The sequence below is a fragment of the Nitrosospira sp. Nsp13 genome (assembly GCF_900101945.1).
Classification (GTDB): Bacteria; Pseudomonadota; Gammaproteobacteria; order Burkholderiales; family Nitrosomonadaceae; genus Nitrosospira; species Nitrosospira multiformis_D.
The window spans coordinates 57,672-115,342 of record NZ_FMVD01000004.1; the positions used below are offsets into that span (position 1 = coordinate 57,672).

Genomic DNA, 57,671 nt, shown 5'->3' on the forward strand with positions numbered 1-57,671 from the left:
GCGCGTTGATGATGGGCGTGAATGCGGTGCCGCCGATACCTCCCAGACTCGAGATAGTGAAGCTTGCGCCCTGCATTTCAGTGGGCTTCAGCTTACCTTCGCGAGCCAGTACCGCGAGATTGGCCATTTCCTTGCCGATGTCGATCACACCTTTCTGATCAACATCGCGAATGACCGGCACCACCAGCCCATTTGGCGTATCCGCCGCAAAACCAAGGTGGTAATAGTGCTTCATTACCAGATTTATTTCGCCGCCAGCACTGTCAAGCGAAGCACTATCCAGTGAGGCATTGAATTCAGGAAATTTCTTTAATGCCGCTATCGATGCTCGCATCAAAAAGGCAAGTATCGTGACCTTTACGCCATCTTTTTTTGACGCCTCATTGGACTCCTTGCGCAGGGCTTCCAATTCCGTAATGTCAGCCTCATCGAATTGTGTCACATGCGGAATCATTACCCAGTTACGGTGCAGATTCGCTCCGGATATTTTTTTGATACGCGACAGTGGCTTCAACTCCACCGGACCGAATTTCGCAAAATTTACTTGCGGCCAAGGCAGCAGATTAAGTTCCGCGCCATTGCCACCACGTGGTTTTGATAATTCAGCCTTGACATAGGCCTGTACGTCTTCCCTGAGTATGCGCTGTTTCGGGCCGCTGCCGCTTATCAATCCCAGATTCACGCCCAGTTCGCGCGCAACTCGCCGCACTGAGGGGCTCGCATGGGCCTTTACGAAGGTAGCTTCGTCTATTGGTGGACGTGTAGAGGATTGATGGGTTGCCTTCGGAATTGAGGCCTGCGCCGATCGAGAGGTCTCCGCCTCTGAATTTGCCGAAGAATCGGCGTGCCGGACAGGTGCGGAAAGAGATTGCGACTCGGAAGCCTGCTGTGAAGCTGTGCTTGATGATGGCGCGGTTTGAGAAGTTTTCACCGAATTGTCCGTTTCAGCGACTTGCATCACTAAAATAGGCATACCTTCAGAGACCTTATCACCTACTTTTACAAGTACTTCCCCGGCTACACCCGCAAAAGGGGAGGGCACTTCTATTGTCGCCTTATCCGATTCCAGCACGATCAGCGAGTCCTCCACCTTGATCGAGTCGCCGGCTTTCACCAGCACTTCTATCACGGGAACGTCTTTAAAGTCACCGATGTCCGGAATCAATACCTGTTTAGTCTCTGCCACGCTTCTTTCCTTCGTGTTTACATTAATCCCGATTTGGAAATAAGGATTGGCGGCGCGCAATCCAGCAGTTTCGTGACCCGCACTGATAATAAATCACGGCCGACCGAGGTACGCACCTCTATGTGTCTTGGGGCAAGCATCCATTCACGCATACGTTCGCTCATACAGTCACTGGGTTTGGCTTGTCCGGATCAATGCCGAACTTGCCTATCGCTCGCGCCACCTCTTCCGCCGGTATTTTACCTTCCTCGGCCAATGCCTTGAGCGCAGCCACGGTGACGTAATAGCGATCCACTTCGAAGAATCGGCGCAGTTTCTCACGTGTATCGGAACGGCCAAAACCGTCCGTACCCAACACTTTATAGCGCCCCGGCACAAATTCACGTATCTGATCGGCGAATATTTTCATATAGTCCGTGGCCGCCACCACAGGTCCCTCATGATCTTTGAAACATGATCCCACATAAGATAACTTTGCCGGCTCGGCGGGATGCAGCATGTTCCAGCGCGTTACGTCCAGCGCTTCACGCCTCAATTCGTTAAAGCTGGTAACACTCCAAATGTCGGCGGCAATGCCATACTCCTTCTCCAGTATTTCTGCCGCCGCGATAACTTCGCGCAAAATGGTGCCGGAACCGAGCAATTGCACCCGCAACCCGGAATACTCCCCCCCTGTCCGATTCCCTGTCCGGAACAGGTACATGCCTTTCAATATACCTTGTTCCGCATTCACTGGCATTTCCGGATGCGGGTAATTTTCGTTCATCACGGTAATGTAGTAATAAACGTCTTCCTGCGTGTCATACATGCGGCGCAACCCATCCTGGATAATAACCGCGAGCTCATACGCAAATGTGGGATCGTAGGATATACAATTGGGAATGGTCGATGCGGACAGATGGCTATGACCGTCTTCATGCTGCAATCCTTCTCCATTCAGTGTTGTGCGTCCGGCCGTGCCTCCCAATAAAAATCCACGGCAGCGCATATCTCCCGCTGCCCAGGCCAGGTCACCGATGCGCTGAAAGCCGAACATGGAGTAGAAAATGTAGAACGGGATCATCTGCACACCGTGAGTGCTGTAGGCCGTAGCGACGGCCATCCATGATGACATGGCACCTGCTTCGTTGATACCTTCCTGCAGAATCTGACCGCTCTTGTCTTCTTTGTAATACATCAACTGATCGGCATCTTGCGGCGTGTAGAGCTGTCCTGTTGACGACCAGATGCCCAACTGCCGGAACATGCCTTCCATGCCAAAAGTACGCGACTCATCCGCAACGATCGGTACCACATGTTTGCCTATATTCTTGTCTTTCACGAGAATATTGAGGATACGCACAAACGCCATGGTCGTGGAGGATTCCCTTCCCTCGCCGCTTGCCTTGAGCAATGTATCGAACGCGGATAACGGCGGTATCGGCAGCGCCTCGGCTTTACGCTGGCGGCGATGGATGAATCCACCCAGCGCCTGCCGCCGCTGCTGCATATAGACGAACTCGGGGGAGTCTTTGTCAAATTTCAGATACGGTACGTCGTCTATTTTGTCATCCGCAATGGGCAACCCGAAACGGTTACGAAATGCTTTCAGCGACGTCGTGCCCATTTTTTTCTGCTGATGGGTGATGTTCTGCGCTTCGCCCGCCTCACCCATACCATAACCCTTGATGGTTTTGGCAAGTATCACAGTCGGCTGTCCAGTGTGCCTGGCAGCGGCGGTGTAAGCAGCGTAGACCTTATGCGGATCGTGACCCCCGCGGTTCAAACGCCAGATATCATCGTCCGACATGTTAGCGACCATTTCCAGCAATTCCGGATATTTGCCGAAGAAGTGTTCGCGCACGTAGGCACCGTCTCGGGACTTGAAATTCTGGTATTCACCATCCACGCATTCCATCATACGTTGCTGCAACAGGCCCTTGGTATCCTTGGCCAACAAGGAATCCCAGTAGGAGCCCCAGATTACCTTGATGACGTTCCAGCCGGAACCGCGAAAAGCAGCTTCCAGCTCCTGGATAATCTTGCCATTGCCACGCACTGGGCCATCAAGGCGCTGAAGATTGCAGTTGACGACAAAAATCAGATTGTCCAGATTTTCCCGCGAAGCAAGCGAAATCGCGCCCAGGGATTCCGGTTCATCCATTTCACCGTCGCCCAGAAAAGCCCAGACCTTGCGTCCCTTGGTCTGGACCAGCCCCCGGCTGTCCAGATATTTCATGAAACGCGCCTGATAGATTGCCATTAATGGCCCCAGCCCCATTGAAACCGTCGGGAACTGCCAGAAATCAGGCATCAGCCATGGATGCGGATAAGAGGATATGCCCTTCCCGTCAACCTCCTGGCGGAAATTGTCGAGTTGTTCCTCCGACAATTCCCCCAGCAGAAAAGCATAGGCATAAAGACCGGGGGAGGAATGCCCCTGGGCGAATATCAGGTCACCACCATGATCCTTGGAGCGTGCATGCCAGAAGTGATTGTAGCCTACGTCGTAGAGTGTCGCGGCAGATGCAAAGCTGGCAATATGGCCGCCAACATTGGAATGTTTGTTGGCGCGCAGCACCATCGCCAGGGAGTTCCAGCGCACATAGGAACGGATACGGTGCTCCAGCGCATGATTACCGGGCGAGCGGTCCTCCTTGCCGGGGGGAATCGTGTTGATATAGGCGGTGGTGGCGCTATAAGGCAGATATGCGCCGGAACGGCGGGCCTTCTCCACCAGTCTTTCCAGCAGATAATGCGCCCGTTCCGTCCCCTCGTGTGTGAGTACGGATTCCAGCGCGTCGAGCCATTCCTTTGTTTCAGTTGGATCTATGTCTGGTATGGGTTCCATGTTTCATCTCGCATATGTTGGAGGCTTTACCGTATTACGCTGCGGCTAAACCCTTGCCTGAATGGTTTGGGCGCGTTCCGCAGCCGCTATGGTATTACACAGCAACATGGTGATGGTCATTGGCCCCACTCCGCCCGGCACAGGCGTGATGTGACCCGCTTTCTCCTTGACCGTTTCAAAATCCACATCACCCGCAAGCTTACCGTCAGGCATGCGATTGATGCCGACATCTATTATCGTTGCACCTGACTTCACCATGCCGGCGGTGATCATGCGCGGCTTTCCAACGGCCACCACCAGAATGTCGGCCCGTTTCGTGTGCTCGGTCAGATCAAGTGTCTTTGATGTGCAGATTGTGACGGTTGCCCCGTGTTGCAACAGCATGAGCGCCATCGGCTTACCGACGATGTTGCTGCGGCCAACCACCACCGCATGCTTGCCCTCAACCGAAATGCCACATTTTTCCAGCATTTTCATTACACCATAGGGAGTACAAGGCGGAAAAACCGTATTGCCGGTAACCAATGCGCCGACATTGTAAAGATGGAATCCATCCGCATCTTTTTCCACCGCGATGGATGCAATGATCTTGCTGCTCTCGAAATGCCGAGGTAGCGGCAGTTGCACCAGAATACCGTGGATCTTCGGGTTCCTGTTCAGTTCCTGAATGCGCTGTATCACCTCGTCCTGGCTCGCCCTTTCCGGGAATGCATGTATTTCCGAATAGATTCCAGTCTCGCTGCAAGCCTTGGCCTTGTTTCGCACATAGATGCTCGAAGCCGGATTGTCGCCCACAATGACCACAGCCAACCCCGGCTGCACGCCATTTTCCGTTAAGCGCTCGGCCCGAATCTTCCATTCGGCCCGCACTTCTCTGGCTAACGCATTGCCATCCATGATTGTGGCACTCATTATCTGCTCGAATCAACAATATTGCGGGATTGATACAAGGACGATTATACGTTGTCCGCTTGAGGCCTTCACCCTCCGAACGACTTATCATGACGGCGTCTAGGGATGCACATGCAAACAGCGACCAAACTGCGGCGCTGACCATGAGTAAACCACGAGCAATCCCATAGTCGGGGCGTTCTCCGCGATCACGGGGGAGGCGAACTAGTCAGTTCTGATTTTTTAATTTTTGACTTATAAATCAATAACCCAATCAAGAATGTCGGAATAACAACCAGGGTAGCCGCCAAGAGTCCTGCCGCCAGCACATCAATTCCATCAGTTTTTGGAAGGAAGATCGTCACTGCCCAAACCGTTACAAAGGCTGCTGCCGCACCACCGATAAACATGATTTTTTTGCCACGCTCGTAAAAACGCCACAGTGAGCCAGAAACCCTTATCTCGTCCCGATACCCATCAAAAACCAGTGCCAGACTATCATCATTCGGCTCAGCCTTGTAGCCCATGGTTAAGGCATGCGCGTCGACACCATCTTCTGTTCGAGACATGTTTTTCAGAAATACGATTCGCTGTTGAGCCTGCTTTTTGCTCATGCCGTCGCTGATAAGCATTGCTTGAAGTGCTGTAAAAGCATGGTCACGTGCATTGGTTGATAAGCTGAGGCTCTCGCCGCGGCGCCACATGACACCCAGCAGGTACAGCTGAATTGTCATTTGCCTGAACTGCGGCGCAAAGTCATATCCCTTGTCCTTAATTATTGCAAGCTGGGAAGCCAGTATCCCTCGCGCATGTTGTACGCAGATATCAATCCCAGTCGTTTCCGCGTCAGTTTTCGTGTCATTCATTGTCGTAATTATGGGGCTATGCCCGGCCCTAACTTTGAATTTGTAGAGGAACCCATTATATACTGGCTATACTGGTATAGGGCCCGTTGAAAAAAACTGAGTCGTCCAGTGTGGCGATAGCGCTTTAACCGCAATGGCGCGAATTTTCGGTTCCATTCCGCACTGTTTGATAGCCAGATCCAGATGTTCCGCGATAACGCCTTAACATTTTTCACAAATCAGACATGGGAAAAACTTCGCAATATTATAATTTGGTCAATCTTCAATATGCGCTGATGCGTATCTCTAAAGGGAAACTGTCATGAAACATCATAAGTACCTAATCGTCGGTGGCGGCATGACCGCCGATTCCGCTGTTCACGGTATCCGCAAAGTCGATCAAGATGGCGCCATTGCCATGATTTGCGAGGAGCGTCATCTGCCTTATGATCGTCCACCCCTTTCCAAGTCGCTGTGGAAGGATACGCCGTATGAATCCATCTGGCGTAACGCCCATGGCCTCAATGTCGCAGTACATCTGAGCAAAAGAATTGTCGGCCTCGATCCATCAAAAAAAACGGCGACCGACGATGCCGGTAACGTTTATACCTATGAAAAGCTTTTACTCGCCACCGGGGGTTCGGTACGGCGCTTTCCCGATTTCGGCGAGAGCATCATCTATTTCAGAACTGCCGACGACTATCGCAAGCTGCGTGAATTGAGTGAACGGGGTTCGGATTTTGTTGTGATCGGCGGGGGTTTCATCGGTTCCGAAATCGGCGCGGCGCTGGCAATGAACGGCAAACGGGTCACAATGATTTTCCCGGAAAATGGTATCGGCGCGCGCGTTTATCCGAGGCCTCTGGTTGAATTCATAAATTCCTATTATCGCGAAAAAGGGGTAACCATACTCGCATCGGAAACCGTCAAATCTGTGCGGACTGCGGGTGACAAGACTATTGTGATCACAGGGAATGGCGCGGAGATCTCCGCTGATGGAGTTGTGGCCGGACTGGGCATTCTGCCCAACACCGACTTGGCCGTTCAGGCCGGACTTGCGGTGGACAACGGTATCGTCGTGGACGAGCAACTGCGCACGAGCAATCCCGACATCTATGCGGCAGGCGATGTGGCAAACTTCCATAGCGCCGTGTTGGATAAACGTGTACGCGTGGAACATGAGGACAACGCTAATGTCATGGGCGAGATGGCAGGCAGAAATATGGCGGGACAATCGGACAGTTATCGTCACCAGCCCTTCTTTTATTCTGATCTGTTTGACCTGGGTTACGAAGCGGTGGGAGAGCTGGATGCCAGCCTCGATATTATCGAAGACTGGAAAGAACCCTTCCGCAAAGGCGTGATTTACTATTTACGCGATGAGCAGGTGCGCGGTGTCCTGCTCTGGAATACGTGGGGACAAGTTGCCGCCGCCACCCAGTTAATTGCGGAAAAAGCTACGCACTCGCGCGCGACGCTGGAGGGAAGAATTACGGACTAGCAGCCTGCGGGACTTGAAGAGTCATTGGGCGACAACCCTGCCACACATCCCCTTGATAACGTTAACCCTCATTCGCCCGGACGACTGGCACCTCCACCTGCGCGACGGAGAGCAGATGCGCGCAGTGCTGCCGGACACCGCGCGGCGCTTCGCCCGTGCCATCGTCATGCCAAACCTCAAGCCACCGGCAGTGACGACCGGTATGGCATTGGCATACCGTGAGCGTATTTTTGCCGCTTTGCCTCAAGGAATGCGCTTCGAGCCGCTGATGACGCTATACCTTACTGATAACACCGCGCCCGCGGAAATTATCGAGGCCAGGAGAAGCGGGGCAATACAGGCCGTAAAGTATTATCCCGCTGGCGCCACCACAAATTCCGCAGCGGGCGTTACCGATATTGCCAAGTGCTACACTACGCTTGAAACGATGGAACAAGTGGGCATGCCGCTGCTAGTGCATGGTGAAGTCACTGATCCTGAAGTGGACGTGTTCGACAAGGAAAAAATATTTCTGGAAAGAGTGCTGATCCCCCTCACGGAACGCTTCCCGCGATTGCGGATCGTATTCGAGCACATCACCACGCGGGAAGCGGTGGAATTCGTCAGGGACGCTTCAAGTTATATTGCCGCCACCATTACTGCCCATCACCTGCTGCTCAATCGCAACGCGCTGTTTCAGGGAGGTATCCGGCCGCACCACTATTGCCTTCCGGTACTGAAGCGCGAAACGCATCGCCGTACGCTGATCGAGGCCGCCACCAGCGGCAACCCGAAATTTTTTCTCGGCACCGACAGCGCGCCGCATTCCCGATCCACCAAGGAAACAGCCTGCGGCTGCGCAGGCATTTATACCGCACACGCGGCGATTGAACTGTATGCGGAAGCTTTTGAACAAGCCAATGCGCTGGATAAACTTGAAGCCTTTGCCAGTTTTCATGGTGCCGACTTCTATCAACTGCCTCGCAACAAGGAGAGCATTACACTGAAAAAAGAAAATTGGTCCGTGCCGGCAAATCTGAAATTTGCGGATGACATATTGATTCCATTACGGGCGGGGGAAAGCGTGGCCTGGAAAATAATGAATTGATGTATCGTATGACACCCAAGCAGGGTAACTTCAAACTTTCTGTAAATTCGTTCTGGATTAGCGTGACAATTTTTCAAATTCCTTGAGATGTCCCATGCTCTAGCTCTTCTCAAAGACATCTTCGGCTATCCTGCTTTTCGCGGACGGCAGGCTGAGGTAATCACGCATGTGGCCGGGGGTGGCGATTGCCTGGTGCTGATGCCGACCGGGGGTGGCAAATCGTTGTGTTACCAGATTCCGGCGTTATTGCGCGACGGCGTCGCGGTGGTGGTTTCGCCGCTGATTGCGCTCATGCAGAATCAGGTCGCGGCGTTACATGAAGCCGGAGTGCGCGCTGCATTTCTCAATTCTTCCTTGTCACAAATGGAAGCCACGGCGGTCGAATGCGGCATGCTTTCGGGTGCATACGATCTGGTGTATGTGGCGCCCGAGAGATTGCTGACGCCGCGCTTTCTCGATCTTCTGGCGCGCGCACCGCTTTCGCTGTTCGCCATTGATGAGGCGCACTGCGTGTCGCAATGGGGGCATGACTTCCGCCCCGAATACATCCAGCTCTCGATTCTGCATGAGCGATTTCCCCGTGTACCGCGCATCGCATTGACGGCAACTGCGGATAGCGTGACGCGGAGGGAAATCGTTGAGCGCCTTGGCCTCAATGGTGCGCAGATTTTCATTTCCAGTTTCGACCGTCCCAATATTCGTTACCAGATCGTGGACAAGGTGAACGGAAAGGTGCAATTGCTTACTTTTATCCATGCGGAACATGATGGCGACGCCGGTATTGTTTATTGTCTATCGCGCAAGAAAGTCGAAGAAACGGCGGCATGGCTGGTCGAAAAAGGCGTACGCGCGCTTGCGTATCACGCCGGCATGAGCACGGAAGATCGCAGCCGTAACCAGGAAAAATTTCTGCGCGAAGATGGCATCGTAATGGTCGCCACTATCGCGTTCGGTATGGGCATAGACAAGCCGGACGTACGCTTCGTCGCGCATCTCGACCTGCCCAAAAGTGTGGAAGGCTATTACCAGGAAACCGGCCGCGCTGGCCGCGACGGTCAAGCGGCCAACGCATGGATGGCTTATGGTTTGGGTGATGTGGTACAGCAACGACGCATGATTGAAGGTTCCGAGGCAGACGCGCAGTTTAAACGAGTAGCCTCAACCAAACTCGATGCGCTGCTGGCGCTGTGCGAGGCCACCACCTGCCGCCGCGCGCGCCTCCTGGAGTATTTTGGCGAAGCCGCAGCCAGTATCGCTTGCGGTAATTGCGATGTCTGTCTTAATCCGCCGCAAGTGTGGGACGGCACGGTAGCGGCACAAAAGGCGTTGTCTTGCGCCTTCCGTACTGGTCAGCGCTTCGGTGCCGGGCATCTGATCGACGTGCTGCGCGGCAATGAGACCGGGCGCGTGACGCAATGGGGTCACACCAAGGTCAGCACCTTCGGTATTGGCAAGGAATTGGACGATAAGGCCTGGCGCGCAGTATTCCGCCAACTGGCGGCGCTCGGCTTGCTCACCGCGGACAGTGAGGGTCATGGTTCGCTGCGCCTCACCGCAGCCAGCCGCACAGTGCTGAACGGAAGTCAAACGGTGTCTCTGCGCCTGCAGCCGGAGCGCAAAAAGACCACAGCCAAGACTACGGCTGTGCGCGAGGACAAGCTTGCCATGCTTGATCCGGCGGCTCGTGCACTATGGGCACGCCTGCGCGCATGGCGCACTGAGGTTGCAAAGAAGCACAGCGTTCCCGCTTATGTGGTGTTTCATGATGCAACGCTGGCGGAACTGGTGCGCCTGCATCCACGGACAGAAAACGAACTGCGTCAGGTACCCGGTATGGGTGCGCGTAAACTGGAGAGCTACGGCGACGACCTGCTCGAGATTCTTTGCACCTGACAGGAGTGAAACAGGAAGCGCCACACCGTCCTCTTATTTACGTCTACGATTCCTGCCACGTTGACAGCGCGCGCTTCGCGAAGCACTTGATCAAACGTTACCAGTGTCTCTTGGCGCGATTCCACTGGTAAAGCAGCCGGGCAAAGACGTTGTACGCCAGATGCGTAAGCTGCTTGAGGACGGGTAATCGCAACAGGCTTGCCAGCCAGCGCTGGCTGGGTGTTTCTGACCATAGTCGCGTGAATGCATCCGCTCCGATATTGAGCTCGCCATCGGCGTCTTTAACATACAACCGCTCCCGTACCTGTTCCAAGGAAGCGCCCACCTCCGACACGGCCTCTGGATGCGCGTCCACATCGACCCACTCGATATCCTTAATGCCGCACGCTTCCATGCGTTGGCGCTGATCTTTAATTCCCGCATTGCAAACCGGGCATGCGCTGTTGTAGTAAACCTTGCTGGACATGTTGCGGTTCTCGCATATTCAATTCAGATGGAACCATAAACCTAAATGGTTTAAACGCAAGTCTCAGGCAGATATTACTCACAGCGATAGACAACACCCAGGACTGTGGTGTTTGTAGTGCCTGTACTACGCCATGCGTTGGTATTATTCGAATCTTGTACCCACACGAAGTTTCCTCCCATTTCGGCCGCCTGGTTGCGCAGGTCATTTCTGGCTCCGATGAGCAGATTTTTATTGGATGTGTAGTCGCCTGTAATCCAATTACCCTGGGAGCCAACGACGTCACCAAGCGGCTTACAGTTACCAGAGGGTTTCACAGTCACAAGTTCAACGGCTTTTCCTTCCCGCGTTGTTGAAGTCGCCGAACAGCCAACAAGAAGGAGTACTGACAATGCAGCAGTCATTTTCGCGACCATCTATCTTTCTCCTATGAAAACCTTCCATGTTTCGTTTAAAAGGCGGATGCCAAGAGAATTCTACGGTTTCAAGCGCCTAAGTCAATCATGTCAATCATGCCAACCATGTCAACCATGTCAACCAATTGTCATAAGACAGGTTTGGCAAAATGGATAGCCCAGCCAGACTACTACGACATCTATGGGGTGGCAAATACATTAATGCACTCGCTTACTCCCCTATGCATGTCTTGGACCAAACATGATAATGGCCATCCCCACCAGCGCAACCAGAGAACCCGCCAAATCCCAGGCCGTGGGCCTAACACCCTCGACGGACCAGAGCCAGAGCACCGCCACGAAAATGTAGACACCCCCATACGCGGCGTAAGTCCGGCCCGCCGCTGTAGGATGGAGTGTGAGCAGCCATGCAAACAACGCGAGACTCGCGGCAGCAGGTAGAAGAAGCCACGCGCTCTGGCCTTGCTTGAGCCAGAGATAAGGCAAATAGCAACCGACGATTTCGGCGATCGCGGTAGCCATGAAAAGAAAAAGGGTTTTTAACTCAAACATGTTTCTTTGTCAGCTTTCCACGCTGCTTATAACAAGATACCTGCGTATATCGGGCTCTTTTGCGAGCAGTGGCCCAGCCTTTAAAAAAGCATTTCGCATATGCGGTGTTATAAAATGAGTATCGATAGCGGAATCGCTTTCCCATTCTTCCACGAAGGTAAAATCGCTGGGGTCAGTTTTATTTTGGAGAAGCTGATAGCTGATACAGCCACTTTCCTTGCGTGTGCCTCCCACCAGACCCAGCAGGAGGGATTCTACTTCCTCAATCTTATCAGGCTGTGCGGTTATTCTTGCTACGACTTTCACTGTATTATTTGCCATGAATCACCTCTTATTAATGACCCATACACAGGAATTGCAGGCTCTCTGAAGCGTAGGCAATACCTAACGCCAATTGGCACAGTCGTTTACTTCTCCGCAGCCGCTTTTTCGGCCGAGCGTATTGCCACAGCCTTAAAGAGCTCCGGGATTGCGATTGTATTTGACATATTCACGACAAAGACCGGAATCAGGCCCCCGGGATTCGTAAGCAACGTGTAGGTGAGCCGCGTATGCTTGCCATCCTGAAGCGGTTCAACCAACCACGAGCCTTCGTTGAGTTTGACGCGCACGACACCCTCAACTTCTGGCCGAGCTTCGGGACTCGCAGTCCATTCGACCTTGAACATACCCCCGTTCGTCGGTGTGCCGTGTGTCATCCTGACCTTGAGGGGGTAGTCACGTTCGCTCACGAACGGCGGTGCAATGCGTGCGTAAGTGACAACCTCGCTATCACCCATGCGGCTGAGTACCTTTGATTCCTTTACGTAAGGCATGTAATCCGGGTAGTGATCAAAGTCGGTGAGGACATTGAAAACAACCTCTGGCGGAGCACTCACTTCCGCAATTGCCACAATTCTGCGTCCCGCTTCCACATCCTTGGTAAAGATGACAAGCTCGCCCTTGCGATAGGCTTCGGTCCAATCCGCCCCAGGGCTTTTCATGTCAAGTGCCTGCACGGATGAAGCAGCAAATAGGGCAACGATAACGGAAATGGCGAGGAGACGCATGGGATTTTCGATAAATATCTGGTTGATGATTTTGACGCCGGGTTAAGAATTCTACTTCTATTCTGCATTCCAGATCAGTTTTTGATCAAGCGGATATTACGGAACCATCCACCGGCCAGCACCGGCATATCCGCTTCCACTTTCAGCTCCGGAACGCCCGCCAGCACCTCCTCGAACACCACATCCAGCCGGGTAACGATATGCTGTGACAGCAGATTCAATGTTCGTCTGATCCACGCGGTTTCACCCGGCTTGAGGAATTTGTCGAGTATCAGTACGCTTCCGCCGGGTTTCAGCACACGAGCGCTTTCGCGCAAACAGGCAGATGCATCGGGAACGATCGCGAGAATCAGATGCAGCACCACGTGATCGAAGTATCCATCCGTAAACGGTAGTGACATACTGTTGCCCTGAATCAGGTTCATGCGCAGGCTTCCGGTGCGGGATTTTGCGCGGCGTAGCATGGCGGCGGTCAGATCCAGGCCTGTATAACGATGGCATGAGGGGAGATAAGGCAAATCCAGGCCGGAGCCGATGCCACTGATGAGGACATTGAGATCGCCTTGTTGCGGCAGTTGACCGAGGCTTGCCGCGCGCACTCCCGTACCCGCCGTCTCGAGCAAAGCGTCATAAAGTGGAGCAATAATCGTGTAGGAATGACGCAGGGACATGAGAATCTTACTTCAGGCTTCGTCCGCCCTTCTTTCGCTCCGGCTTATTCGATTTATCCGGCTTATCCGGCCTAATTAGTTTAGCCGCCGGCTCCAAACCGGGCGACATGCTTCGCTGCGCCTGGTAAGCCCAAACCAGCATACCGGCGCCTGCCACAATCATCGGTAGCGACAGCCATTGCCCCATGCTGATACCCAGCGTCAGCACACCCAGAAAGCCATTATCCGGTTCACGATAAAACTCCGCAAACGAACGAAACACTCCATATCCGATCAGGAACATACCGGAAACTGCGGCTACCGGCCGCGGTTTGGCGGAATAAATCCACATCAATGCAAAGAATGCCAGTCCTTCCAGCGCAAACTCATAGAGCTGGGAAGGATGGCGGGAAAGGTCGTCCACATGAGGAAAAATCACGCCCCAGGGCACGTCGGTGGGGCGTCCCCACAACTCCGCATTGATGAAATTACCGAGACGGCCCGCCCCCAGCCCTAACGGCACCAGCGGCGCGATAAAATCGGTGACGGCCAGCCAGCGCAGTTTATATTTTCGGGCTATCAGCGCCATCGCGGTTATCACGCCAAGAAAACCGCCATGAAACGACATCCCCCCCTGCCACACAGCAAAGATTTCCAGCGGATGCGCCAGGAAGTAGCTGGGCTGATAAAATATCACATACCCCAGACGACCGCCCAGTATCACCCCCAAGACGCCGTAAAACAGCATATCGTCGAGCATGCTGTTGGTGAATGCCCTCTCAGGGTGGCGCTTGATACGATAACGCCCGAGCAGTATGAACTGCGCAAATCCCAGGAGGTACATGAGCCCGTACCACCGGACGGCAAGGGGCCCAAGGTAGATGGCGACAGGGTCGAACTGCGGGTGAACGAGCATAGGGTTCAGCTTTTTTGCGGTAAAATGATGGATTATACGTTAAGGAACCTCTGAATAAGTTCCACGCGGGCTCGACAGAGGGATTCCTTCATGCCGTTCATGTAAGAAAATCGAACAAAGATATAATTTGTACTAGTCTCATCTTTCCTTCTTTCTGATATTACGGTTCAAAACTCGAGGTGCCGCTGCGTGCCCTGTGATTTAAAGATTTTCCGGTTTTTCAACTTTCTCTAGGAGTTTTCATGCCAGACAACAAACGCAGCCAAGCCATCACCCAGGGCGCGCAGCGTTCCCCCAATCGTGCCATGCTGCGGGCAGTGGGTTTCAATGACAAGGATTTCGACAAACCCATCGTCGGCGTGGCCAATGGCTTCTCCACTATCACACCCTGCAATAAGGGATTGAATGAGCTGGCCATAAGTGCCGAGAGCGCATTGAAGGAATCGGGTGCAATGCCACAGATGTTTGGCACCATCACCATATCCGACGGTATCTCGATGGGTACGGAAGGCATGAAGTATTCGCTGGTATCTCGCGAAGTGATTGCAGATTCGATTGAAACCGCAGTACAGGGGGAAAGTATGGACGGGGTCATTGCGATCGGTGGCTGTGACAAGAACATGCCGGGTGCGATGATCGCGATGGCACGAATGAATGTCCCGGCCATTTTCGTCTACGGCGGCACCATCAAGCCTGGCCGCTATAAGGGAAGGGATCTGACCATCGTCAGCGCCTTCGAAGCGGTCGGTCAGTATACGGCGCACAAGATCGACGAGAAGGAATTACTTGAGGTAGAACGCCATGCCTGTCCGGGAGCTGGCTCCTGCGGCGGCATGTTTACCGCCAATACCATGTCGTCGGCATTTGAAGCGATAGGGATGAGTCTGCCTTACTCTTCCACCATGGCGGCGGAGGATGACGAGAAGCGTGTGAGTGCCGCCCGCTCCGCGGAAGTACTGGTTGATGCAATCAGGGCGCAGATCCGTCCGCGTGACATCATCACCCGGAAATCCATCGAGAATGCGATTGCCGTGATCATGGCGGTCGGCGGTTCGACCAATGCGGTATTGCATTTCCTCGCCATCGCCCACGCGGCGGAGGTGGATCTTACTATCGATGATTTTGAACGGATGCGCGGCAAAGTACCGGTGTTGTGTGATTTAAAGCCATCGGGCCGCTACGTGGCTACCGATCTGCACAAGGCAGGAGGCGTTCCCCAGGTAATGAAGATGTTGCTTGAACATGGTCTGCTGCATGGCGATTGCATCACCATAAGCGGCCAGACCGTGGCGGAGGTATTGCATGACATTCCCGCAACGCCGCGCGAGGATCAGGATGTAATCCGGCAATGGGAAAATCCCATGTATGCGCAGGGTCACCTCGCCATACTCAAAGGCAATCTCTCAACTGAGGGTTGCGTCGCCAAGATTACCGGCGTGAAAACGCCTAAAATCACTGGCCCGGCACGCGTATTCGAGTCGGAAGAAACCTGCATGGCGGCAATACTTGCGCGGCAAATCCAGCCCGGTGACGTGGTTGTCATACGCTATGAAGGACCCAGGGGAGGCCCTGGCATGCGTGAAATGCTTTCGCCCACTTCCGCTCTCATCGGCGAAGGCCTCGGGGATTCGGTGGGACTTATCACCGACGGACGCTTCTCGGGCGGCACTTACGGAATGGTGGTGGGCCATGTCTCACCCGAAGCGTTTGTGGGAGGAACTATCGCGCTGGTGCAGGAAGGAGATTCCGTTACCATAGACGCCGAACAGCGCCTGCTGCAACTCAATGTTTCAGAGGAAGAAATTGCGCAGCGCCGCGCCAAATGGAAGCAACCCCAACCGCGTTATACGCGGGGCGTGCTGGCGAAATACGCAAAATTGGTTTCCACAGCCAGTCAGGGAGCGGTGACGGATTAATCGCAACCTATCTTGACCAGGAACCCATGCCTAATCATCTCTCCGGCGAAACCAGTCCGTACCTGCTTCAACATGTGGAAAACCCGGTGGACTGGTATCCTTGGGGAGATGAGGCACTGACGCTGGCCCGCACCGGGAATAAGCCGATATTGCTTTCCATTGGTTACTCGGCCTGTCACTGGTGCCATGTCATGGCACACGAATCTTTTGAAGATGCGGAAGTTGCCACAGCGATGAACCAGCATTTCATCAATATCAAGGTGGATCGCGAAGAACGCCCTGATCTCGATCAGATTTATCAAACCGCACTTCACATGCTAACCCAGCGCCATGGCGGCTGGCCGCTGACGCTGTTTTTGACACCTGACCAGAAACCATTTTTCGGCGGCACATATTTTCCTAAAGCAGCCCGCCACGGTTTACCGGGTTTCCTGGATCTATTGCCACGCGTCGCCGAGGCTTATTATGCCCGCGGTGAAGAAATCGAGCGGCAGAGCGCCTCACTGTTGCGATCATTCGCCAATATGCTGCCGTCGGCGAGCCTGGCAATCCCGGCGTTTTCGGAACAGCCGCTTGATCAGGCACTGACCGAGTTAGAGGACCGGTTTGACTCCGTAAACGGCGGTTTCGGCGATGTGCCGAAATTCCTTCATCCCACGGAACTGGAGTTCTGTGTGCGCCGCTACTTTGCCACAGGCAATGCGGAGACATTGCACATGGTGGTGCACACCCTAAAGAAAATGGCAGAGGGCGGCATCTACGATCAATTAGGCGGCGGTTTCTGCCGCTACAGCACTGATCAGCACTGGAGCATTCCACATTTCGAAAAAATGCTTTATGACAACGGGCCGTTGCTGCGGCTCTACACCGATGTCTGGCTTGCCACCCAAGACCCATTATTCAAACGGGTGGTGGAGGAAACGGCTGAATGGGTGATGCGGGAAATGCAACCATCGGTGAGTGCAAGCACAGACATGCTAGGCGGAGGCGGTTATTACTCGACACTGGATGCCGATTCCGAAGAGGAGGAAGGCAAGTTCTATGTATGGGATCGCGCTCAAATAGCACAGATTCTGCCACCCGAAGAATATGCCGTGGTTGCACCCTATTACGGACTCCTGCGTACCCCAAACTTTGAGCAAAAACACTGGAATCTGGAGATCACCCAGCCGCTTGCGGAAGCTGCTGTGGCTATCGGCATCCAGTATGAGGAAGCACAGCAAAAACTTGCATCAGCACGCAGAAAACTTTTTATTGAACGCGAATTACGCGTACATCCGGGCCGCGACGAGAAAATTCTTACCAGCTGGAACGGGCTCATGATCAAAGGAATGGCACGTGCTGGCCGTGTCTTCGAACGCGGCGACTGGGTTCAATCGGCAGCCCTTGCGGTGGATTTTATTCGTTCCACGCTATGGAAAAATAACCGCCTGTTGGCAACCTGCAAGGATGGCAAGGCGCATCTCAATGCCTATCTGGACGATTACGCCTTCCTGCTGGATGGTTTGCTGGAACTGATGCAGGCGGAGTTTCGTCAAGTTGATCTGGATTTTGCCGTTGCACTGGCCGATGTGCTGCTGGAGCAATTCGAGGACAAACAGGCGGGCGGGTTTTTCTTTACCAGCCACGACCATGAAAGATTGATACATCGCCCCAAGCCGGGTCTTGATAACGCCACGCCTTCGGGTAACGGCGTGGCGACTTATGCGCTTCAGCGGCTGGGGCATCTGCTCGGGGAATTTCGCTATTTACAGGCCGCCGAACGTGCTTTGGGGTTGTTCTACCTCACCTTATCCCGCTACGCCAGCACCTGCTGCAGTTTGTTGGTAACCCTCGAACAATCGCTCGCGCCCCCGCAAATTGTTATACTTCGTGGTCAGGCGCCTGCTTTGACGGAATGGAAAAAAGCATTGGGGTGCGGGTCCCCGTACACCTTGGTATTTGCTGTACCGTTGGAACTTCTTGGGCTGCCGCCGGGTCTGAATAAACCGGCGGCAAGGGATAACACCGTCAACGCCTGGGTCTGCCAAGGCGTTAAATGCCTACCGGAGATCTCCGACTTGCAGGAATTGCTGCGCGTCTGTGAAATTCAAGGTAAGATTGGTTCTTCTATAATTAACGGATAAAAGGAGTAAGCATGAAAGCTGCCTGGATGGGAGTGGTTGCGGCATCAGCCCTGCTGATGGTGGGTACCGCGCAAGCGAACGCGGACTTGGCGAAAGCCAGCGGTTGCATGAACTGTCACACAGTTGACAAAAAACTGGTCGGGCCCGCATTAAAGGATATCGCGGCCAAGTATAAGGATGACGCAGGTGCCCAAGCCAAGTTGGAAGAGAAAGTGAAGAAAGGCAGCACGGGCGTATGGGGACCAATTGCGATGCCACCGAATTCCAATGTCAGTGACGCCAATATCAAAACCCTGGTATCGTTTATTCTATCCCTCAAGTAAACCGGATTTTGTTTATGGAAAAAGCCGGCGCATCAATGCGCCGGCTTTTTTATTTCTCCATCGCAGAGTAGTCTAGGGAAAGAGCGATGTAAATATCGCGCGTACCTATGCTACATCAATAACTGGAGATGAGCTCTTGTTCACCAATTAATCATGGGCTGGTTCACGACTAACCTGGTAAGTGCATTTCTGCTTCCTCCATTAAATCTTATCCTGTTGGGGGCGATAGGGGTTTTGCTTCTCAAGCGCCACCCGAGAACGGGCAAGCTCTTGGTGATGTTCGCGCTGACTCTGCTTTATCTGCTATCCACTCCATTTGTCGCTGAAACCGCACTGCAAAAGCTGGAGACTCCGTCTACACTCCATTCCCTCGATAGCATTCAGGCTATTGTAGTGCTAGGTGCGGGTACCTATTTCAACGCGCCAGAATATGACGGTAGCACCGTGAACCGGCTCGGCCTGGAGCGCATCCGTTATGCCGCGCGACTGTATCGGCTCACGGGTAAGCCTATGCTGGCGGCAGGCGGATCTCCCCTCGGGAGCAATTCGTCTGAGGCAGCGCAAATGAAGGCGGTGCTCGAAAAGGAATTTGGGGTTCCGGTTAAATGGATGGAAGGGGACTCGCGCAACACCCGTGAGAATGCTTACAGGAGCTTTGCAATACTCAAAAAGGATGGGATCAGCCATATCGCGCTAGTCACTCACGCCTGGCACATGCCGAGAGCATCCAGAGAGTTCGAACAGGCCGGATTTAAGGTTGTTCCCGCTGCCACTGCATACACCACACGATATAGGACGGATGTCTTCTCATTCATTCCCACCGCTGGCGCACTGCAAAAGAGTTGGCTGTTCTTGCATGAAGTCATTGGAATGTGGTGGTATCGACTGAGCCCGGCCCCCACCACTTCGTGATGTCATTCTCTATCTGCCCGAACCGGATTAAAATAACATTTTTGGACTCTTCGGAAAGGGATAGCATGAAAGCACGCATCGAATGGAAGGAAGGAATGAGCTTTCTGGGTGAGTCCGGCAGCGGCCACAGTGTGCTGATGGACGGGCCGCCGGAAGCGGGCGGTAAGAATCGGGGGCCACGCCCTATGGAAATGTTGCTGATGGGAACCGGCGGTTGTGCAGCTTTTGACGTGGTATTGATTCTTAAAAAAAGCCGTCAGGATATCAGCGATTGCGTGGTGGAAATCGAAGCGGAACGGGCACCGGAAGAGCCCAAGGTATTCACCCGCATTCATTTTCATTTTATCGTGACCGGAAAGCAACTGAAGCCCGAACAAGTGGAACGGGCAATTAAACTCTCTGCGGAAAAATATTGCTCAGCCTCGATCATGCTGGGGAAAACGGCAGAATTAACCCACGACTTCAAAATCGTGGAGGCATGAAATCTTTCGTCAAACCCAATATGCGGTTTTTGTCATGACTTTTGATCCCAGCTTCATCGCCAGCTTCACGGGCATGGGTAATTCCACGCCGCCATGGGACATGGCGGCTGTAGCATGCCCGGCTTCATCCACCTGCATCTGTGCGACGATAGCACGGCTTTTCTCGTCGTGATGCGGCAAGCGCTTCAAATGCCCTGCCAGATGGACTTCTACCTGGCGTTCGGTCTCCGCGAGAAAACCCAGATTCCATTTGTCACCCAGCATGCCCGCAAATGCGCCAATGGCGAATGATCCGCTGTACCACAGGGGATTCAGGAGACTCTTGCGCCCATTCAGTTCTGCGATGCGCCGCTCGGTCCAGGCAAGATGCTCGACTTCCTCACGCGCTGATTGCTTCAGAGTGTGCTGCACCTCCGCGTTACGCGCGGTAAGCGCCTGTCCCTGATATAGCGCTTGTGCGCAAATTTCACCGACATGGTTGACGCGCATCAGTGCGGTGGATTCACTTTTCTCTGAATCGCTCAGCCCCACCTCCGGTAACTCAGTCCCTGGAACCGGACGCAATGTTTGCGCAGGCGTCAACAATGTGCGCAGTGCATGATCGAAACCGATGATGAATTTATCCAGATTCGGCATAATTTCCCAGTAAACGTAGATTATGTTGGCATACCCATCTGCCGTGCCAGCAGTGTTACCGGATGCAGCACCTCGATCTGCGAGCCTGCCTCACGCAACGCGCTGGCAATGTGCATGGCGCAACCCACATTGGATGTGGCAAGGTAACGCGCGCCGCTTGCATCCAGCATGGTTATTTTATCACGCAGCAACACCTGCGCCATCTCTGCCTGATCCAGAAAATAGGTTCCCGCCGCACCGCAGCACTGATCGTTTCCCGCCAGTGGAGTAATCTGCGCGTCCGGAATGCGCGCCAGCAACGCATAGGGATGTGCCGAACCGCGCAAGACATTGCGCAGACTGCATGGCTCATGCACCGCGATTTTATGCGGCAATGGCTGGGGCTTTATGTTGCCCCATCCCTCCGCTTTTGCCAGAAATGCACTGATATCCATGATTTTAGCGGAAAATTTCCCGGCTTCCTCTTCCGCATGCAATGATTGAAGAATCGACTGTTGCGGCGTCTCTGATGGATTATGAGAAGGGTATTCCGTCAATTGCACGCCGCAACCCGACGCAGTGCTGATGATTGCGCGCAAATTCAGTCCCAGTCCCTCAAAAGCCCTCATATTCTGTCGCGCCAGTTGCGTTGCCGCTTGCCTGTCCCCGCCATGTTGATGCAAGGCACCGCAACATGTCTGCGTGGAGGGGACATGGACTGTGTAGCCCAAATGGTTAAGCACGAATATTGTCGAATTGAGCGTTGCAACATCCGTCAACCGCGCGACACAGCCGAGAAACAGCCCGACTTCGCCGCGCGGATTCCCGATTGCGGGATAAACGGCTTGCCATGTATTGGCCACGCCGCCTCTACCGGATAAGGAGCAAGGTGTGCCGACGGGCGGCAATTGCCCCTCCAACACGGCGAGCCTTGTTTTTCCAAGCACGCCGGATCTTCGAACGATCTTTTGCAAACCTGATCTTTCATAAAAACGCAGGAGCGGGCGCAATGCGTCCAGACGGCTGGATTTGGCGAGTATTTCATTCTCCACCCATCGCCGAAACCGGGATTTTCGCGTCGCCGTTTTCTCGCTTGGAAGATCGGGGGATGATGACGAAATCATGGCGCGGGTTCCGTCCACCAGTTTCCCGTAGCTGACGTGGTTCGGGCACACCGCCTCGCAAGCGCGGCAGGTAAGGCAGCGGTCTATGTGCAAAACAAAGCGCGCATTCATCGGAATGCGATTGCTGGCGACACCGCTCATCAGGGCAATGCGTCCGCGGGGCGAGTCAGCTTCAGACTGTGTGATACGGTACGTCGGACAATGCGGCAGACAAAGCCCGCATGCGACGCAGCGATTAGCTTCAGCGATGAGTGTATCGGCAGAAAAATCAGGTGGAAGATCAGAAGGCTTGATGATCATCTCCGCTGAACAGAACGATCGTAGACCCACTTTTGTTAGAACCGCAGCACATTCGAAGAGTCTACCCCCTAACACCTGCAAAGACAAAGGGACTCTTCACCGGCATCGCGGAATCAAGGTACAGAATAGATCCGATATCATCATCGGACAACTTATGGGCATGCAATATCGATCATTTGAATCACTTATTGAACCAAGGAACGATATGTGACAGCAGAATCGCGCTACAATTCCCCGACCGTTCTTCTCTCCGCACCTTCAATCTTGGAAGCCTTTTTTACCTCCACCCTGCTGGTTGCTCTTGCCGAAATCGGCGACAAGACCCAGCTTCTTTCATTTGTTCTGGCTGCCAAACTACGGCGACCTTATCCCATCATGGCGGGTATTTTCGTTGCCACTTTGCTTAATCACGCGTTGGCGGCTTCCATCGGCGCCTGGCTGGCAAGCCTGATCTCTCCGCAATCGCTCAACTGGATCGTCGGACTGTCGTTCATCGGTTTCGGTTTGTGGGCGCTGAAGCCCGACACGCTCGATGAAAATCCGCGCATTTTCAGTGCCGGTGTGTTCGTTACCACGCTGGTCGCTTTCTTCGTGGCGGAAATGGGAGACAAGACACAGTTTGCGACGGTGGCACTGGCAGCGCGCTATGATGCGCTGACGGCGGTCGTACTGGGAACCACACTCGGCATGATGCTCGCCAACGCGCCCGCTGTCTGGATCGGCGAGGCGCTTGCTGACCGTATCAACATGAAGTGGGTACGATGGTTCGCGGCGGCCTCATTCTTGCTGATGGGCATCTGGTCGCTGTCTGGCGGCGCGGGACCTTATTGATAGTGCCAAATCATGAGCCGCGAACATTGATAGCGGAGCTTATTTCAGTTAGCGGATCCCGTGGATATAACGTTCGAGCTGGTCGATGATGAATTCCTGCCCCGAAATCGCGTCCTTGACCAGATCGCCGATGGAAACAATGCCGACCACTTCGTTGTTTTCGAGTACCGGCAAGTGGCGTACCCGCATCTCCGTGACCAATGCCATGCAATCCTCGGCCGTATAGTCGGGGTTTACGTACGCCACCTGTGCAGTCATCAGTTCCTTTACCCGAATGTCCTTCGCGGATTTATCCAGCAGATATGCCTTACGCGAATAATCTCTTTCAGTAAAAATACCGGCTAATTTTCGATTCTCCAGCACCAGCAATGCACCAATGTTCTTGGCAGCCATCAATTGCATCGCGTCGTACACCGATTTATCCGGCTCGATGCTCGCAACCTCGTATCCCTTGCCTTGCAGTAATTGCCTTACAGTCGCCATGCGCCATTCCCCACGCTTCAGTTTAAAGTATCCTAAAATCGGCTGATCAAGCTCATTCAATCATAACACGGCAAAGATAAGACTTGGGCACTTGTCCCCTTGGGCGTACCCAGGAAAGCATTATTCACATCGCAATGGCACCTGCTATATTTTTACAATAGGCGGCTTTTATCGCCCCGGGTAAATCCGAAAAGTGGTTGAGAAATATTCTTGCCGAAAGCAATGGCCTTGAAAAGTTCACCCATTTCAGCGGGACTCACCAGCTTTTGTAGCTGATTTGCCGCCGGCAAATACTCTTTTACGTTCTCCGCCGGCATTCGCGCCAGAATTTCGGTTACCCCGCAGTTGATAAGGAAATATGCCTGAGTGGTATAACCCAGCAGATCCAATCCGGCGTTCGTACCCGCTTCGGCAATGGCGCTGAAGTCCACATGACTGGTAATGTCCTGCGAGCCCGGCAGATAAAATGGATTGTCATGCGCGTGGTGACGATAATGGCACATCAGTGTTCCATGGCTGCGCTGGGGATGGTAGTACTCGCCGCGCCCGAAACCGTAGTCGATCAGCACTATGGCTCCCCGCTCCAAAATATTCGCGAGGCTGGCCATAAACCCCCGTGTGGCTAAACTGATTTCGCTGACGTATTCATCCACATCGTCGCCGATATTGCCGTTGCCGGATGCAATCCTGGGAGTCAATTCGCGCGCAGCCTCGAAAAGCTCTCCTTCCCCGAGCGGGCGTTCGCTCCACCTGAATTCATCGCCACTCGGTACACTCGACGTCACACCGCGCTCGAATAGACCGGCATTGCGCCACGCCACCAGATGTACCGGCATTGCATCAAGGACCTCATTGGCCAGTATCAGCCCATTAAACTTGGCAGGCAAACGTTTCAGCCATACAACCCGCAACAAGAGATGTGGCGCGTATCGTTCAAATAATTGACGTTGCCGCTGTTGCAGCTCCGCACTGACCTCAAGAATAAAATACAGCCTTGGCAAGCGACCAAGTCTTTCCAGCTCGAGCAGCAAATCGAGCGCGAGCTTGCCGGTACCTGCTCCGAATTCCAGAATATCGCCACCGCCATCCGCGAGTTCCAGCACTTGCACTGCCTGTCGTGCCACCGCCCGGCCGAACAGCGGTGAGATTTCCGGCGCGGTAACAAAATCCCCTTCCTGGCCGAACTTAGCTGCGCCGCCGCTGTAGTAACCCAATCCCGGCGCGTATAACGCCAACTTCATATAATGTGCAAACGAAATCCAGCCCCCAGCGACAGTAAGCTCAGCATCAATGAGTTCCTTTACGGCGCGGCTATGCTGAAGGGCTGCTTCGCTCGGAACAGGTAGTGGCGGTAGTGGCTGCATTGGCGCTGTGTTAAATTAATGATTGTTGCGCAAGTGTACAGGGACAAGTGTAGGGGAGATACCGATGCAAGGAAAAGTGATACTCATCACCGGCGGAGCTAAGCGGGTAGGTGCCGCGACCTGCCGCAGGCTGCACGCGCGGGGCGCTGATCTGCTCGTGCATTATCGGACATCAGCGGGAGAAGCACAGGCATTGCAGGCTGAACTGAATCAAATCCGTCCCGGCTCGGTGGCACTGGCGCAAGCCGATCTGCTCGATATCGCGCGGCTACCCGGCCTCATTGACGAAACCGTGACTCATTTTGGAAAACTCGATGCCCTGGTCAATAATGCCTCCAGTTTTTTCCCCACACCGCTGGGAGAAATCACGGAAAAGATGTGGGACGACCTCATCGGCAGCAACCTGAAGGCCCCTCTGTTCCTGTCTCAGGCAGCAGCGCCAGAACTCAGAAAACAGCATGGCTGCATCGTCAATATCGTCGATATCCACGCAGAGTGGCCGCTGAAAAGATACGTGGTATACAACGCCGCCAAAGGCGGCCTAGCGGCGCTTACCCGATCACTGGCCCAGGAGCTGGGGCCGGAAATCCGCGTAAACGGCATCTCACCCGGTCCCATTCTGTGGCCGGAAAATGGCGAATGGAAGGAGGAAGCAGCACGCGAGCATATTATCGAGAGGACGCTCCTGAAACGCACAGGCGAACCCGATGACATCGCCAGAACGGTGGCTTTCCTGATTGCCGATGCACCGTATATCACCGGTCAGATCATCGCGGTGGATGGTGGACGCAGCGTGAATTTATAGTCAGAACCGTGAATGCTAAAATGAAAATAAAATAGGGTGAGGTTGGGGTAACGAAAGAATGTCAATGTTTACCCTGGCCTACACTTCATTCCATCAACTTTTTCTTCAGTATCTCATTCACCTGTGCCGGATTGGCCTTGCCTTTGGCGGCCTTCATTATCTGGCCAACCAAGGCATTAAAGGCTTTCTCCTTGCCGGCTTTGAATTCTTCGACGGATTTCGTATTCGCGGCGATCACTTCGCCGACCAATTTTTCCAGTTCGCCTGAGTCGGAGATCTGCTTCAAGCCCTGCGATTCGATGATCTGGTCGGCGAGATTCGTACCCAACCCCGGATCGCGGCGCTTCCAGGTCACCGGTTGCGCGCTCACCTTGACCCACATCTGTTTGAATACCTCCTTCGCAATCTTACCGGAGATAGTGCCATCCTTGATACGCGCCAGAAGCTGTGCAAGTTGCTCCGGAGATAGCGGGCAACTATCAAAAAATTTTCCTTCGTCATTCAGATAGGCGGAGATATCGCCCATTACCCAGTTTGCGCAAAGCTTAGGGTCGGAAGGGAGCTTTTCGATAACCGCTTGGTAGTACTCCGCAATTTCTCGATCACCGGTCAGAGTCGCCGCGTCATAGATGGAAAGTCCATAGTCACGCTCAAGGCGGGCTCGCATTTGCTGCGGCAATTCGGGTAACTCACGCCGCACTTCCGCAATCCAGTCTTCCCCGATCTCCAGTGGCAACAAATCCGGATCAGGGAAGTAACGGTAATCCTGCGCGTCTTCCTTGCTGCGCATGGCACGGGTTTCATCCTTATCCGAATCGTAGAGCCGGGTTTGCTGTTGTATAGTTCCGCCATCTTCAAGGATTTCGACTTGACGTCTGGCCTCGTAATCAATCGCTTTCTCAAGAAACCGGAACGAGTTGAGGTTTTTTATCTCGCAGCGGGTGCCGAGTTTGTCCGATCCCTGGGGACGAACGGATACATTGGCATCGCACCGGAACGACCCTTCCTGCATGTTGCCGTCGCAGATGCCGATCCAGCGCACCAGCGAATGCAGTGTTTTGGCATACACCACCGCTTCCGCGCTGCTGCGCATATCCGGCTCGGAAACGATCTCCAGCAGGGGTGTACCGGCACGGTTCAGATCGATGCCGGTCATGCCATGAAAATCCTCATGGAGTGACTTGCCCGCATCCTCTTCCAGATGCGCACGGGTGAGACGAATGACTCTTTCAACCTCGCCAGATTGAATCGTGACACTGCCGCCTTCAACCACCGGCAGTTCATACTGGCTGATCTGGTAGCCTTTGGGCAAATCGGGATAGAAATAATTCTTCCGGGCAAAAATTGAGGGTGAATTGATTTTGCCACCCACCGCCAGGCCCAGTTTGATCGCCCGCTCCACCGCGCCGCGATTCAATACCGGCAGCACACCCGGCAACGCGAGATCGACCGCGCAAGCCTCGGTGTTGGGCGCCGCGCCAAATTCAGTCGAGGCGCCGGAGAATATTTTTGATTGGGTCGAGAGCTGGGTATGCACTTCAAGACCGACAACGATTTCCCATTGCATTGCGAGTATCCTTTTCTTATCCAACAACTCTAACCCCGACACCCGGAGAAAACTGGAACAATCATCGGATTATTCGCGGGGTCTGGGGTGACAGATCAAGCCTATAGCGGAATGGGCATCCGAATATGCCAGTCGGTTGCCCGCTGGTATTGATGAGCCACATTCAGCATTTGCGCTTCCGCAAAATAATTACCGATAATATGCAATCCCACCGGCCTGTTTTTGTTGCCAAAACCCGCAGGAATGGACATGGCCGGCAACCCGGCGAGGTTAACCGCGATGGTGTAGGCATCGGACAAATACATTTGTACCGGATCGCTGCTTTTCTCTCCCAGATTGAACGCGACCGTGGGTGAAGTCGGCCCCATGATAATGTCGCATTGTTTGAATGCCTCGATAAAATCCTGTGCGATCAGACGGCGCAGTTTCTGTGCCTGAATGTAGTATGCGTCGTAATACCCGTGCGATAGCACGTAAGTGCCAATCAGAATGCGGCGCTTCACTTCCGCGCCGAAACCCTGGGCGCGGCTTTTACGGTACATGTCGTCGAGGTCGATATATTCCGGAGCGCGGTAACCGTAACGCACGCCGTCGAAACGAGAGAGGTTACTCGACGCCTCCGCCGGGGCCAATACGTAATAAACTGGCACTGAAAGTTTCGTGGCGGGCAGCGACACTTCCACCGTTTTGGCACCCAGTTTGCGGTATTCCGCGATAGCCGCTTCCACAGCACGCGCCACGTCATCGTTTATTTCCTTGACGAAGTATTCCTTCGGCAGACCGATACGCAGGCCCTCCAGCGGCTTTTCCAGATCGCGCGCGTAGTCTTCGGGTTCACGCTGTAGGCTGGTTGAATCACGCGCATCGAATCCTGCCATGACGTTCAGCATCAATGCCAGATCTTCCGCTGATTTCGCCATTGGCCCACCCTGGTCGAGGCTGGAAGCAAACGCGATCATGCCGTAGCGCGATACTAGTCCGTAAGTGGGCTTGATGCCTGAAATTCCGCATAGCGCTGCCGGCTGACGGATCGAGCCGCCCGTATCGGTACCGGTCGCGGCGGGAGCCATGCGCGCGGAGACCGCACAGGCGGAACCCCCCGAACTGCCACCCGGTACAGCCGTAATGTCCCATGGATTTTTTACCGGCCCATAAAAGGAAGTTTCGTTGCTCGACCCCATGGCGAACTCATCCATATTGGTTTTGCCGATATTTACCGCCCCGGCCGCATTGAAACGCTCGATCACATGAGCATCGTAAGGCGAAATAAAGTTCGACAGCATCTTCGATCCACAGGTGGTCACCCATCCCTTGGTACAGAAAATATCCTTCTGGGCGATAGGAATGCCGGTCAATGGGTGCGCCTGACCGGCCGCGATCATGGCATCGGCGGCTCGTGCCTGGGCAAGGCTTGTCTCTTCATCGATCGTAATGAAAGCGTTGTAGTCCGGATTCAGTGACTTCGAGCGCCCAAGAAACTCGGCGGTCAGTTCAGCGCTGGAAATTTTTTTTGCCGCAAGCAAGGCGGAAAGTTGCGTAAGACCGAAGTTCAACATGGTATTTTTGGAACGAAGCAGATCATGGAAAGATGACAGGAGGGTTCCGGGGTATGCTAAAAGGGCCTCCGAATAAATCCTCCGTGAAGCGCGGTCGCTGGCAATCCCGGAGACTTGTTCAGAATCACTCGATGACTTTCGGCACCAGGTAAAGCCCTGCCTCGACCTTGGGCGCTATTGATTGAAACAATTCACGCTGATCGATCTCAGTCACCACATCCGCGCGGAGGCGCTGCATAACATCCTGAGCGTGAGACACAGGTTTTATCGCAGACGTATTCACTGCCTGCATTTCCTGGATCAGACCGAAGATATCCGATAATTGCGCCAGCGCAGTACGTGCCTCATCCTCACTCACCTCAATGCGGGCCAAGTTTGCGACGCGTTTTACATCATCCAGAGACAGTGACATTACCGCCAAAACCCTTATATTCAAATAGCTAATAGAGTATCATAGCCGACCTGACCGACGCATTCTTTTCGCGCGCTTTTTATCACTGTCATCTCCAACGGATTTCGTTTACATGCTTAATTTTATAAACAACAACATACTGAAGGGCTATTTTTCTACTGACATGGCGATTGATCTGGGTACCGCCAATACCCTGATTTACGTTCGTGGTCAGGGCATCGTGCTCAACGAGCCCTCGGTGGTAGCAATACGTCAGGATGGCGGTCCCAACGGCAAGAAAATAATTCAGCAGGTAGGACTGGCGGCCAAGCAGATGCTGGGACGCACACCCGGCAATATCACTGCGATCCGCCCCATGAAGGATGGCGTAATTGCCGATTTCACCGTTACCGAACAGATGCTGAAGCACTTTATCAAGAAGGTAAACCCGCCTCGACTGTTTTCCGCCAATCCACGCATTGTCATTTGCGTTCCTTTCGGCTCCACCCAAGTGGAGCGCCGCGCCATCCGCGAAGCGGCTTATGGTGCCGGTGCGCGCAAGGTGGAATTGATCGAAGAACCGATGGCTGCCGCTATCGGTGCCAACTTGCCGGTCGAGGAGGCCACCGGCTCGATGGTGGTCGATATTGGCGGCGGCACTACGGAAGTGGGTGTGATATCACTCGGCGGCATCGTTTATTCGAACTCGGTACGCGTTGGAGGCGACAAGTTCGACGAGGCTATTATCAATTACATTCGCCGCAACTATGGCATGCTGATCGGTGAAGTCACCGCCGAATTGATCAAAAAAGAGATTGGCTCCGCCTTCCCAGGATCGGAAGTACGTGAAATGGAGGTCAAGGGACGCAATCTTGCGGAAGGGATTCCACGCAGCTTTGCCATTTCCAGCAACGAAATCCTTGAAGCACTGACTGATCCCCTGAATAGTATCGTCAGTGCAGTCAAATCCGCGCTGGAACACACGCTGCCCGAACTCGGAGCGGACATCGCCGAAAAAGGCATGGTACTAACCGGCGGTGGCGCATTGCTGCGTGATATCGATCGCCTGCTGATGGAAGAAACCGGCTTGTCGGTAATCATTGCGGAAGACCCGCTTACCTGCGTCGTGCGCGGATCGGGTGTCGCGCTGGAGAATATGGACCATTTGGTCGGTATATTTGCCAGTGATTAAATGGGTTGGCGCATCCCCCTCAACCCCTGGCAGAATGCACTCTGTATTTGGGAACCCCCGAAACTGAGACGTAATGGAAACGGCCCCGCAGTTTTTCAGGCAAGGCCCCAGTTTGCTGGCTCGACTGGGGTTTTTTGTATTGCTGTCCTTGCTGCTGATGGCAGCTGATACCCGGTTTAAATATCTCTCCGAAATTCGCCAGGCGTTCAGCGTAGTGATTTATCCATTACAAAAACTGGCCAATGTACCCGCAACAATCTATGACACGGGCACGGAATTTTTCGTCAGTCAGCATCTGACAGACGAAAACGAATATCTCAAGCAGCGGTACCTTGCCGACCGTGGACAACTCCAGCAACTACAGGCACTGGAGGCCGAGAACACACAGCTGCGTAAACTGCTGGAAGCCGCACAACGTATGGAAAGTAAAGCTGTCATGGCTGAAATTCTGCACGTCCCGCGCGATCCATTCAACCGCAAGGTCATACTTGATAAAGGCAGTCAGAGCGGTATTCAGCCAGGCCAGGTAGTGGTGGACGATGCAGGCGTGGTGGGACAGATTACTCGCAACTCTCCATGGTTGTCCGAAGTCACGCTCATTACCGATAAGGATCACTCAGTCCCGGTGCAGATCGTCCGTAACGGCTTACGCTCGGTGGTATCCGGCACAGGCAAGGATGGAACGCTGGAACTGCGTTATGTAGCGGTCAACACCGATATCGAAGAGGGCGATATGCTGGTGACTTCCGGTATAGATGGTGTTTATCCGCCCGGTCTTCCCGTGGCGGTAGTATCAAAAATCGAGCGCAATCCGACTTATATCTTTGCACGTGTTATCTGCACACCCGCCGCTGGAGTGGGCCGTCACCGGCAACTACTGATATTGTCTGCGATGACACCCGCTATGGAAAATCCGGTGGACGTATTCGAAACCAAGCCCAAACTCGAGGGCAAGAAGAGGGAAAAAGTTGGCATTCGCTGACCATCCCAGGCAGGAAATTCTGCGGCCTGTCAAAGGCTCATTCATCTTCCTCAGCTTGATAGCAGCGCTGCTGCTGAATCTGTTACCGCTCAAGGATGCACTACTGACGCTATGGCCTGATTTTACCGCACTGACGATACTTTACTGGTGTATCAATCAACCGCAGCGGGTTGGCATGAGTACCGCTTTTGGCATGGGCCTGTTAATGGATATCGGCAATGCCGGGACACTCGGCCAGCATGCCCTGGCATACAGCATCATGGCTTTTGCCGCGTTGCTATTCCAGCGGCGCTTGTATAATTTTGGTCTGCTGAAGCAGGCCCCCCAGATGGGCCTGATATTGCTCATGGGGCAATCTGTCATGCTTCTGACCTGGCTACTGGATGGGGCGGATTTTCCCGGTTGGAATTTTTTTCTTGCCAGCGCTACCGGCACCGCATTGTGGCCGCTGCTCTCCTCGTTATTGAGAATACCCCAGAGGCCCAAGTCTGATTCCAATATGTTATGAAGCGAACGGTAGAGCTTCGTAATCACCCCCGTGAACTGCATCATTTCCGGGTACGGCTTGCCATTGGCGCCGTGTTCGTGCTGCTGCTGTTCCTTCTGCTATTTTCCCGATTCTTTTACTTGCAGGTATCGCAGCGCGACCACTATCACACTCTGGCGGAAGCCAACCGGATATCCATCGCACCTATCGTCCCTAACAGGGGGTTGATTTTCGACCGTAATGGCGAGGTATTAGCACATAACTACTCAGCCTATACGCTCGAGATCGTGCCAAGCAAGGTGACCGATCTGGAAGTTCTTATCAATGAACTATCCACCGTAATCGAGATAGCAGCGAGAGACCGCAAGCGGTTCAAGAAACTGATGGACGAAAGCAAGCGGTTTGAAAGCCTGCCCATTCGGACTCGTTTATCGGATGTGGAAGTCGCGCGCTTCGCCGCCAACCGCTATCGTTTTCCGGGAGTGGAAATTAAAGCGCGCTTGTTCCGCCAGTATCCAAAAGGGGAAATTGCGTCACATGTGGTGGGTTATATTGGCCGCATCAACGACAAAAATCTGGAGCAACTGGAGGCTAACGAAAATCTGGCTAACTATCGCGGCTCGCTGTATATGGGCAAAATCGGCATCGAACAAAGCTACGAGAAGGAACTGCACGGTATTACCGGCTTCGAGGAAATGGAAACCGACGCGGCTGGCCGGGTAATAAGGGTAATATCCCGTACCCCGCCAATCTCGGGCAATAATCTGACGTTATCGCTCGATATCAAGTTGCAGGAAGTTGCGGAAAAAGCATTTGGAAACCGGCGCGGCGCGCTGGTAGCGATTGATCCCGCCACTGGCGATGTACTGGCGTTCGTCAGCAAGCCGGGCTTCGATCCCAATCTGTTTGTCGATGGTATCGACTCCGAGAACTGGGATTTACTGAATAACTCCATCGACAGGCCGCTGAACAACCGGGCTTTGCGCGGATTGTATCCCCCAGGTTCCACGTTCAAGCCATTCATGGCGCTGGCCGGCCTGGAGCTGAAGAAACGCACACCCCAGCAAGGAATCAGTGATCCCGGATACTTCAGCCTGCCTGGCAGCACCCACCGCTTCCGTGACTGGAAGGCGGGTGGCCATGGCTATGTGGATCTGCACAAATCTCTGGTCGTGTCGTGTGACACCTATTATTACGGACTTGCCAATGACCTCGGTATAGACAACATTTTCAATTTTACCGGTCAGTTCGGGCTCGGGAAGAAAACCGGGATCGATATCGATGGCGAAGCCAGTGGACTATTGCCCTCGCAAGAATGGAAAATGAAACGATACAAGCAGAAATGGTACGCGGGTGACACTATTTCCGTAGGTATCGGCCAAGGCTACAATCTGACCACCCCCCTGCAACTGGCTTTCGCGACTGCGATCCTCGCCAGCAAGGGTACCGCCTTCCGTCCTCATCTGGTAAAGCAGGTTCACAATAACAAGAATGGAGAGGTCCGGGAAATCGTCACGCAACCTCTATACACCCTCAACCTCAATCCCGCTAATCTGACGCACGTTCAAAACGCGCTGATAGCGGTGACCCGGCCCGGTGGCACCGCGGCACTCGCCGGCGCGGATGCCGCCTATACCTTTGCGGGGAAGACGGGTACATCGCAAGTGGTCGGCATGAAACAAGGGGAGAAATATGTGGAAAGCAAGGTTCAGGAACGCCATCGCGACCATGCGCTGTTCGTTGCCTACGCGCCCACGGAAAACCCCAGAATAGCGCTGGCGGTGCTGGTGGAAAACGGCGGTCACGGCGGCGCTACCGCCGCACCAGTCGCCAGGCTGGTAATGGATTACCATCTGCTCGGCAAGTTGCCGGAAGAAGCCGCGGCAAAGACCATTCCCGAAGATGAGGAAGGCGCGCATGATTAAGCCATTGCGCTTATGGCACTACCTCACGCGCTATGTGGATGGTTTCTTGCTGAGCGGGATTCTGCTGCTGATGCTGACTGGCCTCGCCACGCTGTATAGCGCCACCGACGCGAACCTGAGTCGCGTCACTAATCAGGCGATCAACATGCTGGTGGCGCTTGGCATCATGTGGCTGATCGCGAATATTCCGTTGCAGCATATCATGCGTATCGCTCTCCCGATATACATAGCCGGTCTTTTCCTGTTGCTTGGCGTGGCGCTATTCGGTGAAATCAACAACGGTGCGCGGCGCTGGCTGAACATTGGTGTGACGCGTATCCAGCCTTCCGAATTGATGAAAATAGCGGTGCCGCTGATGATGGCGTGGTATTTTGACAAACATGAAGCCACCCTGCGGCTGAGGGATTACGCGGTCGCTACGTTGCTGCTGCTGATCCCGGTCGTGATGATCATGCGTCAACCAGATCTGGGTACCGCATTGCTGATCGCCTCCAGCGGTTTCTACGTTCTGTTCCTGACCGGGTTGTCGTGGCGCATTATGGCCGCCCTGGTGATCGCCGGCGCCGGGAGTCTGCCAATCCTTTGGTCAATGATGCACGATTACCAGCGCCGGCGTGTCATGACACTGCTCGATCCGACGCAGGATGCGCTGGGAGCCGGCTACCATACCATCCAGTCCACCATTGCCATAGGATCCGGGGGTGTCCTTGGCAAAGGCTGGCAGAACGGAACTCAGACCCATCTCGATTTTCTCCCCGAGAAAAGTACCGATTTCATCTTCGCGGTATTCTCGGAGGAATTCGGCCTGATCGGTAATTCATTGCTGTTGCTGCTATATCTATTGGTAATAGGGCGCGGCATGATTATTGCCGCCAATGCCCCGACCCAGTTTACGCGTCTTATCGCCGGCTCGATCACGCTGACTTTCTTCACGTATATTTTCGTCAATATCGGGATGGTTATCGGTATTCTGCCCGTGGTGGGCGTACCGCTGCCGCTGATCAGCTACGGCGGCACGTCAATGGTGACAATGTTACTGGGATTTGGTATTTTGATGAGCATACAGACGCATCCTAAGCTGGTGAAAACGTGAGGAATAGCGATTCGGGATCAAGAAGCGTGTCGTTCACTATTCTGGCAGTCCGCCGGATTTAAAGAATCAAAGCAAAAAAATGACGGGTCAAGAACAGATTTTGAGGATTATCGCGGTAGCCATGATCGTTTTCATTGCGGGCTGCAGCAGTGCCTTGAAACGTGATACCGTGGAAAAAACACCTTCCGCCACCTCGGCAAAACCGGGTGTTGCGGCAAGAAAGGGCGGTTATTATCTGGATGACGGCCCCGGCGACAATCCACCAGCCGACCTGGCTTCCATTCCCGACGCCATTCCGCGGGATGAACCTCTGCGCCCAGCCAACATGCGGCCTTACGTGGCACTGGGGAAATCCTACACGCCGATGACCACCCGGGAATCGTACCGGAAACGCGGGGTGGCGTCCTGGTATGGCCGCCGTTACCACGGACAGAAAACAGCATCCGGCGAAGTCTACGATATGTACACCATGACTGCCGCTCACCCCACGTTGCCGTTACCCAGCTACGCCCGCGTCACCAACATCCAGAGCGGAAAATCCGTGATCGTGCGCATCAATGACCGTGGACCGTTTCATTCTGATCGCCTGATCGATCTTTCCTATACTGCGGCTCACAAACTCGGCGTGCTGGATGGTGGTAGCGCCTGGGTGGAAGTGGAAAGCATCCTTCCCAACACGGAATCCATTGCGCGGATTACGCCAGCACCCGCTGATGCGCTGGTACCGGTCACTGTTCGGGAGAAAACATCTCCTCAACTTTCATTTGTTACAGAGAGACGAAATAGCGAAACCAAACCCGATCTACCGGGAGCAAGCCCCGTACCCGCCTATGAGGAGATATCTGCTTCCGATACCGCCCCAGGCGCTGCCACTAACGATGCAAGCGGGATCTATCTGCAATTGGGCGCATTCAGCGCTTACGATAATGCGGATAATTTCCTCGCGCACATGCGCGCAGAGCTTCCTTCCTTGACCAACATACTGGGCATCATTGCGAAAGATGGCTTGTTCAAAGTCCATGCCGGCCCTTATTCTGATCAACTGCTAGCCAGGCAGGCGGCCGATAAAATCGCCCAGGCGCTTTCCATCAAACCGATGCTGCTGGTACGATAAATTCCCATGTGCGACTCATCTGTTTCATGAGCCACCCCGAAACATAAATCTATCCGCCCTTACATTCTTCGCATCATTCAACCCGCACGTGCGCTGAGCCGCTCGAATATAGTCAACCTGGATTGGATAGGACTCACCCCGACTATAGACAACACCCCGGAACAATAAGATCGATCCGGTCTATTGGCCTGCACGACATAATCATGATGGATCCGAAGGAAGGCAGTTCTCCACATTATCGGCACCAGGAACTTATGCGATAGATGAAACGATAGAATTTGCACCAACCTTGATTTTTTAGAAGAAGTCTTCTTTAATAATAATTATTGGCTCCTCAGTTCCTGCCAACGAATAGCAGGGTGTAATTGATGTTGCATTGACTTTGATATAAAAGCAGATTCCGTCAAGATCCAGGTAGAACCTGTCGGTTTTCTCTCACGGTGAGCGGGGTAGCTTGATGTTATTAGCAAAGCTCGAATACTGGGTGCCACTCCTCCACACTGTTCGAACCTATCGCATCGACTGGCTGCGCCCTGACTTTGTAGCGGGAATGTCGGTGGCGGCAATCCAGATACCTACCGCCATCGCCTATGCGCAGCTGGCTGGTTTCGGACCTGAGGTGGGGCTTTATGCAAGCATGCTGCCGTTAGTCGCCTACGCATTGTTTGGCAGCTCGCGGCAACTGATCGTCGGTCCGGATGCCGCGACTTGCGCCATCGTAGCAGCGGTACTGGTGCCGCTCGCCGCAGGCGATCCGGGCAAATATGCTCTCTTCTCTGCTATTTTAGGACTACTGGTAGGCGGGCTCTGCATTCTGGGTGGCATAACGCGGCTGGGTTTCCTTGCGGACTTCCTGTCACGACCCGTTCTGACCGGCTTAATGAACGGAATCGCTTTAAGTATTATCGTAGGCCAACTGGGAAAGGTTCTGGGGTTCTCCGCAGAGGCACACCGATTTTCTCTTATCATTCTGGAGTTTGCGTCCCGCTTGCGGGAAACGCACTTACCGACGCTGGCGCTCGGCGGTGGAGTTCTGGCGCTGATTCTGCTACTGGGGAAGAAGGCGCCGCGGGTACCGGGACCGCTTGCAGGTATTGTTTTGGGCGGACTGGCGGTTTATCTGCTGAACCTTGGTGCATACGACTTGAAACTAGTGGGATCAGTGCCTGCTGGTTTGCCGTCCTTATCACTGCCAGCAGCCGGTCTCGACGAAATTGAAGCACTCCTGAGCGGGGCGCTCGGTATAGCGGTCGTAAGCTTCTGTAGCGCAGTGCTGACAGCCCGTATTTTTGCAGCCAAAAACCACTATGTAATCGATGCCAACCGTGACCTTGTAGCACTCGGCGCTGCCAATGTCATGACTGGTCTGTCGCATGGATTTGTCATCAGCGGCGCTGACTCGCGCACTGCGGTAAATGACCTGGTGGGTGGCAAGACTCAGATAACGAGCCTGGTTGCCGCAGGGTGCACCGCATTGGTGTTGCTTTTTCTTACTGCGCCGCTGGCTTTTGTCCCTGTAGCGGCCCTGGGTGCGGTGTTGCTCGTTGCCGGCTTCAAGCTTCTGGACATCCGCAGCCTGCGGAAGGTCTATTCTCTCAGCCGATTCGAATTCTGGCATTCCATCGTGACCACTGTAGCTGTGATTGCACTGGGTATCGTGCCGGGCATTCTGCTGGCAATCAGCCTGGCCATAGCAAAGCTATTGCAGGCGGCTTCGCGCCCGAATGAAGCTATTATTGGCCGAGTACCGGGACTCGATGGTTACAACGAAATCACCGGGCAAGCGGGTGCAGAAACCCTCCCTGGCCTCCTCATATACCGGTTCGACGGGGCGCCGCTCTTTTTTAATGCCGATTACCTGAAGAGCCGCGTCCGCGCGCGGGTAAAAGAAGCGGGGCCTGATTTGCGCTGGTTTCTTTATGTGGCTGAACCGGCGAATTACCTGGATGTGACTGGCGCAGAGGCCCTGGAATCGCTGCGCGCGGAACTGGCAGAGCATGGGATTACATTTGCTATCGCCCGTCCGCGCGGTCGGTTCCTGAGCATGCTGAAACGATCCGGCCTGACTGACCGGATCGGCAGCAATCACATCTTTCCCTCAATCCGGAGCGCAGTACAAGCTTTTCTCAATAGTAGTCCCGTTGCAGCAGCACCTACTTCCACCTCGTCATCAACCTGAATGAAAGGAATTGTCATGGACAAGAAAACGAAGAAGGACAAAAAACAAGCGCAAGCTGTAGTCAGCGAGCCAGGCAGCACGACAAAAAAGATCAAGCTCAAGGAATATGAGCAGGAGATGTTCAAGCTTCACGCCGAATTGGTCAAGCTACAATTCTGGGCACAGCAAACCGGCGCACGGGTGATCGTAATATTCGAGGGGCGTGATGCCGCCGGCAAGGGCGGGGTTATCAAGCGAATCACTGAACGCGTGAATCCGCGCATATTTCGTACGGTAGCGCTGCCAGCGCCTACCGAGCGCGAAAAGACCCAGATGTACATGCAGCGCTACCTTGCACACTATCCCGCCGGGGGCGAGATAGTGATCTTTGATCGCAGCTGGTACAACCGGGCCGGCGTCGAGCGCGTAATGGGGTTCACCAGCGAAGAGAAGTGCAATCATTTTCTCAAGCTGGTTCCCGCATTCGAGAAGTATATCGTTGATGCTGGTATCATTTTGGTGAAGTATTGGTTTGAGGTGGGGATGGAAGAACAGACCCGGCGCTTCAAGCAGCGGATCAATGATCCACGTAAGCCTTGGAAGTTGTCGCCGATGGACCTGGAGGCACACCGCCGCTGGTACGATTACTCACGTGCGCGCGATGAGATGTTTGCCGCCACCGACAGTGAACATGCTCCCTGGTACGTGGTTAAATCGGACAACAAGCGGCGTGCACGGCTTAATTGCATTTCTCATCTGTTAAGCCTGATCCCCTACAAGGATTTACCGCGAAAGAAAATAAAATTGCCGCCGCGACAAAAATCGGATGGTTACCAGCCCTTGCAACATCCTTATCGCTATATACCTGAGAAATTCTAATGAGGTTCCAAGCAGGGCGGGGCGATGGGGTAGATTGAATTCCGAATATGCTTAAACTGTCGCGTTGTGACTTCATAAAAATATCAGTATAGTAAACCCGCTTTCTGATAATGGCTTAAGGGATAGTCTGCCAGCAAAGAGAGCGGTGAAAAATAAAAATAGCGGACAGCAAGCCGATAACCTATGATCAGAGAAGGAAAAAGTCTCGGTATGCGAGAAGCAAAAAAAAGAGCAACGCCGGGGCAGCGCCATTCCGCTGCACGTGATCGGTTTCCCTCTTAAACTGGGCTTGATATTGTCTTGAGCGAGGGGTCCACTTTATGAATATCCTTCCGTTAGAACGACGCACTCTCCATTCATATTCGCCGCACGGTACGTCGCTACTGCTGGCTGGCATGATTTTTACGCTTTTTACGGGGTGCAGCAAACCGCCACCCCCGGCCAGCAAGCCATCAGTAGAGGTAACCGCCGTCACTGTCGTGCCACAGGATACTCCGGTCGAGTTTGAATTCGTGGCACAAACGCAGAGTTCGCGCGAAGTTGAGATTCGCGCCCGGGTTGAGGGCTTCCTCGAAAAGCGTCTGTATACCGAAGGCGAAGTGGTAAAAGTGGGACAGAAAATGTTCCAGATGGACCGTAAACCATTTGAGGCTGCGCTGCAGTCGGCCAAAGGTCAACTGGCACAACAACAGGCACGGCTGAGTGTGGCCAAAGCAACTCTCGCCCGGGTAAAGCCGTTGACTGAGAAAAATGCGCTCAGTAAAAAAGATCTTGACGACGCGGTGGGTAACGAGCAGGAGGCGCAAGCGGCGGTATTCGCGGCGCAAGGAGAAGTACAAACCGCAGAACTGAACCTGAGTTATACCACGCTCTCTTCCCCGCTTGCCGGACTTTCAAGCTTCGCCAAAAAGCAGGAGGGCAGCTTTCTGACCCCCGGTGAAGGCGGATTGCTGACCTATGTGGCGCAACTCGACCCGATATGGGTCAACTTCAGCATGTCGGAGAATGAATTGCTCAAGTTTCGCGATGAAGTCGCTAAAGGACGGCTCAAGTTTCCCCCTCTCAGTCTATTCGAAGTTGAGGTAAGTCTCGCGGACGGCTCGGTATTCCCGAATCTCGGACGCATCAGTTTTTCCGATCCATCGTTTTCCAAGGAAACGGGTACTTTCCTGATACGCACGGAGCTTGCCAATCCCAAAGGGGAGTTACGTCCGGGACAGTTCGTGCGGGCTCACGTCAAAGGTGCGGTGCGCCCCAACGGCATTCTGATACCGCAGCGTGCGGTGCTGCAAGGGGCGAAAGGCCATTACGTATGGATCATAGACAAGGATGGCAAGGCTGAAAAACGTGAAATTGAGGCGGGCGATTGGCAGGGTGATAACTGGTTCATCAGTCATGGTCTGAACGCCGGTGAGCGCGTCGTGGTAGACGGCGCGATCAGGGTTTCTCCGGGTGCCGCGCTCAAGATAGCAGACACGCCCACCACCGCACCCGCCAATACGGTGAAGAGCGCACCCGATGGAACACCCCACTCATCGCCGGAACAGGAAGAACCTCAAACTAAACCACCATCCCCCAGTGAGAAACCAGCAGATTAAGCGAGCTACTAGATGAGCATCTCGCACTATTGCATCGACCGGCCGATATTCGCATCGGTCATTTCGATCGTCATCACACTGGCGGGTGCGGTGGCATTGTACAACCTGCCGGTTGCGCAGTACCCGGACATCACGCCAGTACAGATTTCAGTTGCGGCTACCTACCCCGGCGCATCAGCCGAGGTAGCTGCACAAAATGTCGCCGCTCCGATCGAACAGCAGGTCAACGGCGCGGACAAGCTACTGTACATGTCGTCGACGAGTTCGTCGGCCGGCCTTATGACACTGTCCGCTTTTTTTGAGATTGATGTCGATCCATCGCTTGCGCAGGTGGATGTACAAAACCGTGTGAACCTGGCATTGCCGCAGCTACCTTCCTCGGTGCAAGCTCAAGGTGTCTCGGTGCAGAAGAAATCTTCTGCATTCATGATGGTTATTTCGATTTATTCGCCGGACGAGCGCTACGATCCGAGTTATATCGCAAATTATGCAAGTATTTATGTACTCGATGCGATAAAACGCATCCCCGGCGCTGGTCAGGCGTCCATCTTCGGCATGCCCGACTATGCGATGCGCATCTGGCTCAAGCCGGATCGCATGGCCGCATTGGGTGTTACCGCCACCGATGTACAGCAGGCGGTTGCCAATCAGAACGAACAGTTCGCTGTCGGCAGCATCGGTCAGTCACCCACCAAGGGTGCGGTCGAACAATCGTTCGCCATCACCACCGAAGGCCGTTTGAGCACGCCGGCCGAATTCGACAATATCATCATCCGTGCCTCCAGTGGAGGGGCTGCAATTGTAAGATTAAAAGATGTCGGCCACGCAGAGCTTGGCCAAAAAGATTACTCCCTGCGCACCACTCGCCAAGGCAAGCCCGCAACTGCGATTGCAGTCTACCAGCAGCCAGGCGCCAACGCGCTCGACGTTTCAAAGGCGGTGCGCTCGACACTGGAGGGGATGAAAAGCTCGTTCCCTCAAGGTATCGAGTATGAAATCATCATGGACACCACCGCATTCACGCGCGCATCGATCGAATCCGTGATCCATACTTTCTTCGAAGCACTGGTACTCGTTGTGATGGTGGTGTTCCTATTCCTGCAAAACTTGCGCGCAACCCTGATCCCGGTCATCGCGGTACCGATTTCCATCATAGGCACGGCGATCGGAATGACCGCATTGGGGTTCTCGATTAATATGCTGACGCTGTTTGGCATGGTGCTTGCAATCGGTATTGTCGTCGACGATGCGATTGTGGTCATTGAGGCGGTCGAACACAACATGGCCAAGTATGGCTTGTCGCCGCGTGACGCGGCCAGAAAAGCAATGGATGAAGTCGGGGGCGCACTGATCGCAATTGTTCTGGTATTGTGTGCCGTGTTCATTCCCGTTGCGTTCATTCCCGGCATTACCGGCCAACTCTACAAGCAATTCGCAATCACGATCGCGATTTCAGTGGTGCTATCCGGCATCGTGGCGCTGACACTGTCGCCTGCCCTCGCGGCGTTGCTACTCAAACCCGGTCACAACGAGAAGAATCTTTTTTTCAAATGGTTCGATGCCAAATTTGCACGCATGACAGACGGCTATGTTCACGGTGTGCGGTTTATGATTAAACGCGTCAGCCTGGCACTCATGCTGTTCGCCGGCATGCTTGTCATTGCCTTCGGGCTGATAAAGCACATTCCCGGTTCGTTTTTGCCACCGGAGGATCAAGGGTACTTACTTGGGGCGGTTATCATGCCTGACGCAGCGGGCCTCGACCGCACCAGCGACGTCAGTCGACACGCAACCGACTATTTCATGAAGAACCCGGCGACCAAATCCATTGTGGTCATAGATGGCTACAGCCTGCTCGACAGCCAGAATAAAAGCAACGCCGCGGTATTTTTTGTGGGTTTCAAGGATTTTAAAGAACGTTACTCCTCCGATAACATCCGCACGCAGAACGCGCAGGCTGTAATGGTAGACGCTTCCAAAAGCTTCTCAGGAGTCAGGGAGGGGCTTATTCTACCGATCAATCCGCCTTCGATCCCGGGGCTGGGCACAACCGGCGGCATGGAAATGTATATCCAGAGCAAAGGCGACGCCAATAGCGCACAGATCGCGGAGGTCGTGCAGAAATACCTGGCCAAGGCCAAGGAGCGCCCGGAACTGACCAAGGTCGCCTCTACTTATAACGCGTTCGCACAACAGTTACGCGTCGATGTGGATCGTGAAAAGGCGGAAACGCTGGGTGTGCCGGTACAGGATGTTTATACCGCAATGCAGACCATGTTCGGCTCACTCTACGTATCGCAATTCGCCAAATTCAGTCGCCTGTTTCAAGTGATTATCCAGGGGGCGCCTGCTTACCGCTTGACGCCAAAGGATATCGACCGTATCTATGTACGCAGCAGGGATGGCAGCATGGTGCCCCTCAGCGCAGTCGCCACGACGCACTTTATCACCGGACCGGATATGGTCACGCGCTTCAACAATTTTCCAGCGGTAAAAATCACGGCCGAGCCCGCGCCAGGCTTCAGTTCAGGACAGGCCATCGCGGCAATGGAAGAAACCGCGGCGGAGATTTTGCCGGTTGAATATGGCAGCGAATGGAGCGGCCAAACCTATGAGGAAAAGAAATCGGGCGGCGCCTCAGCGATTGTGTTCGTATTTGGCTTGATCATGGTATTCCTGATCCTCGCGGCACAATACGAGAAGTGGTCGTTGCCGCTGGGTGTGCTGACCGCGGTCCCATTCGCGCTGTTCGGAGCGTTGCTTGCGATCTTGCTACGCGGGCTCAATAATGATATTTATTTCCAGATCGGGCTGACGATGCTGGTCGCGCTTGCCGCCAAGAATGCGATCCTGATCTTCGAATATGCGGTGATGAACCGCGAAGCCGGTCAATCAGTCTATGATTCAGCCATCAACTCGGCGCGGGACCGGCTACGACCAATCGTGATGACATCGCTCGCCTTCATCCTGGGCTGCGTGCCGCTGGCGATCTCAATGGGCGTCTCCGCCAACAGCAAGCATTCAATTGGGACCGGAGTCATTGGCGGTATGCTGGGTGCCACGGTGATCGCGGTATTCTTCATCCCGATGTTCTACTGGGCGATTGAAACGCTGTCCGAAAAAATGGGTAGCAAGCGGAAGGCCACAGCTACAGGCAGCCCAGTTCCTGTAATGGCTCCTGAAGCCGTTCCAAAGAATACGAGTGAGGGAGATTGAATGCCGAATTCCGTCATTTCGCCTGCACGCCTGCTCTGCCTGACGCTGATGCTCATGCTTGGCGGCTGCATGTTTGGGCCCGATTACCGGCGTCCCGAGATTGACGCGCCCAAGGCATTCCGTTTCGACAACAAGCAAGTGCAGGATATCGCCGATACCATGTGGTGGGAGCAATTCCAGGATCCTGTCATGAACGATCTGATCAAGGCAGCTCTGGCGGAAAACAAGAACGTCGGTATCGCTGCGGCACGCATTATGGAGTTCCAGGGCCACTACGGCGCCACACGCTCGGAACTGTTTCCGCAGATCGGTGGACAGGTTGGCGCAAGGCACAATAAACTCAACTCGCTCACGCTTCCTCCTCCCCTTGCATCCAATACTACTCGATCATGGGAACTTTACACTGTGTCGATCAACGCAAGTTGGGAGCTGGATATCTGGGGCCGCATACGGCGACTGAGCGAGGCTGCGCGCGCACAACTGCTTGCTTCCGAAGAAGGTCGCCGTGCGACGATATTGACACTTGTCTCCTCGGTTGCATCGTCTTACATCAATCTGTTAGCGCTTGATCGGCAGCTCGAGATCGCAAAAAGGACGGCGGCCAGCCGTGCGCAATCGGTGGAGGTGTTCGAGCTGCGTTTTGCCGGCGGCGTCATTTCGCAGATGGAGCTTGCGCAAATCCAGTCGCAATACGAGGTGGCCGCGGCCGCGATCCCCCCACTTGAGTCCCAAATCGCGCAGCAGGAAAACGCACTCTCGGTGCTGCTCGGCCGCCCTCCCGGCCCGATTCCGCGCGGAAGGGAGCTCAAGGAGCTCAACCTCCCGGTAGTGTCGGCAGGGTTGCCTTCCGAGTTGCTCGTGCGCCGTCCTGACCTTCAGCAAGCCGAACAGAAACTGATCGCAGCCAACGCGGAAATTGGCGCGGCGCGTGCGCTCTATTTGCCGAGAATTTCCCTGACAGGTCTACTCGGCGTAGCAAGTAACCATCTCTCAGGCATGTTTTCCAGCCCTGCGCGCCTTGCGGCATTTGGTGTGGTGACTTCGATACCGATTTTTACGGCGGGCGGTATCGCTGGCCAGGTAAAGCAAGCTGAAGGACGGCATCAACAAGCGCTGTTGCAGTATGAGCAAGCGATCCTGGTCGCGTTTAAAGAAGTAGAGGATGCGCTCATATCCGTGCAGAAGACACGTGAGCAGCTCACCCCTCAGAGTCGCCGGGTCGACGCACTACGTGACTATAACGAGATGGCTCGATTGCGTTACGACGAAGGCTACACCAGCTACATCGAAGTGCTTGATTCCGAGCGCAGTCTGTTCGAGGCTGAAACCAGCTTCGCGCAAATTCAGGGCACGGTATTCGGTTCACTTATCAATCTCTACATGGTACTTGGCGGGGGATGGGTAGCCGAGGCCGACCAAGTATCGAAGCAAGCGGTGCCAGTCAACAATTGAAGAGCGTTTCAGAAAGTTCAGGATTCAGGATAATTCAACCGAGGAGGATTAGACCATGGATGAATCGACGGAAGAAAAGGGGGTCGTACTGGCTCTGCTGGAGAGATTCCAAACGCAAAGGCTTCCGCGAGCGCTTGCAATCAAAGAAAGAATTGATCAAGGTGGATTACTCGATGAGTTCGATATTACATTCCTTGAAACGATTTTTAGAGAATTCGCCAACATCAGGACGATGGTCGGCAAACATCCGGAATACGAACCCCTGGTTGGTCAAGTGATACACATGTACCATGAAATTACCGCCAAGGCGCTGGAAAACGAAAAGGCAAAGGGGGATTAACTGTAATTTCCCGCCGACCTTGCCATCCAATTAATCCAAGCCGCCTGTTTGACTAGGAACACAACCTACCACACGTTAAGGACGTGTTCTTTAACGTTGACGTATGATCATGTCAGCGGCAGGAAATTTATATTTGGTTCGCCCCGGGTACTGCTGAGCAGTGGTCATAGGCTACTCGGCGGCAGTTCCGCCTCCGCTTCCTTCGCCTCTCCATCAGCGATCCAGGCATTCGTCAGCGTGTAAGTTACCGCAAGAATGACCGGACCAATAAACAGACCAATGATGCCGAAGGTAAGGATGCCACCCAGCACGCCTATCAGAATCAGAAGTATCGGCAAATTGGCACCCCGTCTGATCAAGACAGGGCGCAAGACATTGTCCATCAAGCCGACAAGAATGGCCCACACCAGCAGTATGAAACCCCATGTTTGATCGCCTTGATAAAACAGCCAGATAACCCCGCCTAGTAATGGTATGCCCGGGCCTACCTGGATAATACAAAAGAACAGCATAATGGCAGTCAGCACACCGGCAAACGGCACCCCGGCAGTCCATAGGCCAAGGCCGCCCAGCGCCGACTGAGCAATGGCGGTGAAAACGATACCTAATGCGACGGCGCGAATGGATTGACCGGCGAGTTGAACCGCATCCTCACCGCGTGGACCAGCCAAGCGTCTGGCAAAGCGGGCGACACCGGCAACTGCTATTTCACCGCGGGCATAAAAAATAGCAGAAACTATTAAAGTGAGTAGCAGGTGAATAAACAGCATGGCCACACTATTCATCTGACTTAGCGCCCAGTTGGCAATTCTGCTGGCATAAGGCTGGATTTTGTCGGTAAGGCTGGCGGCACCCGCATTCGAGATGGCTTGCCATTCATTCCAGAGGCGCTCGCCCACTAGCGGAATGCCACGCAACCAGTCTGGTGGAACCGGCAAATGATAGTTCGGCAAGTTTCTTACCAGATTGGCCACGTTGACGGCATTATCAATGATCGTGCTGATCGCCATGGCTAAAGGCAGTCCAATAATCACTGCCATGGCCAATACCATTACTGCCACCGCTGGACCCCGCCGCCCACCCAAACGCCGCTGCACCATAATCATGATCGGCCACGTTGCCACGACTATCATGGTCGCCCAGATCGCCGCGGGCAAAAAGGGCTCCATCACCCACAGACTACCCGCGATTAGCAGGCTGATGACGAGCACGCTGAGCAAATTACTGGTAAGGTCGGGCCTCTTAATCAAAGAAATACTCCTGCAAGACGACTATATGCCATACGCACCAAGCTGAAAGATGTTCCATGACTACCGTATCATAGCTCTCTTGATAAAAAGTTGATATTCCTGATCGATCATCAGGAATATACCGTCCTTTCATTTTAAGCATAGCTCATATCCAGAAATCTTGTGTAAACAGAATGACCGAGAAACACCAAGTTTCATGCGTTGGCCGGTAGCGCCACGTCCGATTCCTTTTATTAACCCGGCAGTACCAAAGCTTGGACCTAAATCCGGCTGTTAACCATGCATCTTTCAGTTTAACACCATGTCCTGTAATAATTTTTTACATCACGGACCTGCACCTTTGTGGCGAGCCCTGCTATAAGGTGGGTTTAGGAAAAAACCCATGCCGGTCTGGCTTCATTTGCTGATAGCAAAATCTCCCGTCACTTGATAAAATCAAGATTCTTCTCCAACCAATTCAACTCACCACTACATTCAGGATCATTCATGACCGCCAAACATTTTTATCCCGCCAAAAAAGTCAGCACGTTCTATCCCCCCCAACGTGTTTTGATGGGGCCGGGACCGTCGGATACCCATCCCCGCGTATTATCCGCCATGGCCCGCCCGACACTGGGTCACCTTGATCCAGTGTTCACGGATATGATGGAAGAATTGAAGAGCCTGCTGCGTTATACCTTTCAGACCTCTAATTTACTGACCTTCCCAGTTTCTGGCCCAGGCTCTGTCGGGATGGAAATGTGTTTCGTCAACATGGTCAACCCTGGCGATAAGGTGATTGTGTGCCGCAACGGCGTATTTGGCGGGCGCATGATCGAGAACGTGCAACGCTGCGGCGGTATCGCAGTGGTGGTGGAAGACAAGTGGGGAGCCCCGGTTGATCCACAGAAAGTGGAAGATGCACTGAAACAGAATCCCGATACGAAGATCGTTGCTTTCGTTCATGCTGAAACATCCACCGGTGCGCTGTCGGACGCGAAATTACTATGCGAAATTGCGCATCGCCATAATTGCCTCACCATTGTGGATACCGTCACTTCACTGGCCGGTTCCCCCCTCAAGGTTGACGAGTGGAAGATCGACGCCATTTATTCCGGCAGCCAGAAATGCCTGTCATGTCCGCCAGGCTTATCGCCTGTAAGCTTTTCGGAGCGTGTGGTGGAACTGGTCAAAAATCGCAAGGGTAAAGTACAAAGCTGGTTTATGGATTTGAACCTGCTGCTCGGCTACTGGGGCACCACCCGCACTTACCATCACACTGCTCCCACCAATGCGCTCTATGCATTGCATGAGGCCCTGGTCATGCTGTATGAGGAAGGGCTGGAACATTCCTGGGCGCGTCATCAGCGTAACCACACGGCGCTGAAAGCGGGGCTGGAAACGCTCGGTATCGAGTATCTGGTGGAAGAGAAATCCCGCCTGCCCCAGCTCAATTCGGTCTACGTGCCGGACGGCATCGATGAGAAGGAAGTACGCCGCCGGTTGCTCGCAGATTATAGTCTGGAAATCGGTGCGGGGCTGGGCGACCTCGCCGGAAAGATCTGGCGTTTCGGTCTGATGGGCTACTCGAGCAAAATGGAAAACGTGATGCTATGCCTGAACGCGCTGGAAACGGTATTCTCTGACATGGGTAAGAAAATTGAATACGGTACAGCCGAGTCGGCGGCGCATTACGCTTATGCGGCCAATCCCCTGCCTCGGCAGGCCGCTCCGGTAAAAGCGGTAGCGGTGGCTTGATCAATAATACCAGGCCAGACAGACCCATTTCTCCCTCCCTACGCAATAAGAGGGAGAAATGTTGTCTGCTCCATTTGGCGTTACAATCCCAAGCGTTGCCAGATGGTAGTTGTCAACCCTGCTGAATTCAACGTATAAAAGTGCAATCCCGGCGCGCCCGCGCTAAGCAGCCTGTCGCATAAGTCGGTCACGACATCCAGCCCGAACGCGCGTATTGATGCACTGTCATCTCCATATCCTTCCAGTTTTTTCCTGATCCAGCGCGGGATCTCCGCACCGCAGGAATCCGAGAATCTCGCCAGCTGGGAGAATTTATTGATTGGCATGATACCGGGCACGATTGGAACGCCGATACCCATCTCTTCACACGCTTCAATGAAATTGAAGTAGGCATCGGCATTGTAGAAATACTGGGTGATAACGGAATCCGCTCCTGCCTCCACCTTGCGCTTGAAGTTCAGCAAGTCATCCTGTGCCGAGTCCGCCTGAGGATGACATTCCGGATATGAAGCCACTTCGATATGGAACGCATTACCAAATTCCTTACGGATGAAGCTCACCAGTTCATCTGCGTAGCGAAATTCTCCCCACTGCGCCATGCCTGAGGGCAAGTCGCCACGCAAGGCGACAATATGACGAATACCCCCGTCTCGATATTTTTGCAACATGGTACGAATATTCTCTCTGGTCGAGCCGATGCAGGAAAGATGGGGTGCGGCCGCATATCCTTCCGCCTGAATTTCCAGCACTGTTTCAAGGGTGCGGTCCCGGGTCGAACCTCCCGCGCCAAATGTCACCGAAAAAAACTTTGGGTTAAGTTGCGCCAATTGTTTGCGCGTAGCACGCAGCTTCTCTATCCCCTCCCGCGTTTGCGGTGGGAAAAACTCGAAACTGAAAGTGGGAGCGAATTTTTTTTGTGATTCCATTGTTTGTCAGTTGCGGCGATGCAAAGACATAGAGATGATAAAAGGTGAAAGATAGAGATTATCTATCCCTTATCAGCTCCGTACGCTTCATAACCCAGAAAACCGGATAAGCCCCTGCTTGCCAGCAGGGGCGCGAGCGCGATTTTGCCCTTAAAATCAATACCGGTACATTGCCGGCTTATAGGGTCCGCTTTTATCCAGATTCAAGTATTTTGCCTGTTCGTCAGTCAGTTCGGTAAGTCTGACCCCCAGCTTCTTGATGTGCAGTCGCGCCACCTTTTCATCCAGGTGCTTGGGCAGCACATAGACATTCTTTTGGTAGTTGGCGCCATTTTGCCAAAGCTCCATTTGTGCGAGTACTTGATTGGTGAATGAACTGGACATGACAAATGAAGGATGGCCGGTGGCGCAACCCAGATTCACCAGACGTCCCTGCGCCAACACGATAATACGCCGGCCTGTTGGGAAAATAACATGATCTACTTGCGGCTTGATGTTTTCCCATTGGTATTTCTGGACGGAGGCAATGTCTATTTCAGAATCGAAATGGCCGATGTTGCAAACGATGGCCTGGTCTTTCATTCTCAGCATGTGATCATGGGTAATGACGCGCAGATTGCCCGTGGCAGTAACGAAAATGTCAGCCTGATCGCAAACTTCGTCCATGGTGACGACACGATAACCTTCCATGGCGGCTTGCAGCGCGCAAATCGGATCAATCTCGGTAATCCATACGGTCGCTCCCAGACCACGCAGGGATTGAGCGCAGCCTTTACCCACATCCCCATAGCCACACACCAGCGCAATCTTGCCGGCAATCATTACATCGGTAGCACGCTTGATGCCATCCACCAGCGACTCACGGCAACCATAAAGATTGTCGAACTTGGACTTGGTGACCGAATCATTGACGTTGAATGCCGGAAATGGCAGTTCGCCTTTCTTTTGCATTTCGTACAAACGGTGAACGCCAGTAGTGGTTTCCTCCGTTACACCACGAATATTGGCGAGTCTGCTGGAATACCAGCCAGGCTGAGCATCCAGCCTTTTCCGGATTGCCGCGAACAATGCGTGTTCTTCTTCATTGGCGGGATTAGCGATGACCGACGGGTCTTTTTCCGCCCTGCTGCCGAGAATGATCAGCAGCGTTGCATCGCCACCATCGTCCAGAATCATATTGGGCGTACTGTTCACACTCGATTTCCCGTCACCAGACCATTCAAAGATACGGTGGGTATATTCCCAATAATCATCCAGCGACTCACCCTTGTAGGCAAACACCGGAATACCTTCCGCTGCGATCGCCGCCGCTGCATGATCCTGGGTGGAAAAAATATTGCACGAAGCCCAGCGCACTTCCGCACCCAACTTGATCAGGGTCTCGATCAGTACCGCCGTCTGAATAGTCATATGGAGGGAACCGGCAATACGCGCACCTGCCAGAGGTTTCGCATCGGCATATTCTTCACGTAGCGCCATCAGACCGGGCATTTCGGTTTCGGCGATGGCTATTTCCTTGCGCCCCCATCCCGCCAGGGACATGTCGGCGACTTTATAATCGGTAAATTCGCTATTGGTAAGCGTAGAAGCAGGTATAGGTGTAGATGAACTGAGCACAGCGTTCATGGAATAATCTCCTGAAAAATGAACGAGCGCCGTTATTGCGATCCTCCCCCGCCGAGCCTCACGGGACTCTGCCCGCTGCAGCGCTCCTCAACCGGGGAGGGATTTAAACTGACATGAACCTATTGCTTATGCTTCAACCGCTATCTCGATCCCCGCATCGGTGCGAAGTTGCGCGGCTTTGTCGGTAGCTTCCCAGGTGAATTCCGGTTCGTCCCGACCAAAGTGACCATAGGCAGCTGTTTTCTGGTAAATTGGCCGCAGCAGATTAAGCGTATGAATAATAGCACGCGGACGCAAATCGAAATGCCGCTCGATCAGCTTGACGATTCTATCGTCGGAAATTTTGCCGGTTCCGTAAGTATCAACCATCAGCGAAACCGGCCGCGCCACACCAATAGCATAGGCTATCTGGACTTCACACCTGCTGGCGATCCCTGCGGCAACGATGTTCTTGGCTACATAACGCCCGGCATAGGCCGCGGAGCGATCCACCTTGGAGGGATCCTTACCTGAGAAAGCGCCGCCGCCATGATGGGCCGTCCCACCATAGCTGTCCACGATAATCTTGCGGCCAGTCAATCCGCAGTCACCCATCGGCCCCCCCACGACGAAGCGGCCGGTAGGGTTGACCAGGTAACGGGTCTGACTATTCAGCATATTTTTCGGAAGTACCGGTTTAATGATTTCCTCGATGACCGCTTCACTCAGTTCCGCGTGGGGAATATCCGGATTGTGCTGGGTGGATATCACCACCGTTTCGATGCGTTGCGGCTTTCCGTTCAGATAGCGCACCGACACCTGCGATTTGGCATCCGGACGCAGCCATGGCAGGCGTCCATCTTTTCTCAGTTCTGCTTGCCGCTCCATCAGGCGATGAGCATAGTAAATCGGCATCGGCATCAGTTGCGGCGTCTCGTCGCATGCATAGCCAAACATCAGCCCCTGGTCGCCCGCCCCTTGATCCATTTCTTCTTCTTTGGTGCGATTTACCCCTTGCGCAATATCAGCGGACTGTTTGTTGAAGGCAGTCAATACAGCACAAGTATGATAGTCAAATCCGATATCGGAGCTGTTGTAACCGATACGCTTGACGGCCGCGCGCGCGACTTGCATATAGTCGACGTTGGCCTCGGTGGTAATTTCACCCGACATAACGATCAGACCCGTGCTGCACAGGGTCTCGCAAGCTACTCGGGCATTGGCATCCTGGGCCAGGATGGCATCCAGGATTGAGTCGGAAATCTGATCGGCCACCTTGTCGGGGTGACCTTCAGACACGGATTCGGAGGTAAAAAGATATTCACTCATATTGTCCAGCCGCATATAGTTTTATAAAGGGACTGTAGGATACCAAATTACGTGCATATTAAGAAGACAGACTATAGTACAACCCACGGGGCTGCTCTTCCCGCATATCCGCGCAATGTTGAACTTCTCTTTCGTACAGTATAGGTAGCCACGGTCCTTGCCAAGCTCAAATTGTATACTCGATCTTTCTCTTTCCGCATCCCCGCCGCGCAACACACCCACTCCGCTGACCGCGCTTCATCCTCAACCGGATTTATAGCGAAGGAATTGATAGTGCCAGCGCAGCAGCCGATTGACAGGGGTATCTTCCTGTAACAAACTCACGCTGGGGAATATATATTCGTTGGCTTTCCGCTGAGAATCGATGAATCGTCCAATGAAACCGGCGGCTTATTAATGAAACTCAAGTTTACTAAAATGCATGGGCTGGGCAATGATTTTGTCGTTATTGACGGGATAAATCAATCTCCATTTCTGAAGCCGGAGCAATTGCGGCTGCTCGCCGATCGTCATTTTGGCGTCGGCTGTGATCAGATTCTGTTGATAGAGGCTGCTGAAGGCGACGCTGATTTTCGCTATCGCATTTTCAATGCCGATGGCGGCGAGGTGGAACAATGCGGTAACGGTGCGCGCTGCTTCGTTCGCTATGTGCATGACCGGGGTTTGACAAATAAAAATGAAATTCGCGTGGAAACACATGGCGGCCTTATCGTTCCCCGGTTGGAGGCCAACGGCGAAGTTACCGTCAATATGGGCACACCGAGGTTTGAACCAGAGGAAATTCCCTTTATCGCCGAAAAACGCGCACTGACTTATCCACTCGATATCGGCGGCAGGCAGATAGAAATCAGCGCCGTTTCCATGGGTAATCCTCACGCAGTGCAATGGGTAGCAGACGTGGATCATGCTCCGGTATTGACTGAAGGTGTGCTGATTGAGCGCCATCCCCGTTTCCCCAGGCGGGTCAACGCCGGATATATGCAGGTGATAGATCGCGGTCATATCCGGTTACGGGTGTATGAGCGCGGTGCGGGTGAAACACTGGCTTGCGGCACAGGAGCTTGCGCCGCCGTGGTGACGGGTATTCAACGCGGGTTACTGGGATCAGCGGTTACAGTCAGTTTTCGTAGCGGCGATTTATTCATCCGCTGGGAAGGCGAAAATCAACCGGTCTGGATGACGGGTCCCGCTATTACCGTGTTTGACGGAGAGATCAATTTGGGGATCGCTGAATAAGTCGGTCGGAAGCGCGAGGATATATAGGGGTTCCTTAAAGTTTAACCAGGGGAAAACATGAAACTCAGCTCGGAAGAAGTCGCCCAATATCTACGGGAATACCCCCAATTTTTTGACGAGTATGCCGGCATGCTGGCGGATATTCAGGTTCCTTACGCGCATGACGGCAGAGCCATTCCCATCAGCGAGCGGCAAATCGTCGCACTACGGGATAAAAACCACATCCTGCAGAGCAAGTTGGGTGAATTGATCAGATTTGGCGAGGAAAATAGCGTCATCAATCAAAAAATGCATCGTCTCGCCGTCATGCTGCTTACTTTCACGTGTCTGAATGATTTACTACATCGACTGAATTTTAATCTACGGGAGGATTTCTCCATACCTCATATGGCGCTAAGATTATGGAATATAACCGCCGAAGATCCGGCGCTTCCGGAATTTACTCAAACGAGTGCTGATGTTCACATCGTGGTGGAGAGTCTGCTGCATCCTTATTGCGGTCCCCATGTACTGGATGAAATCAAAGATTGGTTCGGGGAAAGCGCTGTTCGCCTGCGCTCGTTTGCGATGATACCTCTGCGAGCGGAGCAAACCATCGGTCTGCTGGTAATGGGAAGCGAAGACCCCCAGCGCTTTTATCCGGAAATGGGAACTCTGTATCTGACACAGCTTGGGGAACTGGTAAGCGCCGCATTGGCCCGATACAGACCGGCTGGACAATTCTAGAAATCGAAAAAACGTATGAATATCCGAAAATAACGCGGACATAATGGCCCCTATGACGTCCGGAGATAATCAGGCTGCGCTAGCCGCCGCCTATCTTTCCCATCTTGTCAATGAACGGCGCTTGTCATCGCTCACTTGCGAAAGTTATGCGCGTGATATTGCCGTCCTGCTCAACTTCGCGCATGAAACATCGCTTGATCAATTGCGAATTCATCATATTCGCCGCTTTGTCGCGCAACGCCATGGAAAAGGATTTTCCGGAAAAAGTCTGGCCAGAATGCTATCAGCATGGCGTGGCTTTTACCGCTACCTGGCACGTGATTACGGCTATGCTTGCAATCCGTGCGCCGGGGTCCACGCCCCAAAATCGCCCCGAAGCTTGCCCCATACGCTTTCACCCGACGAGGCCGCGAAGCTACTGGACTTCCCTGTTGATAATGACTCCATGGCATTACGAGACAAGGCCATGTTCGAGCTGTGTTATTCCTCTGGACTCCGGCTGGCGGAGCTTACTGGCCTGCAGCCCAAGGATGTGAGTTTTTCCGACGGCACAGCGCGCGTTACCGGCAAAGGCGGCAAGATCCGTATAGTGCCCATAGGCAGCCAGGCGGCGCGCATCCTGCGCGAATGGCTAAAATTGCGCGAAGTGCTGATCAAACCCGGCGCGACCGCGCTATTCTTGTCGCGGTACGGAAGAAACATCAGTCCGCGATCCATCGGTCAGCGGTTAAAAATTCAGGCGGCGCGGCAGGGAATCGGCACCAATATTCATCCCCACGTTCTGCGGCATTCATTTGCCTCCCATCTGCTGCAGTCCAGCGGCGACTTGCGCGCAGTGCAGGAGATGCTGGGACACGCCAGCATCAGCACCACGCAAATTTATACCCATCTTGATTTCCAGCATTTGGCGAAAGTCTACGATGCGGCGCATCCGCGTGCCAGGAAGAAGAAGAAAGGTTGAACCTGGAGAGGTAGCGCGGATCCTGATAGTCTACCTAATTCATAGCGCTTAAACTGAGAAATGGCTTAAAAATGAGCGATCAACCGCCGGATTTAGGTATAATCTGCGCTCTCACTCATATTGCGCTAATACATGCCAGAATTTCGCGGTACCACCATACTTTCGGCGCGGCGCGGCACGCAAGTGGCGCTCGGAGGCGATGGCCAGGTAACCTTGGGCGCCATCGTAGCCAAGGCCAGCGCTCGCAAGGTGCGCAGACTCTACCATGACAAAATTCTTGCGGGATTTGCGGGTGGCACAGCCGACGCTTTTACCTTGTTCGAACGGTTTGAAGGCAAGCTTGAGAAACATCAGGGACACCTCATGCGTTCGGCGGTGGAACTGGCGAAGGATTGGCGCACTGACCGCATTTTACGCCGGCTGGAAGCAATGCTGGTTGTTGCGGATCCCGAAACCACACTGATCATTACGGGATCGGGTGATGTGATTGAGCCCGAGCTGGGGCTTGCTGCAATCGGCAGCGGAGGCTCTTACGCTCACTCCGCGGCGCGCGCGCTCCTGGAAAACACCAGCCTGACGCCGCTGGAAATCGTCAAGAAGTCGCTTACCATAGCGGGCGACTTGTGTATCTATACTAATCAGAACCATATAATCGAAGTTCTGGAGTAGTGTGCAAGCTCAACACAAACGGTGAGACGTAGTGAATACAAGGGTAGATACGGTATCTTTTACCGAACGCCTCCGGCGAAGCGTCCTTTACTCCCGTATATCCGCTTAAACCTGCTTCTCATCTTAGGTTTCACCTATCCCGCCACTTTATCACTGATACCCTGAAACCATGTCCCAACTGACTCCGCAGGAAATCGTCCATGAACTGGACAAGCACATTATCGGCCAAGATGCCGCCAAGCGCTCGGTGGCCATTGCGCTCAGAAATCGCTGGCGCAGGCAACAGGTAATGGATCCTCTACGGCAGGAAATCACGCCAAAAAATATCTTGATGATCGGTCCTACTGGAGTCGGCAAGACCGAGATCGCACGCCGTCTCGCGAAACTCGCCGATGCGCCATTCATCAAGGTGGAAGCCACCAAGTTCACTGAAGTCGGTTATGTAGGGCGCGATGTGGACTCCATCATTCGCGATCTGGTGGAATCCGCCATCAAGCAGTCCCGCGAACAGGAAACCCAGAAGATGAGGGCTCGCGCGGAAGACCATGCTGAAGAGCGTATCCTCGACGCGTTGCTGCCAGCGGCGAGAGAGATGGGCTCTCAAATGGAAGCGGATGAAGGCGACAATACCACCCGGCAGAAATTCCGCAAGAAACTGCGCGAAGGGGAACTCAACGACAAAGAAATTGAAATCGAAATTTCAGCGGCGCATGCCCACATGGAAATTTTTGCGCCACCGGGAATGGAAGAGCTGACCACGCAAATTCAAGGTATGTTCCAGAATCTGGGTGGGGAAAGAAAAAAAACCCGTAAGCTGAGAATCCGTGAGGCAATGAAACTTATTACCGATGAAGAAGCCTCCAAACTCGTCAATGATGAGGAATTGAAACTTCGCTCAGTGCAGAATGTTGAACAGAACGGTATTGTGTTCCTCGACGAAATCGACAAGATCACCAGCCGCTCGGAGACTTCCGGAGCGGATGTATCGCGCCAGGGCGTACAACGGGACCTGTTGCCGCTGGTGGAGGGCACCACGGTTTCCACGAAATACGGCATGATCAAAACTGATCATATCCTGTTCATCGCCAGCGGCGCATTCCATCTCGCCAAGCCTTCCGATCTGATTCCCGAATTGCAGGGCCGTTTCCCCATTCGCGTCGAACTGGCCAGTCTTAGCGCTCACGATTTTGTACAAATCCTCACCAATACCGACGCCTGTCTGACACGCCAATATGAGGCACTGCTGGAAACTGAGGGAATCAAGCTGGAATTTACACCCGATGCGGTTAAACGCCTGGCGGAAATCGCTTTTGCGGTTAACGAAAAAACCGAGAATATTGGCGCGAGACGTCTTTACACCGTGATGGAAAAACTTCTGGAAGACGTTTCCTTTGATGCCGAGAAACATAGCGGCGATACCGTCGTCATTGATGCCGCATACGTGGATGTACGACTCAATAGCCTATCCCAAAGCGAAGATTTAGCCCGCTACGTACTTTAACCCGGACGTTTCATAAATTCGGGATTTATTCAGTAGCTCTTGATCCTGGCTTCGCGCATCTCAGCCAAACAGCGCGCGCCAGGGTGTGATCTGTTACAATCCCAACCTGCGGCGTTTGCTCCAAGTCTTCACGCCGCCCACTCTGTTTTTCAAACTATATCCGTCTGCCTAAGACTGGCGCCTCGTTACCGGGGCGACAGGCCGATGTTACCCCAGGA

The 57,671-nt window shown here is 53.6% G+C and carries 50 protein-coding genes and 1 riboswitch (1 of these 51 only partly in view); of the genes, 28 read left to right on the forward strand and 22 right to left on the reverse strand.

Annotation, left to right across the window (positions count from 1 at the left end):
* From aceF to BLO43_RS06480, 4 genes are all read right to left on the reverse strand, one after another.
* Positions 1–1,186, reverse strand: the 5' portion of a protein-coding gene (aceF, locus tag BLO43_RS06465; protein WP_090906369.1) for a dihydrolipoyllysine-residue acetyltransferase. 191 nt of this gene lie to the left of the window's left edge; the window shows 1,186 of its 1,377 coding nt (coding positions 1–1,186); the start codon lies at positions 1,184–1,186; the stop codon falls past the left edge of the window.
* 160 nt (positions 1,187–1,346) lie between these two features.
* Positions 1,347–4,016, reverse strand: coding sequence for a pyruvate dehydrogenase (acetyl-transferring), homodimeric type (gene aceE, locus BLO43_RS06470; protein ID WP_090906370.1), 2,670 nt, complete (start codon positions 4,014–4,016; stop codon positions 1,347–1,349).
* Between the two features lie 45 nt (positions 4,017–4,061).
* Complete coding sequence (gene folD, locus BLO43_RS06475; protein ID WP_090906371.1) at positions 4,062–4,928, reverse strand: bifunctional methylenetetrahydrofolate dehydrogenase/methenyltetrahydrofolate cyclohydrolase FolD; 867 nt, start codon at positions 4,926–4,928, stop codon at positions 4,062–4,064.
* Positions 4,929–5,116: 188 nt separating this feature from the next.
* The gene (locus tag BLO43_RS06480; RefSeq protein WP_090906372.1) at positions 5,117–5,773 is read right to left on the reverse strand and encodes a hypothetical protein; all 657 of its coding nucleotides are present in this window, start codon (positions 5,771–5,773) and stop codon (positions 5,117–5,119) included.
* A 301-nt stretch (positions 5,774–6,074) separates the two neighbouring features.
* On the opposite strand from BLO43_RS06480, the gene BLO43_RS06485 reads away from it, so the two are divergent.
* The 3 genes from BLO43_RS06485 to recQ all read left to right on the forward strand — a co-directional run bounded on the left by BLO43_RS06485 (position 6,075) and on the right by recQ (position 10,233).
* Complete coding sequence (locus BLO43_RS06485) at positions 6,075–7,253, forward strand: NAD(P)/FAD-dependent oxidoreductase (protein WP_090906373.1); 1,179 nt, start codon at positions 6,075–6,077, stop codon at positions 7,251–7,253.
* A 52-nt stretch (positions 7,254–7,305) separates the two neighbouring features.
* Positions 7,306–8,340: a dihydroorotase gene (pyrC, locus tag BLO43_RS06490; protein ID WP_090906374.1), complete on the forward strand. Its 1,035-nt coding sequence runs from the start codon at positions 7,306–7,308 to the stop codon at positions 8,338–8,340.
* 87 nt (positions 8,341–8,427) lie between these two features.
* A complete protein-coding gene (recQ, locus tag BLO43_RS06495; RefSeq protein WP_090906375.1) occupies positions 8,428–10,233 on the forward strand; it encodes a DNA helicase RecQ in 1,806 nt (601 codons plus the stop codon).
* 97 nt (positions 10,234–10,330) lie between these two features.
* On the opposite strand, the gene BLO43_RS06500 is transcribed toward recQ, so the two are convergent.
* The 7 genes from BLO43_RS06500 to lgt form a co-directional block, all read right to left on the reverse strand.
* Entirely contained in the window at positions 10,331–10,699 is a 369-nt protein-coding gene (locus BLO43_RS06500) for a thiol-disulfide oxidoreductase DCC family protein (RefSeq protein WP_090906376.1), read from the reverse strand.
* A 74-nt stretch (positions 10,700–10,773) separates the two neighbouring features.
* Positions 10,774–11,115 (reverse strand): DUF4156 domain-containing protein, encoded by a 342-nt coding sequence (locus BLO43_RS06505; protein ID WP_090906377.1) that lies wholly within the window; start codon positions 11,113–11,115, stop codon positions 10,774–10,776.
* A 219-nt stretch (positions 11,116–11,334) separates the two neighbouring features.
* Positions 11,335–11,667: a YnfA family protein gene (locus BLO43_RS06510; RefSeq protein WP_090906378.1), complete on the reverse strand. Its 333-nt coding sequence runs from the start codon at positions 11,665–11,667 to the stop codon at positions 11,335–11,337.
* Between the two features lie 9 nt (positions 11,668–11,676).
* Positions 11,677–11,988 (reverse strand): putative quinol monooxygenase, encoded by a 312-nt coding sequence (locus BLO43_RS06515; RefSeq protein ID WP_090906379.1) that lies wholly within the window; start codon positions 11,986–11,988, stop codon positions 11,677–11,679.
* 86 nt (positions 11,989–12,074) lie between these two features.
* Positions 12,075–12,716: an SRPBCC family protein gene (locus BLO43_RS06520; RefSeq protein WP_090906380.1), complete on the reverse strand. Its 642-nt coding sequence runs from the start codon at positions 12,714–12,716 to the stop codon at positions 12,075–12,077.
* Between the two features lie 74 nt (positions 12,717–12,790).
* Entirely contained in the window at positions 12,791–13,387 is a 597-nt protein-coding gene (locus BLO43_RS06525) for a class I SAM-dependent methyltransferase (protein ID WP_090906381.1), read from the reverse strand.
* Between the two features lie 7 nt (positions 13,388–13,394).
* Complete coding sequence (gene lgt, locus BLO43_RS06530) at positions 13,395–14,282, reverse strand: prolipoprotein diacylglyceryl transferase (RefSeq protein WP_090906382.1); 888 nt, start codon at positions 14,280–14,282, stop codon at positions 13,395–13,397.
* 242 nt (positions 14,283–14,524) lie between these two features.
* On the opposite strand from lgt, the gene ilvD reads away from it, so the two are divergent.
* From ilvD to BLO43_RS06555, 5 genes are all read left to right on the forward strand, one after another.
* Complete coding sequence (ilvD, locus tag BLO43_RS06535) at positions 14,525–16,198, forward strand: dihydroxy-acid dehydratase (RefSeq protein WP_090906383.1); 1,674 nt, start codon at positions 14,525–14,527, stop codon at positions 16,196–16,198.
* A 26-nt stretch (positions 16,199–16,224) separates the two neighbouring features.
* Entirely contained in the window at positions 16,225–18,324 is a 2,100-nt protein-coding gene (locus tag BLO43_RS06540) for a thioredoxin domain-containing protein (protein ID WP_090906384.1), read from the forward strand.
* Between the two features lie 11 nt (positions 18,325–18,335).
* The gene (locus BLO43_RS06545; RefSeq protein WP_074630899.1) at positions 18,336–18,647 is read left to right on the forward strand and encodes a c-type cytochrome; all 312 of its coding nucleotides are present in this window, start codon (positions 18,336–18,338) and stop codon (positions 18,645–18,647) included.
* Between the two features lie 153 nt (positions 18,648–18,800).
* Positions 18,801–19,559: a YdcF family protein gene (locus BLO43_RS06550; protein ID WP_090906385.1), complete on the forward strand. Its 759-nt coding sequence runs from the start codon at positions 18,801–18,803 to the stop codon at positions 19,557–19,559.
* A 65-nt stretch (positions 19,560–19,624) separates the two neighbouring features.
* Positions 19,625–20,041 (forward strand): OsmC family protein, encoded by a 417-nt coding sequence (locus BLO43_RS06555; RefSeq protein WP_074630897.1) that lies wholly within the window; start codon positions 19,625–19,627, stop codon positions 20,039–20,041.
* Positions 20,042–20,050: 9 nt separating this feature from the next.
* Here the strand turns inward: BLO43_RS06555 and coq7 are convergent, their stop codons facing one another.
* Both coq7 and BLO43_RS06565 read right to left on the reverse strand, forming a co-directional pair.
* The gene (gene coq7, locus BLO43_RS06560; protein WP_074630896.1) at positions 20,051–20,677 is read right to left on the reverse strand and encodes a 2-polyprenyl-3-methyl-6-methoxy-1,4-benzoquinone monooxygenase; all 627 of its coding nucleotides are present in this window, start codon (positions 20,675–20,677) and stop codon (positions 20,051–20,053) included.
* Between the two features lie 20 nt (positions 20,678–20,697).
* On the reverse strand, positions 20,698–22,080 hold the full coding sequence (locus BLO43_RS06565; protein WP_090906386.1) for a (Fe-S)-binding protein: 1,383 nt from the start codon (positions 22,078–22,080) through the stop codon (positions 20,698–20,700).
* 261 nt (positions 22,081–22,341) lie between these two features.
* On the opposite strand from BLO43_RS06565, the gene BLO43_RS06570 reads away from it, so the two are divergent.
* Positions 22,342–22,911, forward strand: a complete 570-nt coding sequence (locus BLO43_RS06570; protein WP_217628041.1) for a TMEM165/GDT1 family protein — start codon at positions 22,342–22,344, stop codon at positions 22,909–22,911.
* Between the two features lie 48 nt (positions 22,912–22,959).
* Here the strand turns inward: BLO43_RS06570 and BLO43_RS06575 are convergent, their stop codons facing one another.
* Positions 22,960–23,394, reverse strand: a complete 435-nt coding sequence (locus BLO43_RS06575) for a CBS domain-containing protein (RefSeq protein WP_090906387.1) — start codon at positions 23,392–23,394, stop codon at positions 22,960–22,962.
* A 152-nt stretch (positions 23,395–23,546) separates the two neighbouring features.
* Positions 23,547–24,758: a class I SAM-dependent methyltransferase gene (locus BLO43_RS06580; protein ID WP_090906388.1), complete on the reverse strand. Its 1,212-nt coding sequence runs from the start codon at positions 24,756–24,758 to the stop codon at positions 23,547–23,549.
* Between the two features lie 64 nt (positions 24,759–24,822).
* On the opposite strand from BLO43_RS06580, the gene BLO43_RS06585 reads away from it, so the two are divergent.
* Positions 24,823–25,563 (forward strand): pteridine reductase, encoded by a 741-nt coding sequence (locus tag BLO43_RS06585; protein ID WP_090906389.1) that lies wholly within the window; start codon positions 24,823–24,825, stop codon positions 25,561–25,563.
* Positions 25,564–25,648: 85 nt separating this feature from the next.
* On the opposite strand, the gene gatB is transcribed toward BLO43_RS06585, so the two are convergent.
* The 3 genes from gatB to gatC form a co-directional block, all read right to left on the reverse strand.
* The gene (gatB, locus tag BLO43_RS06590) at positions 25,649–27,130 is read right to left on the reverse strand and encodes an Asp-tRNA(Asn)/Glu-tRNA(Gln) amidotransferase subunit GatB (protein ID WP_090906390.1); all 1,482 of its coding nucleotides are present in this window, start codon (positions 27,128–27,130) and stop codon (positions 25,649–25,651) included.
* 101 nt (positions 27,131–27,231) lie between these two features.
* Positions 27,232–28,686 (reverse strand): Asp-tRNA(Asn)/Glu-tRNA(Gln) amidotransferase subunit GatA, encoded by a 1,455-nt coding sequence (gene gatA, locus BLO43_RS06595; RefSeq protein ID WP_090906391.1) that lies wholly within the window; start codon positions 28,684–28,686, stop codon positions 27,232–27,234.
* A gap of 124 nt (positions 28,687–28,810) precedes the next feature.
* A complete protein-coding gene (gene gatC, locus BLO43_RS06600; protein ID WP_090906392.1) occupies positions 28,811–29,098 on the reverse strand; it encodes an Asp-tRNA(Asn)/Glu-tRNA(Gln) amidotransferase subunit GatC in 288 nt (95 codons plus the stop codon).
* Between the two features lie 112 nt (positions 29,099–29,210).
* On the opposite strand from gatC, the gene BLO43_RS06605 reads away from it, so the two are divergent.
* The 12 genes from BLO43_RS06605 (at position 29,211) to BLO43_RS06660 (ending at position 45,513) form a co-directional block, all read left to right on the forward strand.
* Positions 29,211–30,269, forward strand: coding sequence for a rod shape-determining protein (locus BLO43_RS06605; RefSeq protein WP_004176601.1), 1,059 nt, complete (start codon positions 29,211–29,213; stop codon positions 30,267–30,269).
* A 73-nt stretch (positions 30,270–30,342) separates the two neighbouring features.
* Positions 30,343–31,251 carry a rod shape-determining protein MreC gene (gene mreC, locus BLO43_RS06610; protein ID WP_090906393.1) on the forward strand — a complete coding sequence of 303 codons (909 nt, stop codon included), beginning with the start codon at positions 30,343–30,345 and terminating at the stop codon, positions 31,249–31,251.
* Positions 31,238–31,759: a rod shape-determining protein MreD gene (gene mreD / locus BLO43_RS06615; RefSeq protein WP_090906394.1), complete on the forward strand. Its 522-nt coding sequence runs from the start codon at positions 31,238–31,240 to the stop codon at positions 31,757–31,759. The genes mreC and mreD overlap by 14 nt, the downstream gene beginning before the upstream one ends.
* The gene (gene mrdA / locus BLO43_RS06620; protein WP_090906395.1) at positions 31,756–33,663 is read left to right on the forward strand and encodes a penicillin-binding protein 2; all 1,908 of its coding nucleotides are present in this window, start codon (positions 31,756–31,758) and stop codon (positions 33,661–33,663) included. Before mreD ends, mrdA begins: the two co-directional genes overlap by 4 nt.
* Entirely contained in the window at positions 33,656–34,756 is a 1,101-nt protein-coding gene (gene rodA, locus BLO43_RS06625) for a rod shape-determining protein RodA (protein WP_074630885.1), read from the forward strand. Before mrdA ends, rodA begins: the two co-directional genes overlap by 8 nt.
* Before the next feature lie 79 nt (positions 34,757–34,835).
* Positions 34,836–35,870: a septal ring lytic transglycosylase RlpA family protein gene (locus BLO43_RS06630; protein ID WP_090906396.1), complete on the forward strand. Its 1,035-nt coding sequence runs from the start codon at positions 34,836–34,838 to the stop codon at positions 35,868–35,870.
* A gap of 457 nt (positions 35,871–36,327) precedes the next feature.
* Entirely contained in the window at positions 36,328–38,049 is a 1,722-nt protein-coding gene (locus BLO43_RS06635; RefSeq protein WP_090906397.1) for a SulP family inorganic anion transporter, read from the forward strand.
* 15 nt (positions 38,050–38,064) lie between these two features.
* The gene (gene ppk2 / locus BLO43_RS06640) at positions 38,065–38,907 is read left to right on the forward strand and encodes a polyphosphate kinase 2 (protein ID WP_090906398.1); all 843 of its coding nucleotides are present in this window, start codon (positions 38,065–38,067) and stop codon (positions 38,905–38,907) included.
* Positions 38,908–39,227: 320 nt separating this feature from the next.
* Entirely contained in the window at positions 39,228–40,505 is a 1,278-nt protein-coding gene (locus BLO43_RS06645; protein ID WP_090906399.1) for an efflux RND transporter periplasmic adaptor subunit, read from the forward strand.
* 12 nt (positions 40,506–40,517) lie between these two features.
* Positions 40,518–43,721, forward strand: a complete 3,204-nt coding sequence (locus BLO43_RS06650; protein WP_090906400.1) for an efflux RND transporter permease subunit — start codon at positions 40,518–40,520, stop codon at positions 43,719–43,721.
* Entirely contained in the window at positions 43,722–45,173 is a 1,452-nt protein-coding gene (locus tag BLO43_RS06655; RefSeq protein ID WP_090906401.1) for an efflux transporter outer membrane subunit, read from the forward strand.
* 55 nt (positions 45,174–45,228) lie between these two features.
* Positions 45,229–45,513, forward strand: a complete 285-nt coding sequence (locus tag BLO43_RS06660) for a hypothetical protein (protein ID WP_090906402.1) — start codon at positions 45,229–45,231, stop codon at positions 45,511–45,513.
* Between the two features lie 164 nt (positions 45,514–45,677).
* Here the strand turns inward: BLO43_RS06660 and ydiK are convergent, their stop codons facing one another.
* Positions 45,678–46,763, reverse strand: a complete 1,086-nt coding sequence (gene ydiK, locus BLO43_RS06665; protein WP_217628039.1) for an AI-2E family transporter YdiK — start codon at positions 46,761–46,763, stop codon at positions 45,678–45,680.
* Positions 46,764–47,249: 486 nt separating this feature from the next.
* On the opposite strand from ydiK, the gene BLO43_RS06670 reads away from it, so the two are divergent.
* The gene (locus BLO43_RS06670; protein WP_074630876.1) at positions 47,250–48,500 is read left to right on the forward strand and encodes a pyridoxal-phosphate-dependent aminotransferase family protein; all 1,251 of its coding nucleotides are present in this window, start codon (positions 47,250–47,252) and stop codon (positions 48,498–48,500) included.
* 80 nt (positions 48,501–48,580) lie between these two features.
* Here BLO43_RS06670 and metF read toward each other — a convergent pair whose 3' ends face one another.
* From metF to metK, 3 genes are all read right to left on the reverse strand, one after another.
* A complete protein-coding gene (metF, locus tag BLO43_RS06675) occupies positions 48,581–49,426 on the reverse strand; it encodes a methylenetetrahydrofolate reductase [NAD(P)H] (protein WP_074630875.1) in 846 nt (281 codons plus the stop codon).
* A gap of 156 nt (positions 49,427–49,582) precedes the next feature.
* On the reverse strand, positions 49,583–51,052 hold the full coding sequence (gene ahcY, locus BLO43_RS06680) for an adenosylhomocysteinase (protein ID WP_090906404.1): 1,470 nt from the start codon (positions 51,050–51,052) through the stop codon (positions 49,583–49,585).
* Positions 51,053–51,069: 17 nt separating this feature from the next.
* A riboswitch (S-adenosyl-L-homocysteine riboswitch) is annotated at positions 51,070–51,147 on the reverse strand.
* Between the two features lie 31 nt (positions 51,148–51,178).
* Positions 51,179–52,360, reverse strand: coding sequence for a methionine adenosyltransferase (gene metK, locus BLO43_RS06685; RefSeq protein ID WP_090906405.1), 1,182 nt, complete (start codon positions 52,358–52,360; stop codon positions 51,179–51,181).
* A gap of 396 nt (positions 52,361–52,756) precedes the next feature.
* On the opposite strand from metK, the gene dapF reads away from it, so the two are divergent.
* The 5 genes from dapF (at position 52,757) to hslU (ending at position 57,453) form a co-directional block, all read left to right on the forward strand.
* Positions 52,757–53,596: a diaminopimelate epimerase gene (gene dapF / locus BLO43_RS06690; protein ID WP_090906406.1), complete on the forward strand. Its 840-nt coding sequence runs from the start codon at positions 52,757–52,759 to the stop codon at positions 53,594–53,596.
* A 57-nt stretch (positions 53,597–53,653) separates the two neighbouring features.
* Positions 53,654–54,322 carry a DUF484 family protein gene (locus BLO43_RS06695; protein WP_090906407.1) on the forward strand — a complete coding sequence of 223 codons (669 nt, stop codon included), beginning with the start codon at positions 53,654–53,656 and terminating at the stop codon, positions 54,320–54,322.
* A gap of 52 nt (positions 54,323–54,374) precedes the next feature.
* Entirely contained in the window at positions 54,375–55,283 is a 909-nt protein-coding gene (xerC, locus tag BLO43_RS06700; RefSeq protein ID WP_090906408.1) for a tyrosine recombinase XerC, read from the forward strand.
* Between the two features lie 132 nt (positions 55,284–55,415).
* Positions 55,416–55,952, forward strand: a complete 537-nt coding sequence (gene hslV / locus BLO43_RS06705) for an ATP-dependent protease subunit HslV (RefSeq protein WP_004176575.1) — start codon at positions 55,416–55,418, stop codon at positions 55,950–55,952.
* A 169-nt stretch (positions 55,953–56,121) separates the two neighbouring features.
* Positions 56,122–57,453: an ATP-dependent protease ATPase subunit HslU gene (gene hslU, locus BLO43_RS06710; protein ID WP_090906409.1), complete on the forward strand. Its 1,332-nt coding sequence runs from the start codon at positions 56,122–56,124 to the stop codon at positions 57,451–57,453.
* The last annotated feature ends 218 nt before the right edge of the window (positions 57,454–57,671 follow it).

Coding starts and splice junctions, on each gene's coding strand:
- coq7 (WP_074630896.1), bottom strand. CDS start 20,677: ATGCCGAATCTGGATAAATTCATCATCGGTTTCGATCATGCACTGCGC.
- aceE (WP_090906370.1), bottom strand. CDS start 4,016: ATGGAACCCATACCAGACATAGATCCAACTGAAACAAAGGAATGGCTC.
- gatA (WP_090906391.1), bottom strand. CDS start 28,686: ATGTTGAACTTCGGTCTTACGCAACTTTCCGCCTTGCTTGCGGCAAAA.
- mrdA (WP_090906395.1), top strand. CDS start 31,756: ATGAAGCGAACGGTAGAGCTTCGTAATCACCCCCGTGAACTGCATCAT.
- BLO43_RS06525 (WP_090906381.1), bottom strand. CDS start 13,387: ATGTCCCTGCGTCATTCCTACACGATTATTGCTCCACTTTATGACGCT.
- BLO43_RS06575 (WP_090906387.1), bottom strand. CDS start 23,394: ATGGCGACTGTAAGGCAATTACTGCAAGGCAAGGGATACGAGGTTGCG.
- recQ (WP_090906375.1), top strand. CDS start 8,428: ATGTCCCATGCTCTAGCTCTTCTCAAAGACATCTTCGGCTATCCTGCT.
- BLO43_RS06655 (WP_090906401.1), top strand. CDS start 43,722: ATGCCGAATTCCGTCATTTCGCCTGCACGCCTGCTCTGCCTGACGCTG.
- ilvD (WP_090906383.1), top strand. CDS start 14,525: ATGCCAGACAACAAACGCAGCCAAGCCATCACCCAGGGCGCGCAGCGT.
- hslV (WP_004176575.1), top strand. CDS start 55,416: ATGCCAGAATTTCGCGGTACCACCATACTTTCGGCGCGGCGCGGCACG.
- BLO43_RS06660 (WP_090906402.1), top strand. CDS start 45,229: ATGGATGAATCGACGGAAGAAAAGGGGGTCGTACTGGCTCTGCTGGAG.
- BLO43_RS06545 (WP_074630899.1), top strand. CDS start 18,336: ATGAAAGCTGCCTGGATGGGAGTGGTTGCGGCATCAGCCCTGCTGATG.
- BLO43_RS06500 (WP_090906376.1), bottom strand. CDS start 10,699: ATGTCCAGCAAGGTTTACTACAACAGCGCATGCCCGGTTTGCAATGCG.
- ppk2 (WP_090906398.1), top strand. CDS start 38,065: ATGGACAAGAAAACGAAGAAGGACAAAAAACAAGCGCAAGCTGTAGTC.
- BLO43_RS06555 (WP_074630897.1), top strand. CDS start 19,625: ATGAAAGCACGCATCGAATGGAAGGAAGGAATGAGCTTTCTGGGTGAG.
- BLO43_RS06485 (WP_090906373.1), top strand. CDS start 6,075: ATGAAACATCATAAGTACCTAATCGTCGGTGGCGGCATGACCGCCGAT.
- rodA (WP_074630885.1), top strand. CDS start 33,656: ATGATTAAGCCATTGCGCTTATGGCACTACCTCACGCGCTATGTGGAT.
- BLO43_RS06580 (WP_090906388.1), bottom strand. CDS start 24,758: ATGCAGCCACTACCGCCACTACCTGTTCCGAGCGAAGCAGCCCTTCAG.
- gatB (WP_090906390.1), bottom strand. CDS start 27,130: ATGCAATGGGAAATCGTTGTCGGTCTTGAAGTGCATACCCAGCTCTCG.
- lgt (WP_090906382.1), bottom strand. CDS start 14,282: ATGCTCGTTCACCCGCAGTTCGACCCTGTCGCCATCTACCTTGGGCCC.
- BLO43_RS06650 (WP_090906400.1), top strand. CDS start 40,518: ATGAGCATCTCGCACTATTGCATCGACCGGCCGATATTCGCATCGGTC.
- BLO43_RS06565 (WP_090906386.1), bottom strand. CDS start 22,080: ATGATCATCAAGCCTTCTGATCTTCCACCTGATTTTTCTGCCGATACA.
- BLO43_RS06480 (WP_090906372.1), bottom strand. CDS start 5,773: ATGAATGACACGAAAACTGACGCGGAAACGACTGGGATTGATATCTGC.
- mreC (WP_090906393.1), top strand. CDS start 30,343: ATGGAAACGGCCCCGCAGTTTTTCAGGCAAGGCCCCAGTTTGCTGGCT.
- BLO43_RS06670 (WP_074630876.1), top strand. CDS start 47,250: ATGACCGCCAAACATTTTTATCCCGCCAAAAAAGTCAGCACGTTCTAT.
- BLO43_RS06605 (WP_004176601.1), top strand. CDS start 29,211: ATGCTTAATTTTATAAACAACAACATACTGAAGGGCTATTTTTCTACT.
- hslU (WP_090906409.1), top strand. CDS start 56,122: ATGTCCCAACTGACTCCGCAGGAAATCGTCCATGAACTGGACAAGCAC.
- BLO43_RS06550 (WP_090906385.1), top strand. CDS start 18,801: ATGGGCTGGTTCACGACTAACCTGGTAAGTGCATTTCTGCTTCCTCCA.
- BLO43_RS06510 (WP_090906378.1), bottom strand. CDS start 11,667: ATGTTTGAGTTAAAAACCCTTTTTCTTTTCATGGCTACCGCGATCGCC.
- BLO43_RS06635 (WP_090906397.1), top strand. CDS start 36,328: ATGTTATTAGCAAAGCTCGAATACTGGGTGCCACTCCTCCACACTGTT.
- BLO43_RS06520 (WP_090906380.1), bottom strand. CDS start 12,716: ATGCGTCTCCTCGCCATTTCCGTTATCGTTGCCCTATTTGCTGCTTCA.
- folD (WP_090906371.1), bottom strand. CDS start 4,928: ATGAGTGCCACAATCATGGATGGCAATGCGTTAGCCAGAGAAGTGCGG.
- BLO43_RS06515 (WP_090906379.1), bottom strand. CDS start 11,988: ATGGCAAATAATACAGTGAAAGTCGTAGCAAGAATAACCGCACAGCCT.
- metF (WP_074630875.1), bottom strand. CDS start 49,426: ATGGAATCACAAAAAAAATTCGCTCCCACTTTCAGTTTCGAGTTTTTC.
- BLO43_RS06505 (WP_090906377.1), bottom strand. CDS start 11,115: ATGGTCGCGAAAATGACTGCTGCATTGTCAGTACTCCTTCTTGTTGGC.
- gatC (WP_090906392.1), bottom strand. CDS start 29,098: ATGTCACTGTCTCTGGATGATGTAAAACGCGTCGCAAACTTGGCCCGC.
- dapF (WP_090906406.1), top strand. CDS start 52,757: ATGAAACTCAAGTTTACTAAAATGCATGGGCTGGGCAATGATTTTGTC.
- BLO43_RS06540 (WP_090906384.1), top strand. CDS start 16,225: ATGCCTAATCATCTCTCCGGCGAAACCAGTCCGTACCTGCTTCAACAT.
- BLO43_RS06645 (WP_090906399.1), top strand. CDS start 39,228: ATGAATATCCTTCCGTTAGAACGACGCACTCTCCATTCATATTCGCCG.
- xerC (WP_090906408.1), top strand. CDS start 54,375: ATGACGTCCGGAGATAATCAGGCTGCGCTAGCCGCCGCCTATCTTTCC.
- BLO43_RS06695 (WP_090906407.1), top strand. CDS start 53,654: ATGAAACTCAGCTCGGAAGAAGTCGCCCAATATCTACGGGAATACCCC.
- metK (WP_090906405.1), bottom strand. CDS start 52,360: ATGAGTGAATATCTTTTTACCTCCGAATCCGTGTCTGAAGGTCACCCC.
- BLO43_RS06585 (WP_090906389.1), top strand. CDS start 24,823: ATGCAAGGAAAAGTGATACTCATCACCGGCGGAGCTAAGCGGGTAGGT.
- BLO43_RS06630 (WP_090906396.1), top strand. CDS start 34,836: ATGACGGGTCAAGAACAGATTTTGAGGATTATCGCGGTAGCCATGATC.
- ahcY (WP_090906404.1), bottom strand. CDS start 51,052: ATGAACGCTGTGCTCAGTTCATCTACACCTATACCTGCTTCTACGCTT.